The 57671-nt window shown below is 40.8% G+C and carries 48 protein-coding genes and 2 tRNA genes (1 of these 50 running past the window's edge); 26 read left to right on the top strand and 24 right to left on the bottom strand.

Translation table 11 applies throughout. The annotated features are described in order from the left end of the window. Positions 1 to 270: 270 nt before the first annotated feature. A complete protein-coding gene (locus V7K42_RS09330; protein ID WP_334915537.1) occupies positions 271 to 621 on the bottom strand; it encodes a histidine triad nucleotide-binding protein in 351 nt (116 codons plus the stop codon). A 220-nt stretch (positions 622 to 841) separates the two neighbouring features. On the opposite strand from V7K42_RS09330, the gene V7K42_RS09335 reads away from it, so the two are divergent. Further along, positions 842 to 2380 (top strand): glycosyltransferase family 39 protein, encoded by a 1539-nt coding sequence (locus tag V7K42_RS09335; protein WP_334915539.1) that lies wholly within the window; start codon positions 842 to 844, stop codon positions 2378 to 2380. Between the two features lie 56 nt (positions 2381 to 2436). Here the strand turns inward: V7K42_RS09335 and V7K42_RS09340 are convergent, their stop codons facing one another. Continuing rightward, a complete protein-coding gene (locus V7K42_RS09340; RefSeq protein WP_334915541.1) occupies positions 2437 to 4386 on the bottom strand; it encodes an amino acid transporter in 1950 nt (649 codons plus the stop codon). Between the two features lie 681 nt (positions 4387 to 5067). On the opposite strand from V7K42_RS09340, the gene V7K42_RS09345 reads away from it, so the two are divergent. Beyond that, a complete protein-coding gene (locus tag V7K42_RS09345; protein WP_334915543.1) occupies positions 5068 to 6084 on the top strand; it encodes a ribose-phosphate pyrophosphokinase in 1017 nt (338 codons plus the stop codon). Between the two features lie 129 nt (positions 6085 to 6213). On the opposite strand, the gene V7K42_RS09350 is transcribed toward V7K42_RS09345, so the two are convergent. The 3 genes from V7K42_RS09350 to V7K42_RS09360 form a co-directional block, all read right to left on the bottom strand. After that, entirely contained in the window at positions 6214 to 9855 is a 3642-nt protein-coding gene (locus V7K42_RS09350) for a response regulator (protein ID WP_334915545.1), read from the bottom strand. A gap of 801 nt (positions 9856 to 10656) precedes the next feature. Next, a complete protein-coding gene (locus tag V7K42_RS09355; RefSeq protein ID WP_334915546.1) occupies positions 10657 to 11574 on the bottom strand; it encodes a hypothetical protein in 918 nt (305 codons plus the stop codon). 58 nt (positions 11575 to 11632) lie between these two features. Then, entirely contained in the window at positions 11633 to 11911 is a 279-nt protein-coding gene (locus tag V7K42_RS09360) for a GlsB/YeaQ/YmgE family stress response membrane protein (RefSeq protein WP_334833623.1), read from the bottom strand. Between the two features lie 536 nt (positions 11912 to 12447). Here V7K42_RS09360 and V7K42_RS09365 point away from each other — a divergent pair. From V7K42_RS09365 to V7K42_RS09375, 3 genes are all read left to right on the top strand, one after another. Then, on the top strand, positions 12448 to 13317 hold the full coding sequence (locus V7K42_RS09365) for a zinc metalloprotease HtpX (protein WP_334915548.1): 870 nt from the start codon (positions 12448 to 12450) through the stop codon (positions 13315 to 13317). Between the two features lie 334 nt (positions 13318 to 13651). Beyond that, positions 13652 to 14956: a M16 family metallopeptidase gene (locus tag V7K42_RS09370; RefSeq protein ID WP_334915550.1), complete on the top strand. Its 1305-nt coding sequence runs from the start codon at positions 13652 to 13654 to the stop codon at positions 14954 to 14956. Positions 14957 to 15058: 102 nt separating this feature from the next. Continuing rightward, positions 15059 to 15919, top strand: a complete 861-nt coding sequence (locus tag V7K42_RS09375; RefSeq protein ID WP_334915551.1) for a fructosamine kinase family protein — start codon at positions 15059 to 15061, stop codon at positions 15917 to 15919. A gap of 428 nt (positions 15920 to 16347) precedes the next feature. Here V7K42_RS09375 and V7K42_RS09380 read toward each other — a convergent pair whose 3' ends face one another. Further along, positions 16348 to 16668: a TMEM14 family protein gene (locus V7K42_RS09380; protein WP_334915553.1), complete on the bottom strand. Its 321-nt coding sequence runs from the start codon at positions 16666 to 16668 to the stop codon at positions 16348 to 16350. An 87-nt stretch (positions 16669 to 16755) separates the two neighbouring features. Between V7K42_RS09380 and V7K42_RS09385 the strand changes: the two genes are divergently transcribed. The 3 genes from V7K42_RS09385 (at position 16756) to V7K42_RS09395 (ending at position 20986) form a co-directional block, all read left to right on the top strand. Continuing rightward, on the top strand, positions 16756 to 18111 hold the full coding sequence (locus tag V7K42_RS09385; RefSeq protein WP_334915555.1) for an ATP-binding protein: 1356 nt from the start codon (positions 16756 to 16758) through the stop codon (positions 18109 to 18111). A gap of 166 nt (positions 18112 to 18277) precedes the next feature. Further along, positions 18278 to 19567, top strand: a complete 1290-nt coding sequence (locus V7K42_RS09390; RefSeq protein WP_334915557.1) for a tellurite resistance TerB C-terminal domain-containing protein — start codon at positions 18278 to 18280, stop codon at positions 19565 to 19567. 96 nt (positions 19568 to 19663) lie between these two features. Then, positions 19664 to 20986 (top strand): ATP-binding protein, encoded by a 1323-nt coding sequence (locus tag V7K42_RS09395; protein WP_334915559.1) that lies wholly within the window; start codon positions 19664 to 19666, stop codon positions 20984 to 20986. A gap of 399 nt (positions 20987 to 21385) precedes the next feature. Here V7K42_RS09395 and V7K42_RS09400 read toward each other — a convergent pair whose 3' ends face one another. After that, on the bottom strand, positions 21386 to 22087 hold the full coding sequence (locus V7K42_RS09400) for an SAM-dependent methyltransferase (RefSeq protein WP_334915561.1): 702 nt from the start codon (positions 22085 to 22087) through the stop codon (positions 21386 to 21388). Positions 22088 to 22129: 42 nt separating this feature from the next. Further along, positions 22130 to 24187 (bottom strand): DUF4330 family protein, encoded by a 2058-nt coding sequence (locus V7K42_RS09405; RefSeq protein ID WP_334915562.1) that lies wholly within the window; start codon positions 24185 to 24187, stop codon positions 22130 to 22132. Positions 24188 to 24591: 404 nt separating this feature from the next. On the opposite strand from V7K42_RS09405, the gene V7K42_RS09410 reads away from it, so the two are divergent. The 5 genes from V7K42_RS09410 (at position 24592) to V7K42_RS09430 (ending at position 27615) form a co-directional block, all read left to right on the top strand. Beyond that, positions 24592 to 25299: a class I SAM-dependent DNA methyltransferase gene (locus tag V7K42_RS09410; RefSeq protein ID WP_334915563.1), complete on the top strand. Its 708-nt coding sequence runs from the start codon at positions 24592 to 24594 to the stop codon at positions 25297 to 25299. 470 nt (positions 25300 to 25769) lie between these two features. Continuing rightward, positions 25770 to 26126, top strand: coding sequence for a VOC family protein (locus V7K42_RS09415; RefSeq protein WP_334915564.1), 357 nt, complete (start codon positions 25770 to 25772; stop codon positions 26124 to 26126). Positions 26127 to 26156: 30 nt separating this feature from the next. Continuing rightward, positions 26157 to 26405 (top strand): hypothetical protein, encoded by a 249-nt coding sequence (locus V7K42_RS09420; RefSeq protein WP_334915566.1) that lies wholly within the window; start codon positions 26157 to 26159, stop codon positions 26403 to 26405. A gap of 394 nt (positions 26406 to 26799) precedes the next feature. Beyond that, positions 26800 to 27042, top strand: coding sequence for a hypothetical protein (locus tag V7K42_RS09425; RefSeq protein WP_334915568.1), 243 nt, complete (start codon positions 26800 to 26802; stop codon positions 27040 to 27042). Positions 27043 to 27237: 195 nt separating this feature from the next. Further along, the gene (locus V7K42_RS09430) at positions 27238 to 27615 is read left to right on the top strand and encodes a VOC family protein (protein WP_334915569.1); all 378 of its coding nucleotides are present in this window, start codon (positions 27238 to 27240) and stop codon (positions 27613 to 27615) included. Between the two features lie 78 nt (positions 27616 to 27693). On the opposite strand, the gene V7K42_RS09435 is transcribed toward V7K42_RS09430, so the two are convergent. The 4 genes from V7K42_RS09435 to V7K42_RS09450 form a co-directional block, all read right to left on the bottom strand. Then, positions 27694 to 28050, bottom strand: a complete 357-nt coding sequence (locus V7K42_RS09435) for a cupin domain-containing protein (protein WP_334915571.1) — start codon at positions 28048 to 28050, stop codon at positions 27694 to 27696. Between the two features lie 120 nt (positions 28051 to 28170). Next, the gene (locus tag V7K42_RS09440; protein WP_334915573.1) at positions 28171 to 30567 is read right to left on the bottom strand and encodes a glycoside hydrolase family 15 protein; all 2397 of its coding nucleotides are present in this window, start codon (positions 30565 to 30567) and stop codon (positions 28171 to 28173) included. 69 nt (positions 30568 to 30636) lie between these two features. Next, positions 30637 to 31575 (bottom strand): cation diffusion facilitator family transporter, encoded by a 939-nt coding sequence (locus tag V7K42_RS09445; RefSeq protein ID WP_334915574.1) that lies wholly within the window; start codon positions 31573 to 31575, stop codon positions 30637 to 30639. 177 nt (positions 31576 to 31752) lie between these two features. Next, a complete protein-coding gene (locus V7K42_RS09450; protein ID WP_334915576.1) occupies positions 31753 to 32565 on the bottom strand; it encodes an SDR family oxidoreductase in 813 nt (270 codons plus the stop codon). A 623-nt stretch (positions 32566 to 33188) separates the two neighbouring features. On the opposite strand from V7K42_RS09450, the gene V7K42_RS09455 reads away from it, so the two are divergent. From V7K42_RS09455 to V7K42_RS09490, 8 genes are all read left to right on the top strand, one after another. Further along, positions 33189 to 33683: a DUF2231 domain-containing protein gene (locus V7K42_RS09455; protein WP_334915578.1), complete on the top strand. Its 495-nt coding sequence runs from the start codon at positions 33189 to 33191 to the stop codon at positions 33681 to 33683. Further along, positions 33680 to 34273 carry a DUF2231 domain-containing protein gene (locus V7K42_RS09460; RefSeq protein WP_334915580.1) on the top strand — a complete coding sequence of 198 codons (594 nt, stop codon included), beginning with the start codon at positions 33680 to 33682 and terminating at the stop codon, positions 34271 to 34273. Before V7K42_RS09455 ends, V7K42_RS09460 begins: the two co-directional genes overlap by 4 nt. Before the next feature lie 24 nt (positions 34274 to 34297). After that, positions 34298 to 35218: a cytochrome c oxidase subunit II gene (locus tag V7K42_RS09465; RefSeq protein ID WP_334915582.1), complete on the top strand. Its 921-nt coding sequence runs from the start codon at positions 34298 to 34300 to the stop codon at positions 35216 to 35218. Continuing rightward, positions 35208 to 36875 carry a cytochrome c oxidase subunit I gene (locus V7K42_RS09470; RefSeq protein ID WP_334915584.1) on the top strand — a complete coding sequence of 556 codons (1668 nt, stop codon included), beginning with the start codon at positions 35208 to 35210 and terminating at the stop codon, positions 36873 to 36875. The genes V7K42_RS09465 and V7K42_RS09470 overlap by 11 nt, the downstream gene beginning before the upstream one ends. Before the next feature lie 123 nt (positions 36876 to 36998). After that, complete coding sequence (locus V7K42_RS09475) at positions 36999 to 37658, top strand: cytochrome c oxidase subunit 3 (RefSeq protein WP_334915585.1); 660 nt, start codon at positions 36999 to 37001, stop codon at positions 37656 to 37658. Between the two features lie 38 nt (positions 37659 to 37696). Further along, entirely contained in the window at positions 37697 to 37942 is a 246-nt protein-coding gene (locus V7K42_RS09480) for a hypothetical protein (RefSeq protein ID WP_094332327.1), read from the top strand. A 53-nt stretch (positions 37943 to 37995) separates the two neighbouring features. After that, complete coding sequence (locus tag V7K42_RS09485; RefSeq protein ID WP_334915587.1) at positions 37996 to 39363, top strand: NAD(P)/FAD-dependent oxidoreductase; 1368 nt, start codon at positions 37996 to 37998, stop codon at positions 39361 to 39363. Between the two features lie 32 nt (positions 39364 to 39395). Continuing rightward, the gene (locus V7K42_RS09490; protein ID WP_334915589.1) at positions 39396 to 40361 is read left to right on the top strand and encodes a VOC family protein; all 966 of its coding nucleotides are present in this window, start codon (positions 39396 to 39398) and stop codon (positions 40359 to 40361) included. A gap of 179 nt (positions 40362 to 40540) precedes the next feature. On the opposite strand, the gene V7K42_RS09495 is transcribed toward V7K42_RS09490, so the two are convergent. The 3 genes from V7K42_RS09495 to V7K42_RS09505 form a co-directional block, all read right to left on the bottom strand. After that, positions 40541 to 41839 (bottom strand): chloride channel protein, encoded by a 1299-nt coding sequence (locus tag V7K42_RS09495; protein ID WP_334915591.1) that lies wholly within the window; start codon positions 41837 to 41839, stop codon positions 40541 to 40543. A gap of 173 nt (positions 41840 to 42012) precedes the next feature. After that, complete coding sequence (locus tag V7K42_RS09500) at positions 42013 to 42555, bottom strand: DoxX family protein (RefSeq protein ID WP_334915592.1); 543 nt, start codon at positions 42553 to 42555, stop codon at positions 42013 to 42015. After that, on the bottom strand, positions 42552 to 43457 hold the full coding sequence (locus tag V7K42_RS09505) for an SMP-30/gluconolactonase/LRE family protein (RefSeq protein ID WP_334915594.1): 906 nt from the start codon (positions 43455 to 43457) through the stop codon (positions 42552 to 42554). The genes V7K42_RS09500 and V7K42_RS09505 overlap by 4 nt, the downstream gene beginning before the upstream one ends. 1107 nt (positions 43458 to 44564) lie before the next feature. On the opposite strand from V7K42_RS09505, the gene V7K42_RS09510 reads away from it, so the two are divergent. From V7K42_RS09510 to V7K42_RS09525, 4 genes are all read left to right on the top strand, one after another. Further along, complete coding sequence (locus tag V7K42_RS09510) at positions 44565 to 45362, top strand: SDR family NAD(P)-dependent oxidoreductase (RefSeq protein WP_334915596.1); 798 nt, start codon at positions 44565 to 44567, stop codon at positions 45360 to 45362. 166 nt (positions 45363 to 45528) lie between these two features. After that, positions 45529 to 47106 (top strand): FAD-dependent oxidoreductase, encoded by a 1578-nt coding sequence (locus V7K42_RS09515; protein ID WP_334915598.1) that lies wholly within the window; start codon positions 45529 to 45531, stop codon positions 47104 to 47106. A 234-nt stretch (positions 47107 to 47340) separates the two neighbouring features. Further along, positions 47341 to 48930: a GMC family oxidoreductase gene (locus V7K42_RS09520; RefSeq protein ID WP_334915600.1), complete on the top strand. Its 1590-nt coding sequence runs from the start codon at positions 47341 to 47343 to the stop codon at positions 48928 to 48930. Continuing rightward, entirely contained in the window at positions 48927 to 49304 is a 378-nt protein-coding gene (locus V7K42_RS09525) for a glycine zipper 2TM domain-containing protein (protein ID WP_334915601.1), read from the top strand. The genes V7K42_RS09520 and V7K42_RS09525 overlap by 4 nt, the downstream gene beginning before the upstream one ends. Positions 49305 to 49547: 243 nt before the next feature. On the opposite strand, the gene V7K42_RS09530 is transcribed toward V7K42_RS09525, so the two are convergent. Next, a complete protein-coding gene (locus tag V7K42_RS09530; RefSeq protein WP_334915603.1) occupies positions 49548 to 50834 on the bottom strand; it encodes a hypothetical protein in 1287 nt (428 codons plus the stop codon). Between the two features lie 385 nt (positions 50835 to 51219). Here V7K42_RS09530 and V7K42_RS09535 point away from each other — a divergent pair, with 385 nt between their 5' ends. Continuing rightward, the gene (locus V7K42_RS09535) at positions 51220 to 51699 is read left to right on the top strand and encodes a hypothetical protein (RefSeq protein ID WP_094341900.1); all 480 of its coding nucleotides are present in this window, start codon (positions 51220 to 51222) and stop codon (positions 51697 to 51699) included. A gap of 89 nt (positions 51700 to 51788) precedes the next feature. Here the strand turns inward: V7K42_RS09535 and V7K42_RS09540 are convergent. The 8 genes from V7K42_RS09540 to murA form a co-directional block, all read right to left on the bottom strand. After that, positions 51789 to 51860: transfer RNA gene (locus V7K42_RS09540), tRNA-Gln, on the bottom strand. Between the two features lie 286 nt (positions 51861 to 52146). After that, a complete protein-coding gene (locus tag V7K42_RS09545; RefSeq protein WP_334915605.1) occupies positions 52147 to 52944 on the bottom strand; it encodes a WecB/TagA/CpsF family glycosyltransferase in 798 nt (265 codons plus the stop codon). A gap of 775 nt (positions 52945 to 53719) precedes the next feature. Then, positions 53720 to 53803 (bottom strand) — tRNA-Leu (locus tag V7K42_RS09555). 111 nt (positions 53804 to 53914) lie between these two features. Next, positions 53915 to 55036: an alpha-hydroxy acid oxidase gene (locus tag V7K42_RS09560; protein ID WP_334915608.1), complete on the bottom strand. Its 1122-nt coding sequence runs from the start codon at positions 55034 to 55036 to the stop codon at positions 53915 to 53917. Between the two features lie 202 nt (positions 55037 to 55238). Further along, a complete protein-coding gene (locus tag V7K42_RS09565) occupies positions 55239 to 55676 on the bottom strand; it encodes a hypothetical protein (protein ID WP_334915610.1) in 438 nt (145 codons plus the stop codon). 102 nt (positions 55677 to 55778) lie between these two features. Then, positions 55779 to 56171 (bottom strand): hypothetical protein, encoded by a 393-nt coding sequence (locus tag V7K42_RS09570; protein ID WP_334915612.1) that lies wholly within the window; start codon positions 56169 to 56171, stop codon positions 55779 to 55781. A gap of 96 nt (positions 56172 to 56267) precedes the next feature. After that, positions 56268 to 57146: a M48 family metallopeptidase gene (locus tag V7K42_RS09575; RefSeq protein ID WP_334915614.1), complete on the bottom strand. Its 879-nt coding sequence runs from the start codon at positions 57144 to 57146 to the stop codon at positions 56268 to 56270. A 298-nt stretch (positions 57147 to 57444) separates the two neighbouring features. Next, on the bottom strand, positions 57445 to 57671 hold the final stretch of the coding sequence (murA, locus tag V7K42_RS09580; RefSeq protein WP_334915675.1) for a UDP-N-acetylglucosamine 1-carboxyvinyltransferase. Its footprint extends 1141 nt past the window's final position; the window shows 227 of its 1368 coding nt (coding positions 1142-1368); its start codon lies off the right edge, out of view; it ends in the stop codon at positions 57445 to 57447.

The following is a 57671-nucleotide window of genomic DNA, read 5'->3' on the forward strand; positions in this document are numbered from 1 at the left end:
CAACCGATGTAAATCCGGTTGTTGGTGCTGGTGATCCACTCACAGAATCTATCCCATACGTTGGCGCTTTCGCGGCGTTGTAAGGTTGTTGTCATCGTTTTATAAATGCGGTTATTTGTGGATGATTTCGATAAGCAAATTTGCTTACCTATGTCTATTACATTAGAAGCAAAATTGAGATTTGTAAAGAAATATTAAATAGGAATTGATTATAACAGTGATTTGTTTTACGGATGAATCGTGAAGAGAGACACAATTCATCCACTTTTATCAACCAGGGGGCCAGTCCAACTGCCGTCCTCCCAAAATATGCAGATGTAAGTGGTGGACTGTCTGACCACCATCGTCACCAGTGTTGATAACAACTCGATAACCATTTTTCAATTCAGCAACTTCTGCAACACGTTTGGCGGTTAACAAAAGATGCCCCAACAGAGCATGATCTTGAGATTCAGCATCAGCTAATGTGGGAATGGGTTTTTTGGGAATAACGAGGATGTGAACAGGTGCTTGGGGATGGATGTCTTTGAATGCTAAGGCCAAATCATCCTCATAAACAATATCGGCGGGAATTTCCCGACGAATGATTTTGCTGAAAATCGTTTCTATAGTTTCACTCATGCTAATCTACCTACTCATCTGCTAGAGATTTTAAAGGTTTAGTGTAGTAACTAGATCGTCTAGACAACAAAATACTCATTCCTGTGGTAGAGTCTCCATAGATAACATTCCTCCCACCACAACATAGAGACAATGATTACAATCTCTTACTGAACTATAGGGTGGGATTTTGATGATTAGAAAGTTGCATATTCAATGTACCAATGCTTTGGAGATTTTTATGAAACAGTCAAAATACTATTTTGTTATTTTTATTATTATCATAATTAGCATATTTCTGCGTTTCTGTTTATTACAAAATCAAAGTCTTTGGTTTGATGAAGGCTGGAGTCTCGCTTTATCTGATGCTACAAGTGTTCAAGAAAATTTATCCAACATTGTAAATCGAGAAGCTGGTGATAAATACCAACCACTTTATTATTTGATCTTGTTCTATTGGCGTTCAGTGTTTGGGGATAGTGAATTTGCGATTAGATCGCTCTCATCTTTACTAGGAGTCGGCTCAGTAATTGCCATATTTTTTACGACTCTACGTGTTTATGGAAGAAAACATGCTTTATGGTCGTCTACAATCCTAGCAGTTAGTTCTTTTAGCGTATTTTATAGCCAAGATGCCAGACCTTACGCATTATTAATATTTATAACCTCACTGCAAATATATTTTTTTAGTTATGCAATCACTGTAGATAAGAGGAATAAAATTATTCCCCAATTGCTTTTTGGTATCTTTACAGCCATAGGAAGTTTTGGCAGTATTTTGACAATTATATTTAGTTCATCCATTTGTTTATCTCATGCAATTATTTATAGAAACTTAAAAGAATTGCTCAGATGGTGGATACCTCCGGTAGTTTTTTCCTCTCCAATGCTTTGGTTCTACTTATCATCACCAGCTGCATCCGATCCCACTGCTACTCAAGTTACTCGGACTGGATTACCTATAATTACAAACATAATTTTTGTGTTCTACGGTATATTAGTCGGGACATCCTATGGGCCGCCACTGGAGAAATTACGCGATCCAGAAAAGATAAATGTTTTACTTGGTTACTGGCCTCAGTTATTAATATTTATTATTGTCATTACTGTCATCTTTTTAGCTTTGGTAAAAAGTCTATCAAGACACCGCAAGAGGAAAAGATATCAAGAGGCTGATTACTTTTTCACATCGCTTTTAGTAACATCCTTTTTACTAACCTTGCTATTTGCCTTGGCAACCAAAATTAATTGGCTACCTCGCCACTCTTTTTATCTATGTATACCAATTTTCATTTTGATTCCATCAGCTTTTTTATATAATTATCAGCGCCAGAATAAACTTTCTCTATTCTCTCAAGTTCCAAAGTTCGCTACTGTTTCTTTGCTATTGATGAATGTTTATTCAAATTGGCAATACTATTCCAATCCCGCCTATTCCAAAGATGACTACCGTTCGGCTGTTCGCTATCTGCTACAAAATCGAAATGAATCTGCAAAATCTGTATTGTTATACGGACAGCCTAGATTACTGAAATATTACGGAGATTCATCAACTATATATGCACCAGATTATATTCGGAAAATTATGAAGGGAAAAAATATTGGAGAAAAGGTTAGTATAGCAACAAACAATGCAGATACAGTTTTTGTGATAATTAACCGCGAATTTTATTGGGAATTTAGAGATGTTTTTCAAGCAGAAATGAGTGATTTATATAAACTACAAGGTGAGGCTGATTGGCCTTATATGAAAATATATCGATTCACAAGAAAAAAATAGAAAAAAGTACTTAATTGAGTTTTTCCCAAGGCGGCTCAATTATTTATGATGCTTAATCAACCTCCAACATGAACGCCAGGACGTTTGTGGGGATTCTTTTCAGCCCGACGTAGTACTTCACGGGTGACTACAGCAATATCACCCTCACCAAATAAGATAAAACGCAGTAAGTATTGTATGGGATTGCCCTCAACCCAGCCAAAGTAGGCATGAGGAATTTTACCTGTATGGTCACGAATATAAAGCAGTAAAGCCGCGATCGCATTAGGTACTGCTGCACTCTCAGCCCTTAAAATGCGATAATCACCAACTTGTACCCCTCTTACTTTGATGATATCCGCAAACTCGGAAGCATCTGATACCTGAATCTCTAGAAAAAGAATTGGATCGTTGGCTGGAATATGGTTATCCTCGCGGACTTCTTTCTCTTTTAAAAAATACTCTAGGACATCACCCGTATTCAATCTATTTGCAATTAACCGTATTGCTCCCTGGCTCTCTTCCGCAAGGAATTGGCCAGCAAGTTCGTCAACTTCGATCCGCTCTGCTCGCAGTTCCGTTGAACGCCAAACACGAGAAACTAGTGAGGTAAAAATGATCGCACCAATGAAAAACCCAGCGATTCTAATCCCCTCTGGTCTTTCGATGATATTAACAATAGTGGTATATAAAAATAACAGTGTGATAATGCCAAAAACAAGTTTTGCCCGCTTCTCTCTGTGGCGGTGGGCTGATAAGGTTACGGCAAAGGCTGCTGAGGTAATCAATACAAGCACACCAGTTGCGTAAGCTCCACCTTGGGCTTCTACACTTGCTTTGAAGATGATTGTGACAACAAAAGCGATCGCTGTGTACACTAACACTAAAGGTCGCGTTACTCGTGCCCAATTCGGTGCCATACCATAACGTGGTAGGTAGCGAGGCACAATATTCAGCAGCCCTGCCATTGCAGATGCACCTGCAAACCACAAAATGGAAATAGTACTGATATCGTAAATTGTGCCAAAGGCATTGCCTAGATAAAGATGTGCTAAATAAGCAAGGGCTCGTCCGTTAGCTTTGCCCCCAGATGCAAATTCTGCGACTGGAATCAGTAAAGTGGTTATAAAGCTGGTGGTGAGCAAAAAGAAGCTCATAATCAGAGCAGCAGTAGTCAGCAGCTTACGTGTATTCTGAATCCGTCCTTTGGAATATTGGGGAGTATCGTTGCTGCTACCTTTGACGAGGGGCATAACGGTGACACCAGTCTCAAAGCCTGACAATCCTAGTGCTAGCTTTGGAAATATGAGGAGAGATATACCAATTAGTATCAAAGGGTTGGAATGGCGGGCAAAAAGTGCCGCATGCCAGTTAGCGATCGCTCCTGGGTGAGTTAAAATCTGATACACACCAACGCTAACGACTATGGAGTTTAACAGTAAATAAACTCCCACCAACACGACTGCAATCCCAATCGCTTCTCGGAAACCTCTCAAGAAAACTGCGCCTAGTAATGCAACTAATACTAAGGTGATTGCGATCGCTTGACCGTGAAACCAATCTGGGGTAAGCGGATTTTCGATTATATGGGCTGTAGCATCAGCAGCCGATAGGGTAATGGTAATAATAAAGTCGGTTGCCACAAAGCCAAGTAAGCACAGCACAAGTAATTTACCCTGCCACCAAGGGAGCAAACGCTCTAACATTGCGATCGACCCTTCTCCATGATGGCTTTCGGCAGCAATGCGTCGATAGATTGGCAATGCTCCGAACAGGGTCAGTAAAACTAAAATCAGGGTAGCTATAGGAGAAAGAGCGCCAGCAGCCAGTGCTGCAATACCAGGTTGATAGCCAAGGGTTGAGAAATAATCTACACCAGTCAAACACATGACCTTCCACCAAGAATGCTGGCGATGTGTTTCTTCCTTACGGCGGTACGATCCTTCCTTATCTCGTCTGTTTTCTTCAAGCAACCAGCTAATAAACTGACTGCTGAGGCGTTTTGTTGAAACAATTGATTTAGCCATCAAATACGGTTGGGTTGCAAAACTTGGCTTGGTGATTTGCTAAAATTTTTAGCTACAAATATATAGCAACTATATATTGTAGATTAAGCATCTTGTCATATTTACAAAATATTTTAGTTAGACTAGAGCAGCAAGATCGACGGAAAGTCAAATACGAAAGAAAGACTTATCGACGTTATCCGCTCCGAAAACACCAACGGCAAAGGATTTAAGACTTTAATAGTACCGTTCGGACGCGGCTTTTGGCTTCAAACTAAAAATTAAGTCTGCCAGTTTATTTATTTACCGCTAGGATCGTAGAATATAATTAGATACGTGTTGCACACTTAGCCACAAGCGTTCAACACGTATCTAAAAACAAACTTTAATATTACTTAAGTTGTAAATGCTTTAGTGTCACTTATAAATGAGGTAGTTAGAATAAGCAATCTATCACACCAATCTTTGAGAGATTGGGGTTATTTACCTCACCCCAAAAAACTTGAACTATAGACCTAGTGGACGGATTGGATGCTCCTTAAGCTATCAATAGTTTGCTTGCCAAGAACATTCGACAGTTAGCGAACGATAATTTTATGGAAAGATGTTTTAATTTTGTATGGAAGCTTCAATAAAACTCACAAGTGTTTTTTTAGGCAATTTCTCGGTTAAATCTATTAAATCTTTAATGATAATATTACTATGAATGCACATAGAGGATCTGCTGTGCTCAGTTCTGCAACTTTCAAAATGCAACCATCTGCAACAGGACTGACCGAGAATCATCGCCTGCGGCTGTTTTCTGGCTCTGCCAATATCCAACTGTCTCAAGAAGTCGCTCGTTATCTGGGCATGGACTTGGGGCCAATGATTCGCAAAAGATTTGCGGATGGAGAACTTTACGTTCAAATCCAAGAATCAATTCGTGGTTGTGATGTCTATTTAATCCAACCATGTTGTCAACCTGTAAACGATCATTTGATGGAATTATTGATTATGGTTGACGCTTGTCGTCGAGCTTCTGCGCGACAGGTGACGGCAGTAATTCCCTACTATGGCTATGCTCGTGCCGATCGCAAAACAGCAGGACGAGAGTCGATCACCGCCAAGCTGGTTGCTAACTTGATCACTGAAGCAGGAGCCAACCGCGTTCTAGCAATGGATTTGCACTCGGCGCAAATTCAAGGTTATTTCGATATCCCCTTTGACCATGTTTATGGTTCGCCAGTATTGCTGGATTATCTAGCAAGCAAACAACTGCCCGATGTTGTAGTTGTTTCTCCCGATGTTGGCGGTGTAGCACGAGCGAGAGCATTTGCCAAAAAACTGAATGATGCGCCACTGGCAATTATTGACAAACGTCGTCAGGCACATAATGTTGCAGAAGTGTTAAATGTTATCGGCGATGTTAGAGGCAAAACGGCAGTGTTGGTGGATGACATGATCGACACAGGCGGCACGATCGCAGAAGGGGCGCGATTACTACGTGAAGAAGGAGCGCGTCAGGTATATGCCTGTGCAACTCATGCGGTATTCTCTCCACCAGCAATGGAGCGGTTGTCTAGTGGTTTGTTTGAGGAAGTAATTGTCACCAATACGATCCCCATACCAGAAAGTAATCGTTTTCCTCAACTAGTGGTGCTGTCAGTGGCTAATCTCTTAGGAGAAACCATTTGGCGGATTCATGAAGATACTTCAGTTAGTAGTATGTTTCGCTAAATTGTCATTAACGTTATCTTTATAGGTATCAATTACCCACACTGTAACCTTTAATTGGTTACGTGTGGGTTTTTAAATACCTCAAATTTTTGTCCTGAGATTACAGAAAACTCTTGCTCTCCCCATTCCCTAGCGATACAGCCAAACCCGGAGTAGTGAAAGCAGTTGCTCGGTATCTACAGGTTTGGTGATATAGTCAGAGGCTCCAGCTTCGATGCACTTTTCGCGATCGCCTGGCATAGCTTTGGCAGTTAAAGCAATTATTGGTAGGGAGCGAAACTGTTGTCGCTGACGGATGGCACGGGTGGTTTCGTAACCATCCATTTGTGGCATCATGATATCCATCAAGACTATATTAATGTCAGGATTAGTTTGCAGCATCTCTATGCCATCTCTGCCATTTTCGGCAAACAGTACTTGCATTTGATAGCTTTCTAAAAAGCTGGTCAGGGCAAAAATATTCCGTAGGTCATCATCTACAATCAAAATTTTCCGATTAGTCAGCACCGGATCGTTTTGGTGTAGTTGCTCTAGCATCTGACGCTTTGGTGGGGGCAAATTTGCTTGCACCCGATGCAAAAATAGAGCAGTTTCGTCTAACAACCGCTCTGGCGATCGCACATTTTTAATAATAATTGTCTCTGCTAGTCCCCGCAGTTGGGTTTCTTCTTGTCGGCTGAGTTCTTTGCCGGTGTAAACGATGATCGGCAGTTTCAACAGCCTAGGTTCTTGCTTGATTTGCTCAATTAGTTCAAACCCGCTCATGTCGGGCAGACCGAGATCGAGTACCATACAGTCAAAGTGATGCGATCGCAAAATCAACAGCGCTTCTGCCCCCGTACCCACTGCTGTACTCTGGACATCACCATTACCAATCAGTTCGATAATACTTTGGGCTTGGACTGGGTCATCTTCTACGATCAGGAGATTTCTTACCTGACGCTCAATAAAGCCTTTAATATCAGTCAATACCTGAGTTAGCTCTTCTGGAGAAACGGGTTTTTGGAGATAGGTAATCGCTCCTAGCTGTAATCCCCGTTGCTGTCTTTCATCCACAGAAAGTATATGTACTGGTATATGTCTGGTATCTGGCTTGTGCTTGAGACGATCCAGAACCGTCCAACCATCCATTTCTGGCATATAAATATCGAGCATAATCGCATCAGGCTTAAACTCTTGCGCGAGTACTAAACCTTGTTTGCTCTGTAAAGCAACGATGGTTTTAAAACCCTGCTCCCGTGCCATATCTAATAAGATACGGGCGAATTTATCATCATCTTCAATAATTAGCAAAATGCGATCGCCCGGTTGAATTATTTCCCGGTCATCTGGAATTTCGTGGGGGAAGGTGGTAGATACTTTCGCTGATGGAGAGGTGTCCACAGTTGTGGGTTTGCTTTCGACCAGAGGCACTTCTTTTATGGTCGATACTTTGCGGATAGTGGTGGTTGGTGTTGGCTCCAGGGATGTAATATTTTGACCATTCTTTTCCTGTCGCTTGGGTAAGTAGAGAGTGAAGGTGCTTCCCTCGCCTGCTTGGCTGACTAGTTCAATTCTCCCTCCCAACAGTTGAGCCAATTCGCGGCTGATGGACAAACCCAAGCCAGTCCCGCCGTACTTGCGGCTGGTTGTGCCATCTGCTTGCTGAAATGCCTCGAAAATAATCTTTTGCTTCTCGTCTGGAATGCCTATACCCGTGTCGCTAACGGCAAAAGCAATCATGGGATTATCAACTTGGGTTCCATCAGAAGACATACTAATTTCTAACTTCACACCTCCCTTTTCAGTAAACTTAAAGGCGTTAGCTAGGAGATTTTTTAGTACTTGTTGCAGACGTTTGGAGTCATTAGAAATTGTCGCAGGTAACTTATCATCCAGTTCAATAGTAAAACTGAGTTTTTTCTTGTGGGCTATTTGTCGGAAAGTCTGCTCTAGAGATGTTTCCAAGTCTGCAAAAGCAATTTGCTCAATATTGAGCGACATAGTACCCGACTCAATTTTTGCTAAATCTAGGATGTCATTGATCAACTCCAGCAAATCAGTGCCAGCCGAGTAAATAGTCCGGCTGTACTCTACCTGTTTATCGGTCAAGTTGTTAAGAGAATTATCTGATAACAGTCTTGCTAAAATTAACAAGCTATTTAGGGGTGTCCGTAATTCGTGGGACATATTCGCCAGAAATTCTGACTTATATTTGGAAGACAAGGCCAGTTGTTCAGCTTTTTCTTCAAAAGACTGCCTTGCTCGTTCAACTTCCTGGTTCTTGCGAACAACTTCCTGATTTTGAACTTCTAATAATTCTGCCTTTTCTTCTAGCTCTTCATTTAATTGTTGTAATTCTTCGTTAGACTGCTTGACAATAAATTGTGATTCTTCCAACTCGTGCGCTTGCTCTTCTAGGCGTTGATTGCTCTGCTGTAGTTCTTCTTGCTGAGTTTGCAGTTCTTCAGTTAAAGCAACAGACTCTTCAAGTAGTTGCTGGGTTTGCAATTGTGAAGCGATGTTATTTAAAAATACTCCCAAATTTTCACTCAATTGCTCTAAAAATGTTAGATGCAAATGGCTAAAAGACGCAAAAGAGGCAAGTTCAATTACTGCACTGACCTCCGTCTCAAACAATATAGGCAAGACAATAATATTTAGTGGTGGTGATTCCCCCAAGCCAGAACTGATGCGGATATAGTCACTAGGAACTTCTGTGAGGAGGATTCTTTGTTTTTCTAAGGCGCATTGTCCTACCAATCCCTCGCCCAAGCGAAACTGATTTGCAACGTTTTTTCGCTCTTTGTAAGCATAACTACTTAATAATTTCAGTACTAGCTGGTCGTCTAAGGAGGACATCGCATAGAAAACGCCTTGTGATGCTCCAACCAGTGGTGCTAAATTCGACAATATTAAGCTAGTTGCACTTTCCAGATGGCACTGCCCTTGGAGCATCTGGGTAAATTCAGCTAAGTTAGACTTTAGCCAGTTTTGCTCGTCATTTTTTTGAGTTGTGTTTCGCAGATTAGTAATCATCTGGTTGAAGGTGCGCGTCAACACGCCAATTTCATCTAGGCGATCGCTATCTGGTAAACTCACTGATAAATCCCCATCCGCCATTTTTTCTGCCAAACCAGAAACTTGCTTCAACGGTACTGAGATATGTCTGGTCAGGATGAATCCAATTAAAACCAAGATTAAAGAAAATAGGGGAATACTAAGGACAACGCTAGTGATGGTTTGCTGGGCAGCTGCTTGTGCTTTTTGAGAACGTTGCTTCAGGAGTCCATTTTCCTCATTTTCCATCGCCAAGATTACTTTGCGGATTTCACTCATCACTTGCTTACCCTGGTCTGTCAGTACAACCTTCTGGGAAACTTCAAAGCCTTGATTTTGGCGCAAGTCAATGGTTTCTTTAAGTTCAGCCAGCTTTTGAGCGATTAGTGGCTGTAAACTATCCAGTCGTCGCTGTTGGTTGGGGTTATCTACTGTTAATCTCTGAAGTTCCCTGACTTTTTGCTCCAACACACTAATGGCAGCATTATAAGGTTCCAGATAGCTCTGTTTTCCAGTAATTACATAACCACGTTGCCCAGTCTCAGCATTGGTCAGTTGCAAGTTCAGGTATTCAAGTTGACTTAGCACCTGGTAAGTATGGTTTTCTTTGACTGAAGTTTCAATTAGATCGTTGGTACTTTGGTAGGAGACTAAACCAATGGTGGTCAGAGTTGCCAAACTCAGGGCAAAACTTATTCCAATCTTGGTTCCAATCTTCAAACTGTTTAACATTATTCCAGACAAGTATTCAAATTATTTTTGTTCTGATTCTGTTTTAACTATCCAAAAAGAATGTAAAGTATCTAATTGATGTGGATATGGTGGCTAGTTTTTGGTACGTTCAGAACGAGCGATCGCATTTTAATCCTTTTACAAATGTGATGTGATTTTAAATTAAGTATATAAATATTTTTCTCTAGCATTTTTATAATTTAGCAAATATTAAACTTTTAGATAGCATAATTTTCTTCAAAAGTAGTAACAACTTTACTTTTTAATTTAGCGGTGAATATCAATCACTTCCTGTTAGATTATTTATAAATTTAACATACATTAGACTTTACTAAAAAGTGCTAGGTTTTATAATTGCAGTCATTGACCTAGTAAGACCAAAATTCTGTAAACTCCAAAAGGCACAATTGATGGATTGAAAATCATAATACGATATTATCCAATGTCATCATTCTCTAAACACTATAAAACTCCTATTTGATTTTTGAACAAGATGCAAATAGGAGTCCTATACAGATAAGATAGTGGCTTTTGCCAATGGACACGAAATCACTATAATTGTATATTACTATACGTATTAACTAAAAAATTATGTTTAAGTAAGTTGATAACAATTAATGAAACATGTTACTAAACGTAAATAGTATTATAGCCCTGACTAATGACAGCCGTCGCCAGTTAGCTTTAATTGCGCCGACCTACTTACAAGGAGCATTATGGTAGAAAACAAGAGTTTCAAAAAACAATATTCATTTGTTGGAATCGCATGTGTTTTATATAACATCCTAAATGAATATGTAACTAGAAGTTTGTAGTCTGGCGATCGCTTCTAGCTGCATTAAGCTCAGATTGGCTGTATATACCAAAATGTTGGATTTTGTTGCTTTCTAAAATAGCTCTTGCACCTGCTATGTAAATATCAGTACCTTTGATGACTACTAAATAATGACCAAGGACCACTTGCTGGTCATAATATTTAACTAGATCGTTAGGAATTCCGAGAGTTGTGTAGTTATCTTGAGAACTCCTGAGATTTCCTTCACAAATATCACTTAAACTGCTTCTATTTTTAGCAACTACTGATACTTGACTCATCGGAAAGTCAGCAGTTCTCAATTCAGTAAGGACTCTTTCGGTATCTTGGCGCGTATAAAAAACACCAATAGCGTGCCTATAGCGACTATTCGGCGTTAAGTATGGCTCATTAACACTTCGTTGTTCTCGTTGTTGAATATCACGGCGACTAAAAATCCTCTTAGCAAGACGGATTTCTATGTCTATACCAGTTACTATCAGCAAATAGTAACTTTTACAGACGAGATCGCTATAACCCTGTGCTTCCTCTTTAGGAATTCCTAAATTTATAAATATACTAGGCAAACCACCTGCTAAGGTAGTAGCGATCGCTGTTGCTTCTGCTCCAGCTATCATGACTCGCCCTATACCAGGAATTACCCAGAGTACTAGACCGACTAATAAGCCACTAAGATCGCCTAAAGCATCACAATTAAAGACTTCACCAACATCTTGTCCAGATGTATTGCTAGTGCGTTCTTTAACTTCAACACCAGCAATATCACTTTGTTCTTCTACATTGCGAGCAATTACAGAAACCTTGTGCATTGGAAAATTAGAAGCTTTGAGTTCCTGAAGTGCCAATTGTGCATCTGAACATCTAGCGAATACTCCTACAGTTATTCGCTCTTTATCTAATGTCATTTTATCGGTTTTTTGCAGCTAGAAGTGATTCCCAAAATTGTCAGTTAATTTGATGCTATTACACAGCTCGACGAGTCAGTAAACCCCAAAGGAAAATTAATAACATAGCACCTAGAACAGCAAATAAAATGCTTCCAAGGGACAAAGCTCCTACAGATGCGGCGGCGGCTGAACTACTTCCGAGTAAAGCTTGACCCAAGTAACCACCCACTACAGCTCCAAGTATTCCTAGTACAATCGTGGAGAGAATACCGCCACCTTGGGTTCCTGGATAAAATAACTTAGCCAACGCACCTGCAATTAAACCTAAAACCAACCAAGCAATAATGTTAGTCATTGAATTTCTCCTTCGTGGAAATCTGCCTTGTTTGTTTTCGACTATTTCATATTAAAGTTTGTCGATAAAATTCCCGATCTATCTAGAGAACTAATATCAAAAATCTTTAGATATTATTTGAATAATCACAAAGTTGGTTGTATTTAAGGATGAATATATAAATGAGTAATATTAATGTCTCTGCTATGGCAATCATCCTTTTTGCTTTAACTATATAAATCAATAAGCGGATCTCAATTCATAACGTAGGTGTAGCCAGGCGTAGGTATCATACTTGCTTCTAACTTTTGATATATAAACAATTAATCCTCTAGATAGATGTGTTTTTATTATCTAGAAAAATGAATCTTTTAGCCATGACTTGCAGTATCAAAAATAACTAAATTAGTATTGATAAAAGTTAAGTGGGAAAACCGTACTTCTCTGAGAGGTTTTCTGTACCATATATCTACGTTGAGCTAGATACAATCAAAGCGTGGCTGATATTAGTGCTGTTTTCTAGAAAATTTATACAGCATTAGCAGGAGAGCGAAAATATGACAAATCAACTGAAAACGGCTGCAATGCTCGCTGCATTAAGTGGTCTTTTGATCGCAATTAGTTACTGGGTAATTGGTGGTACTAGTGGCTTAATAATTGGAGTTGGCTTGGCAGCAGTCACCAACTTGTTTTCTTGGTATCAATCAGATAAGATTGCGCTGGCAGTATACCGCGCCCAGCCAGTGAGTGAAGGAGAAGCGCCAGGACTTTATCGGATGGTGCAGAGATTAAGCGATCGCGCTAACATCCCCATGCCCAAAGTTTACATTGTCCCAAGCCAAGGTGCTAACGCCTTTGCGACAGGGCGCGATCCAGAACACGCTGCTGTGGCTGTCACCGAAGGCATTTTGAATATCTTACCAGAGGATGAACTCGAAGGCGTTATCGCCCACGAACTGACCCACATTATTAATCGTGACACCCTCACCCAAGCCGTTGCTGCTACTGTTGCTGGTGCTATCTCATTCCTAGCGCAAATGGTGAGTTACAGCTTATGGTTTGGCGGTGGTTCACGAGATAACAACAGAGGTGGAAATCCTTTGGGTGTTTTATTAACAGTAATGCTTGCACCAGTAGCTGCAACTATTATTCAGTTAGCAATTTCGCGCACACGAGAATTTTCTGCTGATGCAGGATCTGCTAAATTAACTGGTAATCCCCGCGCCTTAGCTAGGGCATTACAACGCTTAGAAGCCTCAGCAAAGCAGATGCCTTTAAATGCAAATCCAGCTTATGAGCCTTTATTAATTATCAATTCTATCTCTGGACAATTTCTGGGTAACTTGTTTTCTAGTCACCCTGCTACGGAGGTGCGAGTTGCAGCATTGTTGAAATTAGAGCAACAACTGCCAACAAAAGCTTATTAATTTGTCATTTGTAATTAGTCATTAGTCATTAGTCATTTGTGACATTAACAATGGCTAATGATTATTAGTATAGGGGAGGCAGGGGGAGTAAAGAGAAATATTTAGTAATTTTTGCTGCCAAGATAGTCCAAAATACACTTAATTTCTTGATTCCCCCCCTGCCTCAAGAGCATCCCCTGCCTCCCCTGCTTACCCACGTCACTGTTAGAGCATTGCTCCCCAATAATCCTTACTCTCGTTAGTTTGCCGAACCTCTCCTAGGGAGAGGTCTTTTATATAGATTTTCTGTCGCGGATAAGATAAAGAAGTAACATAGCTCCTCACACAAGTAGCAATGACTTCAACCCTGCGGAAATTTACTCGTCTTCATAGCCCAACACTGCATCAGTTACCCAATGGTTTGACAATCATTGCGGAGCAGATGCCAGTTGAAGCTGTAAACCTCAACTTATGGATTAAAGTTGGTTCAGTCGTAGAATCTGATGCCATTAACGGTATGGCTCATTTTTTAGAGCACATGATTTTTAAGGGAACAGAACGACTGGCTAGCGGTGAGTTTGAACGTCGAATTGAAGAACGGGGTGCTGTTACCAATGCCGCTACCAGCCAAGACTATACTCATTACTATATAACGACTGCCCCCAAAGATTTTGCCCAGCTTGCTCCACTACAAATAGATGTAGTATCAAATGCTAGTATTCCTGATGATGCTTTTGAACGCGAGCGATTAGTAGTTTTAGAAGAAATTAGGCGTTCAGAGGATAATCCCCAACGGCGGACATTTCGCCGAGCAATGGAGACAGCCTATAGTGAGCTACCTTATCGCCGTGCGGTATTGGGGCCAGAATCAGTAATTTCTGAACTTAAACCCCAGCAGATGCGGGATTTTCATGATATTTGGTATCAACCCCAGTCAATTACTGCTGTAGCTGTGGGCAATTTACCTGTGGAAGAATTAATTGCGATCGTTGCTGAAGGATTTACAAAAGCCAATAAAACTCAGTACTCCCCAATCCCCAATCCCCACGGGCTAAACGCCCCGCTACCGCTAACAGCACTCAACGCTGAATCACCATTTACAGAAATTGTCCGTCAAGAATTTACAGATGAAAGTCTCCAGCAAGCAAGGCTATTGATGCTTTGGCGAGTTCCAGGAATGGCGCAGTTAGATCGCACCTATGGACTGGATGTTTTAGCAGGAGTTTTGGGACATGGACGGACATCAAGGTTGGTGAGGGATTTACGAGAAGAACGGGGATTAGTTACTTCAATTTCTGTGAGCAATATGAGCAATCAGCTGCAAGGGACATTTTATATTTCAGCTAAATGTGCAGTGGAAAATTTAGCTGAAGTAGAGGATGCGATCGCTAAACATATTCGCACAATCCAAACCGAGTTAGTCACAGAGTCAGAAATTGCCCGTGTACGGCGGCGAGTAGCGAACAGATTTATTTTTGGCAATGAAACACCAAGCGATCGCACTGGGTTGTATGGTTACTATCATTCCTTGGTGGGAGATTTAGAACCCGCCTTTAATTACCCAGACTATATTCAGAGTCAAGATGCAACTGACTTGATGCAAGCAGCCAAAGAGTATCTTTCCCCAGAGGCTTATGGTGTAGTTGTCGTCAAGCCGTAAATTAAAAAATGGGGAATGGGGAATGAGGAATTGGTCATTAATCAATAGTTCTTCTTCCCTTACTTCCCCTGCTCCCCCTGCTCTCTCATCCCCAATTTAACTATGTGGACTCAAATCGATACTCATATTAGCCAGGAGACTGGCGAAAAATTTCAGAGTCAGCAACGGCGATCGGTTGGTGGCGGATGCATCAACCAAGGTTATGCTGTTTCCAATGGTGAGATTACCTACTTCGTCAAGCTGAACCTTGCATCCCAAGCTGCGATGTTTGAGGCTGAGGCATTGGGTTTAAAGGAAATGCTAGCCACAGCTAGTATTCGCGTCCCAAAACCTATTTGCTGGGGTTTAGCTGAAAATTCTAGCTACATCGCCCTGGAATGGTTAGAACTTGGTAACGGTAACAGCAATTTGTGGGAAGAGATGGGGCGCAAGTTGGCGGCGATGCATCAAGCTAGCAGTAGTCAAGGTTTTGGTTGGAAAATTAACAATACCATTGGTTCCACGCCCCAAATCAATACTTGGACAGCAGATTGGACAGAATTTTATATTAAACATCGCTTAGGTTATCAATTTCAGTTGGCAAGGCGACGGGGAGGAAGTTTCCCCCAAGAAGAAAAATTACTAGTAGCTATCCCTGAAATATTGGCGCATCAGGTGCAACCTTCTTTAGTACATGGCGATTTATGGGGCGGAAATGCTGGGTGTACAGCCTCAGGAGAACCCGTGATTTTTGATCCAGCAACTTATTTTGGCGATCGCGAAGTTGATATTGCTATGACAGAATTATTTGGTGGGTTCCCCGCAGCTTTTTACAAAGGTTATAACGAGGTTTTTCCTTTAAATGCAGGCTATGAGCGGAGAAAAACACTCTATAACCTGTATCACATTTTGAATCACTTCAATTTATTCGGGGGCGGTTATGCTTCCCAGGCTAACCGGATGATTGACCAGATTTTGCGCTAAGTACAGCATTTTATTAATTCGTAGCGAATTAAATTTGGTAATACCGTGCAATAGCAATGCGTCGGCTTGCGTTGTTAATGTGTCGGCTCACTTTGTTAAAGCATCGACTTGCTTTGTGAATGCATCGGCTTGCGTTGTGAATGCGTCAACTTGCATTGTGAATGCATCGGCTTGCGTTGTAACCCATCGACTAGCGTTGTTAATACATCAACTTGCGTTGTTAACGCATACCCTTGGAAAAACAGAAGGTGGTATTGCTTGCAATACTGCTCGCTTAAGGTGCATAGTCATTTGAGATACCCTTTAATCCACGCCACATGCTCCACTTAAAAAGGTGGAACATAAGGCGTTCTTAGCCCCACTTTTTAAGGGGGGTTGGGGGGATCGACTCTTAACCGAGCAGTATTGGTATTGCTTGGAGACTGATGCTACTTTAAAGCCACCATTTGATTCACCATCACCACTAAGGCCAACATTCCCAAAATCGTCATTAATCCCGCCGGCATAAATTTGCGTGTTTTAACGAGTCGAAATGCAAAGACTACCACTAAAACACCAGTAACTAACACTGCTAAAATCAAACCCCAGGTTTGTCCTTTGAGTTGAAGGTAGGCGGCAAGTATTAGTAATAAGCCGCTAATGCTACCACTTAACAGTGAAACCCTACTTCTAGCCTGAGTATAGCCAATAATGCCACCAGCGATCGCTAAGATGCCGTATGTGAAAGCAGCAATTATACTTAAATTCATTGTTAAAACATCTGTAGATTTTGACTTTACTGCCAAGGTCAGCAGACAATTTACCATAGCTAAATAGCTATACCACACAGTTGATTAATGGATAATCAAGCGATGCCAATAGCAAGTACTTCCTTATATACAAAAGTTCAATATCTCCAGCGTCAAGCAGCATCACTTTTACTCTACCAGTCTGTCCTCCAAGGCGAAGTGGGGATAGCATTTCTAGAACTGTTGCAAGCTATACGTTACACTGATGCCGATGCCCGGGGTTGTCTCCAAGCATACGGTAGTTATTTCCACGCTTTAGCGGCCAAAAATCAAAACTGGGAAGACTATTTAATTACTCAACTTCTCTTCTCTAAGAATCCTTTTACAAAGCTGGCTGAAACACGAGAATTTGAAGAATTGCCCCCAGCTTTAGTAGCAGCAGTTAAGCATGATTTACAAATATTGCAAAGCCTCTATGAATGTAGCAGCGCTTCTTTAAGTGAGTGGATACAAAATGTAGCTCACATGCCCATTTCGCCAGTAGTGTGGTATAAAGAGCAAGAATTGGTAAAAGTAGAGACAAAGTTCGCTACATATCTACAAGAATTAGATAATTGGGGTGATGCTGTAGAAGAATTAGCGGCTTATTATCGGCAATGTGGATCTGGTTTGTTTGCTGAATATCGCGCTTTACGCTGGCAAGGTGGGCAGTTTATCGGTATCCGGTATTCCGATCCGGTTAAGCTGAGTGCGCTTGTAGGTTACGAGTCTCAAAGAGATGCTTTGCTAAAAAATACAGAGTTTTTACTATCAGGAGAGATGGCACTGCACGTATTACTTTACGGTAGTCGTGGTTCTGGCAAATCTTCTTTAGTAAAATCTTTGTTGAATGAATATAGCGATCATAGCCTCCGCTTGTTGGAAGTGACAAAATCTGATTTAAAAGACTTACCAGAAATTGTGGAACATTTACGAGGTGTGTCACAAAAATTTATCATCTTTGTCGATGACCTTTCCTTTGAAGAAGATGATGATGCCTTCAAAGCGCTCAAGGTAGTTTTAGAAGGTAATTTAACCGCGCGGCCGCAAAATGTAGTTGTGTATGCTACCTCCAATCGCCGCCACTTGATTCGGGAGTTTTTTGTGGATAGACCTACCCCCAAGGATAACGACGAAATCCATGCTTGGGATACGATGCAGGAGAAGCTTTCGTTTAGCGATCGCTTTGGTTTAACCTTGACCTTTGAACCAGCCGATCAGAAAACTTATTTGAAGATTGTACAACATCTAGCTGCACAAGCTGAAATTAATATTACCCAAGAAGATTTGGAATTTCAAGCATTACAATGGGCAACTCGTCACAACGGTCGTTCTGGACGCACAGCACGGCAGTTTGTTGATTTTTTAAAAGCAGATTTAAGACTCTTTAACTCAAATAAGGACACATCTAACACTTCTGATTAAAATTAGTTCATTCACGCTCGACCTTTGTTATTACTTGCAAGACAACATGTATAAACTATTTTTGAGTAAATATTATTTTATGTATATTATCATTAGGAAATATGAATTATAAATTAAGATGAGAGCTACTTATTCTGACAATTTCACTACGCTAAAAACCAGCAATATGCAATCAGTAACGATCGGCAATCGATTTATACTAGGAATAGTTGCCTTTAGTGTGAGTTTTGGACTTAGCCTCGTCCCGAACTGGGATTTTAATAAAGCCTTTCTCACAGGTTTAATTACTGCCTTTACTATCTATGCAGCAGCATTATTCGTAGATAAGCGACGGAGAAATTATGAAATGCTTGTTTTAGGTTCTCTCCGCAAGCGAATTAAAGAAATGGAGGGATTGAAAGCTCGTGTTGTCAGAGAAATTAATCAAATCGAAGAACATCATAATTTATTATACGCTGAGTCCCAACAACTACAAAATCAAGTAACAGAAAGCCGTAACCAAAGAGATAGTTTACATCGAGAATTGAGAACAGTTGCCGGACAAAAAAAGCAGTTAGAAACAGAAATCAATAGTCTGCAAACTGAAATCAATAACTTGCATAAAAATCAAACAGAATTAAACAACGCTTTTTCTATCCTCACAGCAGAAAAGCGCCGTTTAGAGTCAAATTGTAATGTATCACGTGCTGAAATTACCCAGTTGCAAAGTCAAATTTCTGAACTCCAGCAGGATAAACAAGAAGTTGAAAGCAATTTAACTCTTTTAGGCAGACTCAAACCCCAATTAGAAGAAAAACTGTACGAACTACGAATTGGAATTCAAGAGTTAGAAGTTGAGACAATCCAAAAAAATCAATTACTGATAGCAACAAAAACCGAAAGAGAAAATATTCAAGCCATCCTGGGTTCTTTACAAATCCAACTAGCAGAACACAAAGTTGAATTCCAGCAGTTGCAAGTCCAAACTTCATTATTACAAGAAGAACGAGATTCATTGCAAAATCAAGTATGGGAATTACTTCAACAAATAGAAACATTTAATCTAGAACCTTTGGCTGATAATTCCCAAGAAGATGAGCCTGAATTGTTTCCTTTTTCTGAAATAATGGAAACTACAACAGTCGTAGACAGTTTGGAAGTTGATACATCAGAAAATATCCCTGAAGAATGGACTAATTTTTTAGAAAATCTCCCAATATACGAACTACAAGTATTAAAATCTATAGTCGAGCAAGATAATCCCAAAGCTGCCATTAAAAAAATTGCTGAAGCAAACATAACTATGCCAAATCTCTTAATCGATTCTATAAATGAACGGGCAAATGATATTATTGGGGAATTAATAATTAATTCAAATTCGGAAGTCCCAGAAGTTTACTTTGAGTATATTATCTATGTAAAAAAAATGATTGCCATGCATGAAAGTCTCCTAGCTAAACATGCATCGTCAAACTAAAGTGTTATTACAGTCGTCAGATTAGTAGTAAGGTGGATATGTCTCTTACCTATTTACTGCGTGCTTCTGTCTTTAGAATAAAGTGAAGTGTAATACATGGCAAAGCTCAAAATCTCGAAAAAAATCTCCACTGCTTTAATCAATTCCCTTGGTGCGGGGGTAGTACCAAGAGTTGGAGTTGAATACATAGCAGTAGGTCGAGAAAAAGAACTGAAAAGCCTATTACAAAATCTCGATGATATTGCAGAAGGTGTAGCAGCATTTCGCTTTATAATTGGTAACTACGGTTCTGGGAAAAGTTTTTTACTGCAACTAACTCGTAACCGCGCTATGGAGCAAGGTTTTGTAGTCGCTGATGCCGATTTATCCTCTGAACGTCGATTAGCTGGAAGCAACCATGAAGGTGTAGCGACCTATCGGGAATTAATGAGCCACCTAGCTACAAAAACTCGTCCTGATGGTGGTGCTTTAGTCTCTATTTTAGAGGGATGGATTAATAAAATTCAACAAGAAGTAGTTAAAGAAACTGGAATGCGTCCCAATGACGATGGTTTTGATGACAAAGTTGAATCAAAAATTAGAGAAGTAGTTCAGTATATTGAAGACTTAGTTCATGGTTTTGATTTTGGTAGTGTGATTATCGCTTATTGGCGTGGCTACCGATTGGATGACGATAATTTAAAAAATGCGGCAATGCGCTGGTTGCGTGGAGAATTTACGACTAAAGTTGAGGCCAAAGCAGCTTTAGGAGTGCGCGTCATTATTGATGATGATAGTTGGTATGACTATATCAAACTGTTTGCTAAATTTGTAGCTGAAATTGGTTATAAAGGACTGTTAATTATATTTGATGAAGCCGTACATTTATATCAAATATCTACTACGGTAACGCGGGAAAAAAATTATAATCGACTCCTCGCAATGTTTAACGATACTATGCAATGTAAAGCAGAACATCTTGGCATTGTTGTTGGTGGAACAACCAAATTTTTAGAAGACCCCAAACGAGGACTTTTTGCAGACCCAGCTTGGCAAAGACGCACAAAAGAAAGTCGTTTTATTGCACAATCTGGCGTTCAGGAACATTTAGGGCCAGTGATTCGGCTAAATCCGTTGAGTGAAACAGAAATATTGACCCTTCTGCAACGTTTAGCTGAAATTCATGCACTCAATTTTGGCTATGAACAAACTTTAACAAATCGTGAATTAAAGGAGTTTGTACAAGAAATTATTCATCGTTTGGGTGCAGAAGCATTACTTACACCAGGGGAAATTGTGCGGGATTTTATGAGTGTACTGAATATTCTTCACCAAAATCCAGGAATTGCCTTTGGTGAATTAATTCATGGCTCTAAATTTAAACCTACTGCGATGGGTAAAGATGCAGATGCTGATAATGCAGCAGAATTTAGTTTGTGATTAATAGACCTCTTGTAAAAGTCGTAACTTCTGAATAACTGCTACAGAATGAGCAAATAATTCTTGGTTAGGTAAGAATATAGGATTACTATTTGATTTTTGAACAGAGACGTAAGGTGCGTTAGCGTTCCTACAAATACTTAATTTTGTCCAAAAATCAAACCGGAATCTTATAGTTATATCAAGTTCGCATAAGTTAGTTATAATTCCCACAGTAATTGCACCTCACCCCTTAGTCCCCTCCCCGCAGGCGGGGAGGGATTCTTCGGGTTTAATAAGTAATCAAACGAACATGATATTACTTATATAGTTGTTACAAATAATTCATTCTTTAAAGCTGGTTTTGCTCTAAACTTAATATGGAATAAAATACTTCTTAAACAACCTTTAATACAATTACTAATTATGAATTTTCTCAATGTTTCTTGTTATCTTCAACATTTTATTTCCACCAGGCTGAAGTTCGTAATCAACCTTTTCAATATCTATTTTGTAACCTCTTGAAGTGTAATGTTTAACTATTTGATCTAAATGTTGTGAATTTTTCCACATTAAAGTTATGAGGGGAAATATCCTGATTTCTTTAGCAATGCGTAGCATTTCATCTACAGAATTCAGATGAAAATTGTAATCGAGATGATCTGAATATAAAAATAGTAAATGTGAACACAGAGCTATGTCAAATTCTTGATTTTTAAATGCCAGTTTTGGCAATTCACCTACTGTGTATCTGTTACTATTTTTACCAGTTTCGTAATCAGACAGAAATTCTTGGAGAACTTTGACTCGATTGTGTCGTAAATCATCTGGAGATTTATGATAGCTCCATACCCAATCATTTGATGTAGCCCTAACTTGGTTAATGATATTATCTACCACTTCATTAAATCTTTGCAATATTTCACCACCAGAAAATTGGTATAGTGGATCAACAGAAACTACACTTTTACCATGACGTGTCATTTCTGCATTAAAGCTTGCTGGCCCATCCCCAATTCCAATAATTCTTTTATTTAAATCTAAGTTTGTTAAATTAAATATTTTTATATATTCATCCATTGACCTCCCAAAAGGAACTACTTTATCCAGAACCATTACCATAGAATTTACCTCGTAAATAGACTGAATTAAATAGGATAATAATTAATTCACTTTTGATAACACCATATCTTTATGGAATTTAAGATTTTGAATGCGAGTATCTTCGGCTGGTGGCACATCTACTTGAGCAAATGGAATCTGCTTAAAATTAGCAGCCAGATATTCTGCTAATGCGTCTTGTTCGGAACCATCTTGGGCAAAAGTGGCTAAACCTGTGCGTTTGCTCTTATTAACATCTTTTGATGTCAAATCAACTCGTTCTGTTTTGGGAAAAGGATAGCCATCACCACCAGTTGCGAGGAAGTTGAGGGTAACAGTGCAGAAGATGCGATTAGCATCACCTACTAACTCTGCATTTTTAGCTACTATATCAGTAATTTTACTTTTCTCATCTTTGATAGCAAGAGACTTGACACGCTTACCTGCTGGCAAATCTGGGTCAAAGCTAAAGGCTAATCCCGCTACTTGAGGAAAACTACCAGGGGTAGTACCCGGTGCTATGGCTGCTACGCTGTGTTCCATCAACGCCAATAATTCTGCTGCATTCAGAGTAACTAAAGTCAAGCCATTGTTGAATCGTAAAGCATTGGTAATGTCAAGTTGAGAAATTTCTTTTTCTTTCTTACCTGCTAGAGGATTTGCTTGGGGTGGCAGTTTGATAACATCCTGTGAGCGAGTTGAACCTGCGGGAAAGGTAGAGATACCGATATTGTCACGGATACCACCACCATTTTTGATGGAAATGACAGTCTTAGGATCGTACCCCTTAGCGATCGCTAAATTAGCTTCAGCTGTCAAATTCCCTAAATTGGTTTCTTGGGTGCGGATATCGCTGCGCCAGCCATTGAGAAAGACGTTGGTTTTCCCGAAAATCTGACCATCTTGAGCAATAATCACTTTTTTAAGTGCTTCTGTAATGGCAACAATTTTGGGGTCTGGTTTCCCACCTCCAAATGCTACACCTTGAGAATCAGTAGCATAAGCACCACTGATTTTGGAGTCAATACTTTTAGGAATAATCACTCCATTGCCATCAAAGTTAACTACTAAACGACCAACATAGCGATAGTTCCCATCGGTATTAACTACGGCTATTGGATTACCATCTGCTGCTTTTTTGAGGATTGGATAAGTTCCAGCAGACTTATCATCGACTCGCAGACGGTCTGTTTTGTCGGCTAGCAAGGTATTTGAACCACCAGCAACAATGATATCTACTCCCTTGAGTAATTCTGCTAGTTTTTGCTCAATAGCAATTTGCTGCATGTGTGCCAACAGAATAACTTTATTAATCTCTGAGTTTTTTGTCAGCAGTGCATCGACGGAAGTTTGAATTTCAGTAGCTAAGGCGGCGATGTCTGCGGTATTCCGGTCATTAAATTCTTTAGGTAACACAGTCACACCACCTGGAGAAGAAATAGTTCGCAGTGTAGGAGTTGTCGCCCCGACTATACCAATTTTTTCACCATTGAGGGTAATAATGGTGCTACGGGCAATTTTATTAGGAATTTTACTTGCCTCTTGTCTATCAGCAGTAACTAATTTTGCTAGGTCTTTGTCAGTACTGAAATCTAGATTTGTACTGAGATAAGGAAATTTTGTACCAGGATAATCTTCTTTAGCGCGGATTAAATCGGCAACAACAGCCGTACCCAAGTCAAATTCGTGATTACCAAATGCGATCGCACCAAAGCCAAGAGCATTTAAAATTAAGATATCTCCTCTTCCCTGTCCACCAAAAGCTGTGTCGCTGGCAAATAAGAAAGGGCTGGGAATATAGGCATCTCCAGATGCAAGAATTAATGTATTAGGATAATCAGGCTTGCCGTTACGATTTACATCCTGATTTTTTAGTGCATTTAACACCGCCGAAAAGTTTGGTGCATCTTTCAGAGCCGGGACACCTGCTTCTTGGTCGGAAGTATGTAAAAGTTGCAGTGTAAATCCCGGTTTTGGTGCTGTTCTGACTTGCGCTACACCAATACTAGTTCCGATAAAGAACAATATCCCAAATATAACTAGCAAACTTAACTGTATAGCCCTGAAATCTAGGCTATTAAACTTACTGAAAAGTCTATTTTTTAAATCTAGAAAAGACATAATAAATTTTATAGTTCATCATCACTGAAGAAGATTAATGTATATTAACGTTATTGGGGGATGTTACATACAATTTTCAGTCAAACTAAATGAGTGCTATAGGAATCCGGTTTGATTTGGAGAAAATATCCGTAGGATGTGAGCGCAAAGAGTACGGCATCAAACCCATGATAATAGTGCGTTACGAACTCCGTTCTAACACACCCTACAATAGATAATTTTGTTCAAAAATCAAATAGTAATCCTATATCTCCGATAAGTTTATTGACTTGCCGGATTATTATGTAATGATAAAAATATCACATAATTAAAGCTGAAATGTAAGTTTATTCGCTGAAGAAAAAGTTTTCCCAAAAAGTCATAGCAACGTCAAATTTAAACTCAATCGGATCGGAAAGGACGCTATGACAGATCGGATTATTCAACAACAGATTGAGTACTATCGTGCTAGAGCCAATGAATATGATGAGTGGTTCTATAGAAAAGGACGCTACGATCGCAGTCCAGAAATCAACCAGCGCTGGTTTAATGAAATAGCTGCGATCAAAAATACATTACACCAAATTGGCATGGTGGATGATATTTTAGAGTTAGCATCTGGAACAGGTATCTGGACGCAGGAGCTTTTAAGGATCGGTAAAAAGATTACTGCGATCGATGCCTCTGAAGAAGTGATTGCAATTAATCGCTCGAAGTTAAATTCACTGAGTGTTCAATATCACCTAATTGATTTATTTACTTGGAAACCTGACACAGCTTATGATTTGGTGTTCTTCGCCTTTTGGCTATCTCACGTACCGCCAAATTTGCTCGATTCCTTTTTGACGAAAGTCTATCAATCTGTTCGCGTTGGCGGACAAGTATTTATCATTGACTCTTGCTTTGAACCAACATCCACAGCTAACAATCATACCCTTAAAGATGACGGAAACATATATAAAACCCGTAAATTAAATGATGGTCAAGAATTTCAGATTGTCAAAATCTTTTATCAGCCTGATGAACTTAAGGATAAGCTACAAAAAGCCGGCTTTCAGGTTGAGGTAAAGTTGACAGATAACTATTTTATTTATGCACAGGTAAAAAAAGTTGAAACAATTCGTAATTTGTAATTCATAATGACGCTCTCAACGAGAGACTGCGCGTAGCTTGCTTATTTGCAGAAGCACGTGGACTCGCCACCGCAATTATTTAAACTACATCTTATGCCTCACTAATTCAGTGTCACCTAAATTTTATGGGAGTATCACATCTATCTTTCTGTGTAGAGGCATCTGATTCAACATGGCATCAGAAAGCCTCTTCCTGCTATTCTCTCTGACATACTCCTCAAGCTAAGTACTAATGCAAGATTTATGTATATATATTGTTTCTAGCTATACAGATGACTGATGTGGGGCTAAAGGAGTAGAAATGAAATGTATTTTGATTGACAGCAAACAATGTTATCAAGAACTAGATGAACAGAGAGTTGAAGACCTTTTTTAAGTTAAATATAGGCTATTTCTCGATCAATCTCAGTTAACTATGATTGCCGAATAAGCAAAATAAAATACACTAGCTGCCTAATAGACAGTTTGCAATGCAAATTCTTAAAGTATTAACTAGAGTCTATCTTAGTCCGGTAGACTTGGATGAGGCGATCGCTTTCTATGAAAATCTCTTTACAGAAAAATGTTGGTTGTGGTTTCAATATTCCGAAGCTGAGTTGGAACTCGCGGGTGTGGGTTCTATTCTTTTAATTGCTGGTTCGCCGGAAGCACTCTCTTCATTTAAGAGTACACATGCAACATTTCTCGTTGACTCACTCAATGATTTTAAAGAAGCACTTATTCAGCAGGGTGCAGTGATTCTAGCTGAACCTAACAAAGTTCCGACTGGAGTCAATATGCGAGCGATGCATCCTGATGGAACCATTATTGAGTATGTTGAATTTTGATGACTAATTTTAGCCTAAAAAGGATCTGTTATGAAGGCTGCAATTAGACTAGCTAATGAAAGTTATGCCTGTACGCTTCTCTTTTTGGATTGCTACAACTCTAAGGATTTTACAACGTTTTTGCTGCGATCGCTTTACTTAATCCAGCAAGTATTGCTGTGCATAAGGCTGCCAGTTTTTTGCCTGCAAGTGTATTTTGCAGAATTGAGTATAAATTTTGTGAGTGGCACGATGTCTGCTGGTGGCAACTATCTCTGCAACAAAAGCCACCGCTATTAGTAAATCTGCCTCTTTCTTTGCTAAAAGTTCAAAAATCGTCTCTGCGGAATGAAGCATTAAGAAGTGGACTGTTACGATTTGGCCTTAGCTACTTAACAGTTGTAGAAAATTTTTCCTAAATTTATCTGCAATAAGACTTTCTGATACCAACCATAGATAGAAAACTTGTCTTAGAAACATGGCTTTATTTACTGCTTGATTCTTACAAAAGTCTATGGTAATATGCGTGTAATTCTAATATACGCTAAATCGACTTACTTATCGTAGATTAAAATTTATCCCCCATTATTCACCATTTCCAAAGCAGCTTAATTAAATTTATCAGTAAAAACTTCCATTGCAATTTCTAGCTAATTGCCAGTAGCGCAAAAAGCAAATATTTATCCTTTAAGAAATGAAACCATTAAATAATTACTTTTCATCTGAAGCAAAAATTGATGTTCCAACACTAGAATTTGTATCAAAACGTAGGCTTTATACATTAAGACCTCTTAGTGAAGAAGTTTTGTCAGGACAGCAGAAAATTGCTGACTTGTTCTATGAGCATAAATTCATCACTAAGAAAATCAACGTTAAAGAAGCAACACTTTCTTCTAAACAGTATGCTGCTTTAACTCCTTCAGAAATTAAGCCTTGAAAATTTGCAGTAAATGTTAAATTGAGAAAATTTTTAGCACATTATAGTAGCTAAAAAACGAAAAATTTATTAGCTGCATTCCAAGCTACTTAAAATTTATTGATTTACCGTAATTTAAAGAGTAGTATTTCACAAACAATGTGCAAAAAGTGATTGTGGGGTTGCCAAATTTAACTCAAACTAGGAGAAAAATTTATGACACTTAAAGCAGTTCATCATATTCAGGTAACGTATCCTCTTGAGGTAAAGGATGCAATGCTGTCTTTCTACAGCAAAATTTTGGGCTTGACTGAAATTCCTAGACCTGAGATAGTCCAAAACGATTCTGGAGCGTGGTACAAATTGGGAGACATTGAACTACACATTAGTACAGAAAAAAACGCCAATAACCAAGCATCTAGACGACATTATTGTTTCCAAGTTGATAACTTGAATGCCTTTGAGGAACACCTAAAAGGACATGGAGTAGAAATTATTTCCGATCAAAGACCAATTCCAGGATGCGTGCGGTTTTTCCTCCGCGATCCCGGTGGGAATCGAATAGAGATTGCTGAGGGGAGGAAAAACACATAACATACCACCAAAGAATCCTTAACGGCTTAGAAGTCAGGACAAACGCACCTAAGTGAAACTCTCGGCGGATAAGGATAGTTACTTAAATCGACAAGATTGCTCGAAAGTCGGATTTTCTTCAAGTTGCACCATTACCAGAACAGCTGGCGCATCGCCTACTGTGCCAGATAAGTGACCCTTATTACCTTGCGCGTCCGCTTTCGTACCCTGGTCTTCTCCAAATGAAATCTCGCCAGGGCCCATTTCTACTCGCTGTCCGTCCATAGTCTTCACAAACCAGCGTCCCGACAGAGGTATGATCCATTGAGGCTTCGGGTTCTCATGCCAGTTGCCAACCCATCCCACGGGTAGCACAGTAAAGGTAATTGTGGCACCAGACTGCTTCAATTTAGAAAGCCATTGCGGCGAGGTATCAGGGGCTATACCTTTCTCCATGAAGTCGTTAACTTGGCAACGTGATTGGTGACTTATACCGTCGTGGTCAGTCCAGACGTGCCAGTAGTCAATTGTCGGTTTGTTTGATTGGTTATTCTGCATAAAATTATTGATTGGCTCCTACTCAACTACAACCGTATAATTGCACTGTTCCCATTTGCTACTTTCAATCCAGAAAAAGGTAAAGCTGATTGGCTGTTCTTGGCTATCAGAAACAGAGACATCTACAAAACTCACTCCTAATTTTGTGGCAGTAGAAGGCGTATCTTTTGCTGTTTGCCAATTATCGTGTGACCAATGCAACTGGAAAGATGCTAAAGCGTGAATTCGTAATGTATAACCTTTTTTAACTTTGTCAATTTGACGGTTAAACTTCCAAATTTCCAATGATTTACATTTTTGTCTTTCGCCTAAATAGCGATTCGCCACCTCTGGAATCAAATCAAATACGCGATCGTCATGATTTGACCGTAGCAGCTTGATATATTCTGCGTGCGCCCACATTAAAGGCATTGCGGAACCTGTTGGTTTTCCTAAATACATGTGGTTTTCAGGTTGATCTGCTTCATCCCAAACCTGTTCTGGTAGCAAACAAGTGTTTGAAGCAAATCCTTCCATTGCCTTGATATATGTTTTGACATCGCCGCCAACAGCTAATTCATAATGTCCTCTCTCTCCTGTCAACAGAGGCCAAGCGCGTCCCTTACCATAACTAGTGTAAGGACTGCCATCTTCTTGCTGTCCATAGCCATCGTGGTTATAACGATGCCAACAAGGCCCAGCGAGTGTATCTACTTTTAAAACTGCATCAATTACTTTGACAGAATCAATAATAATGGGGTCATCAGGTTTACGAATTCCATAGCGTACTAATTGCAGAAACCCGCCATCGACAATTTCCTTCGCGGGAAATTCTGCTAGTTTACTAGGAGGTTGACTGCTGATGAAAAGAGTTCCTTGGTTAGGATTTTCGTTGGGTTGAGGACTATTAATATCTGTAGGGGTAATCCGAATATAATGGCGTTTGATGCCAGAAACTAAAGTTCCTTCAGTAGTAACTGTCCAAGCTTCGATATGAGATTCTAAAAAATCAGCATATTCTTCTATGAATTCTGCCGTTGTTTCATCACCATGTTCACGAACAAATTCAGCGGCACAAATTAAGGCGGCAATATTGGATGCTAGTGTTGATGGTGAATAACCGCTATTTTCTTCCCAGCGTTCTTGTTGGGTAGCTGGACCGTGACGAATTAAATAACCTGCTGCCCGTAAAATCATGGGGTAAATATCAAAGTTTAAGCAGGTATTCTGCTGGTGCAATAACCATGCCAACAGAATGGGAAATGCTACCTCATCAAGCTGGATGCCTGTCCAGTAAGGTTTACCATCAACCCAGAAATTTTGGGGAAAACCGCCATCTTCCTGCTGACTAGTGGCCAGATAAATCAGCGATCGCACTGCTGTTTCAGCTTCGCCAGCAGCTATCAAACCTGTTGCACTACTGACCATATCCCGCGTCCAGACAAGATGATATCCCCCTTGGTCTTCGTCATCTTTGGCTTCACCCCAAGGGATGGCAAGGGAGGCGATTAAAGCACCAGGATAGGCTTTGTCTTCATGTGCTAAAAGCAAACTAATGCTGCTGTGATACAACTTACCTTCGTCATCGGAAACATCTTCTAGGGGTCGGATATTGCGGCGCGATCGTTTCCACTGTTCGTCGTATTGTTGCTTCTGCTGTTCAAAAGGAATATTAAGCGACTGAAATAGCGTAGAAATCGCATTATGCAGATTGCTACCAAATGCCAATCCTAAAGTAAACTCATCACAACCATCCAGATTTATTTCTCCTGTCAGACTAATATTGCCATCCACAGCTTGACAAAATTCCCAATCCATCTGGAAATTATCAACCAAATCTGTCCAGCCATCACTTTCACCGACGTAGCCACAGGAAAGATGGCTAAAAGGAACTGTTGCACCCAGCACCACCCACGATCCTTCTTTCTCGGCCGTTAGAATTTGATGACCAGCAACTTCGATGACGTAACCATTGTTACCTCTACCTCCAACTTCCAGATGCGGCGCACATAAAGCATATAGGTGGAGTTGAGAGAGAAAATCGCGCTCTCCTGTTAATTTTGTGTGCTGTAAAATACAGGAGAAATGCGGGTCAGCAATAACTTCTTTAATGATTGTATAGCGCCCATCGGGATCGGAATTAGTAATGCGGTATCCCAAACCGTAAGTCCACAAATGTTCTACTTTTGATTTGAGATGGCGTTTTTCTTCATGAAAAAAGCTTTTACCATCAGAAATGAGGTACTGTAAATCCCGAACTTGGGGTCGATCTACTGTAGGATGGTAGACTTCAGTAACAATACCGTTCCAGATAGTAAACCAAACACGACTAGAGGTAGAGTAAGCTGTTCCGACTCCATCTTTATTCGCATGAGTCCATCGAGGCTCGATACCCGGTGAACCAAAAGCCTGCCCTTGACCAATAATCTTTACCATAATTTATTGTGCCGATTGGCTTTGATTGCTATTTGGAAACGCTGTAGTTGATATTTATGTAATTAAAATTTATTGCAAAGATTGAGAGGATTTGCGAGTAGCAGCTATAGATTTTGCCTCAATAAAAATTTGTTTTATTTCAGGATGTTTTTGGCGAATTTTTGTTTCTAAACTCTCGACAGTTAATGCTATATCCTCCCCGGTAAGATTTTTGGAAAACTGGATTTCCAGGTTGAGTAATACTTCCTGGGGAGCAAGCTGCATTGTTAGCACACGAATCACTTCTTGTACCCCTGGTTCTGTTTTTGACAAAGAACGAATATTAGCTATAGTTTGAGGATTAGCACTTTCACCAAGTAATAATCCTTTACTTTCTCTAGCTAGTAGTACTGCAACTATAGCCAAGATTATGCCAATAATAATCGAGGCTATTCCATCAAAATAAAGATTATTAAATAAATGCCCTAAAAAGATTCCTATTAAAGCAACGAATAAACCTAAAATTGCAGCAGTATCCTCAAATAATATTGTAAATACTGTTGGGTCTTTACTGTTTTTGATTGCTTGCCAAAAATTTTGCTTACCCTTAGTCGGCAAAAACTCTTTTAAAGCTACAGTCCAAGAAAAGCCCTCCAATATTATTGCTACACTCAATACAATATAATTCCATCTTGGATCTTCTAAAGGGCTGGGGTTAATTAAATGAGTAATTCCTTCATAAATTGACATCCCCCCACCAATGGCAAAGATGAGGATAGCAACGATAAAAGTCCAGAAATAGAGTTCTTGACCGTATCCAAAGGGATGGCTATCATCTGCTGGTTTTTGGCTTTTGTGAATTCCTAACAAAAGTACGAGTTGGTCGCCAGTATCTACAACTGAATGAATCCCCTCTGAGATCATAGCGGAACTGCCAGTGATGGAGGCGGCGATAAATTTAGTAATAGCGATCGCTAAATTAGACCCCATCGCCGCAAAGATTGTTTTTTTAGATGAATCAGTTGCCATGAGCGTGAATAACCAGCTATCCAGAAACTTAGGTGCATCCCCCCTACAATGTCTCCTCGGATAGTTAAAAGTAAACTATCAGAAGGTATAAGATAGCTTGACTATAGGACTCATCTTTGGTTTTTGAAAGAATCAATCAAATCTGCTTGCTATAGTTACTAGCCTCTAGTCTTGTCTTTAACCATTTTCCGTAAATCCTGGATACAAGGTCATGCCACCATCTACAAATAGTGTTGTACCGTTAACATAATCAGATTCATCAGAAGCTAGCCAAACTGCTGCTTTAGCGATATCTTCAACATTTCCTACACGTTTTGTTGGAATTAGTTTTAGTAACTTTGCTTCTGCTTCTGGAGTATCCCAAGCTGATTTGTTAATTGGGGTTTTAATCGCACCAGGAGCAATACTATTAACGCGAATTTTGTGAGGGGCAAGTTCTTGGGCAATACTTTTCATCATCATATTAATGCCACCCTTACTAGTAGCATAATTAACGTGACCTGCCCAAGGAATTACCTCATGCACGGAACTCATGCAAATAATCTTACCTGCCGCACATGAAATATCATGCTTCACACCTCGACGCAAGAATTCCTTTGCGGCTTCTCGCGCACACAAGAATTGTCCCGTCAAATTTATTCCAATAACTGCATTCCATTGCTCGATGGTCATATCGATAAAAGATGAGTCTTTTTGAATACCTGCATTACTTACTAAAATGTCGATAGTGCCAAATTCTTGGAGCGTTTTGCTAAACATTACTTTTACTTGGTCTTCTTTGCTGACATCGGCTTGAATAGCAAATGCTTCTCCATTATTAGCTTTTATATCATCAACAATTTTTTGGGCTTCTTCGGCTTCAGAATGGTAGTTGATGGCTACTGCTGCACCTGATGTAGCCAAATGGCGAGCTATAGCTTCACCAATGCCAGAACTACCACCTGTCACAAGTGCTTTTTGACCTTTAAGTAGGTAAGGGGAATAGCTCATAATGCTTTCGATACTTTTAAAAAGTGGATTTTTTGTAAGTAGCTGAATATTTGCATGATATGATATTTTTGCTTTCTTGGCATAGTATTGCCTTAGCAGATTTAGATTACTAAATCGGTAATTTTTAGATTAAACAAACAAAAGTTTTTCTTATATTAAGATAACTCTAGTATTTTCCTAATCTATCCAGAGAAAGATAAACGGTATATTGTTTTCATGGCTAATACTTTAAATAGTTGTCATTTCTGTGACAATAGTATGTCTTTATTTATAAGATTGGTTAAATTATAGATTTAAAGGTTATGTCCATTTAAACAAAGATTTATGGTATATTCAGAGAAACTTTGACGCTCACTTTTAGTTAATATTAGTTGGGATATAAAGTAAACAAACATTGTAGTTATTTTCATTAATTTTAATGTTTGATAAAATAATTACTAAAAAATAGTAACTATGAGAAAGTCCTGATTTCGTAATTTATTTTAAAGATTTCAGTGCATCACAATTTTTAAATCTTTTTTACTGACTTTAGCTGCGGCTTGAGCAGTAGTATTGTTGACAATATGTGAATGATGCATTAGGCGGATAGCATCTACATACTTAGATTTATGAAGGAAAAAGCGATGCCTGCTCTGTCTCTGAATAACCAAAATTTACCATACCCTGACCCTCTACACCCGATCGTTGTCCATTTCGTAATCGCAATGGTGCTTTTTTCTTTCGTGTGTGATGTGGTGGGATATTTCACCCGCAACGTGCGTTTGTTTGAGGTGAGTTTCTGGAATATGTTTGTTGCTGCGATCGCAATTTTCATCGCTATTATCTTCGGTCAATTTGAAGCAGGACTAGCACAAGTCCAAAAAGCAGCCCAGTCAACACTGAATTATCATACCGTCTTGGGTTGGTCGCTGGCGGCCATTGTCGCAGCGATCGCAGCTTGGCGTTTTGTAATTCGCAACAGCAACCCCCGAAGAGTACCGCCTGCTTACCTGGGGGCTGCAACATTGTTAGTCTGCCTAGTATTTGTGCAAGTGTATTTGGGGAGTAAACTGTTTTGGGTATATGGGTTGCACGTTGAGCCTGTAGTTCAAGCCATGAAACAGGGAGTTTCACCATGAACTCACAACTGATTGAGCAGTTGAGATTGCGGTTGGGTGCTAACGGATTACCCTACGAAATTCCTGTACATCCGCAGTTAGTGCATCTAACGCTGGGTTTGTTCATCATTGCCATCATTTTTGATATAGCAGGAGTGTTGTTTTCTTTAGAAAAACCAATTTTCAAATTTTTGGGATTGGCTGCCATCCGTTCCAGCTTTTTTGATGTCGCCTGGTACAATCTCATAGCAGCAGCAGCTATCACATTTTTCACCGTTGCGGCTGGTTTTTTTGAACTACTGTTGGCAAATCCACCAGTCGATCAAAAGAGTGCTTGGGGGTTGAGTGCTGGTTGGACGATGCTTTTACATGGTTTGGGTGGCGTTTTGTTGTTGGGGATTATTGTCGCCATGACTGTATGGAGAGGTTTGCAACGCTATCGCTGGCGTAAGGATGCTTCCAGACAGGTGCAGTGGGCTTACTTGTTAGCAGGGATTGCAATGCTGGGGATATTATTCGTTCACGGAACTTTGGGGGCGCACTTGGGAGAGGAATTTGGGGTTCATGTTACTGCTGCTAATACAATTTCTAAAAATGTTGACAGCAAATAATTAAACGAGAATTTATTGAATTTTATGTTTAGTGTTTTTGAATATGTATTAATAGCGGTTTATGTTGCAGTGCTGCTCGTCATCAGTCGGTGGATTGGACAGCAGGCGTTTTCTTGGATGCCTCCGCAAGCTACACTAGAAGCACAACGGGTAGATGATTTATTTAGCTTCTTAGTTTCAATTGGAGCATTTATCTTCCTTGGGTTAGTTGGCGTTATAGTCTATGCGATCGCATTCCATCGCGCCCCCCCAGAAGACTACACCGAGGGACACCCATCTAGAGGTGATGCGAGGCTAGAAATATTGTGGACAGCAACCCCGACTTTGTTAGTAGTGTGGATTGCTTTGCAAAGCTTCAATATTTATCAGCAGTTAGATATTTTGGGTTTAAACCAAATCGTGCATTTGCATACACCCCTAGAATCTGCACCAGCTTATGCCGCAACCGTCAGCGATCTTCCCAAACCTGCATCTGAAACTATTGATGTTTTTGTTAAGCAGTGGGATTGGTCTTTTCGTTATCCCAATAACGTTACTAGCAATCAACTGCATCTGCCGATCAATCTCAGTACTCGCTTAAATCTGCAAGCGCAGGATGTGATCCACGGTTTCTATGTCCCTGAGTTTCGCTTAAAGCAGGATATTGTTCCAGGGCGCAAAATTGATATTGTGCTAACACCGATTCGCCCAGGCAAATATCGGCTGAAAGATTCTCAATTTAGCGGTACTTACTTTGCCTTAATGGAAACGGATGTATACGTTGAATCACTCGATCAATATAATCAGTGGCTCACGCAAACTGCTACTAGCGAACAAATTCCCATCAATCAGGCAGTTGCCGAAAATATCCAACCACCAAAAACATTGTTTAATAGCGGCTGGTACACCGTCACACCTGCTCAATCTGGCATTGCCAATAAAAGGAAGCTAAATAATGACACATGACTTTAGTCAAGAGATTACCGGGGATCAAGAATCGCAGAACCAGCAGAGTAATACTTGGCGGGAATACTTCAGCTTCAACACCGATCATAAGGTGATTGGAGTTCAGTACATGGTGATGACCTTCATTTTCTTCCTGATTGGTGGGTTATTGGCGATGCTGATTCGGGCTGAATTGCTCACCCCAGAATCAAATTTGGTCGATCGCCCGCTTTATAACGGGTTATTCACCATGCACGGGACAATCATGATTTTCCTGTGGATTATTCCCTTCAACGCAGGTCTTTCTAACTATTTAGTGCCGCTAATGATTGGCGCGCGGGATATGTCTTTTCCCTTGCTCAACGCCATCTCTTTTTGGATTTTGCCACCAGCCGGTCTATTACTACTATCTAGTTTTTTCCTGCCAAACGGGACTGCACAAGCTGGGTGGTGGTCTTATCCGCCAGTTAGTCTGCAAGTTCCAGGGGATCAGTTTATTAACGGTGAATTTATTTGGATAGTCAGCCTAGTTTTGATAGGCATCTCTTCCATCATGGGGGCTGTCAACTTTGTGACAACCATCTTTTGGATGCGGGCCCCAGGGATGACGTTTTTTCGGATGCCTGTGTTTGTTTGGTCGGTTTTCAGCGCTCAGTTATTGCAACTGATTAATTTACCTGCCTTGACAGCTGCATTGATCCTACTGTTGCTTGATCTATCCGTTGGTACACAATTCTTTAAACCGGATGGAAATGGCGATCCGATCGTTTACCAACATTTATTTTGGTTTTACTCTCACCCAGCAGTTTATATCATGGCACTACCAGCCTTCGGTATTTTTGCTGAGGTTTTGCCTGCATTTTCTCGCAATCCCCTATTTGGTTATCGGTCAGTTGCGATCGCTACAATAGGTATTGCTTTCATCAGCATCTTCGTTTGGGTACATCACATGTTCACCAGTGCTACCCCTGGTTGGATGCGAATGACCTTCATGGCTACCTCAATGTTAGTTGCCATACCCACTGGAATTAAAGCCTTCGCTTGGACTGCCACCATCTGGAGAAGCAAGCTACATCTAGAGACACCAATGCTGTTTGCAATGGGAGGTGCAGCAATGTTTATTTTTGGTGGTGTTACTGGTGTAATGCTTGCAGCCACGCCATTTGATATCCACGTTAATAACACCTACTTTGTTGTGGGACACTTCCACTACATCGTTTTTAACACGATCACAATGGCAATCTTCGCAGCCATTTACTACTGGTTTCCCAAGATAACTGGAAGAATGTATGCTGAGGGTTGGGGCAAGTTGCATTTCTGGCTGACCTTTATTCCTGCCAATATTACCTTTTTCTCCATGCACCCATTAGGTTTACAAGGAATGTTACGCCGAGTTTCTTCCTACGACCCACAGTATCAAGGATGGAACGTCATCGCTAGCCTAGCATCATTCTTGCTCGGAGCATCTACGCTGCCTTTTATTGCTAACATAGTAGGCTCTTGGCTCTACGGCCCGAGGGCAGTTGATAATCCCTGGCACGCTACTGGATTGGAATGGACAACCTCTTCACCACCTCCACGAGATAATTTTGAGGAGATTCCAACCGTGACAAGACCGCCTTATGACTACGGCAATCCAAAATACTCAGTAATCGTAAATTCCGATAACAGTGAGTGAAGATACTAGGAACTAGGGACTGGGGACAAGGGGACAACGAGAATACCCAATTCCCAATCCCCAATCCCCATTCCCAATCCCCAATCCCCAATCCCCAATTCCCAGTCCCCAGTCCCTAGAATTATGCAACGTCGTCATACAGATGAAAGTCCTATCCGTTTTGATTTGTGGCGGCGACGCTTGCCAAATTGGTTACAGCGCTTCCTACCAAGTGGTGGCGGTACTCATGAAGATCATCATGGTAAAGGAATGTTCGGATTTACCATCTTCCTGCTGTCAGAAAGCATTATCTTTTTGAGTTTTATCTTTACTTATGTTGCTCTCCGACTGACTACTCATAACTGGCTACCACCTGGTATTTCTGGGCCGGAATTATCTACACTTGTGGTTATTAATACGGTAGTATTACTTTCTAGCAGCTTTGTCATTCAACCAGCAGAAAATGCCCTCAAGCGTAATCAACTTAGTAAATTTCGCTGGCTATGGCTGATAACGATCGCAATGGGAAGTTACTTCTTAGTTGGTCTGTTAATTGAGTGGAAAAGTCTCGATTTTAAGATTACTACAGGGTTACTTGGTTCGACATTTTACTTATTAACAGGCTTCCACGGTCTACACGTTCTGGCTGGTGTTGTGCTTCAGATAATTATGCTGATTCGCTCATTCATTCCAGGTAACTATAATCAGACTCACTTCGGTACAAGTGCGACTACTCTGTTTTGGCATTTTGTTGATGTAGTTTGGGTCTTTCTTTTCTCGCTTATCTATCTTTGGCGGACATAAAAAAATTCAGACATCCCATTGTTTTAAGGAGTAATTTGATGAATTTATTCTTACAAGAGATCCCAGCCTCAGAACGTGCCCCAAAAACAATTCAAGAAACTCCAGCACCAGGTAATGACCCACTAATTGCACGCGGGTTACAAAAAGAGCAATATGTTGGCATTATTGGGCTAGCGATCGCTCTGATTGCTGCTGTAGGATTTTTTAGTCGCAGAGTTGAATACGCTATTGCATTGGCTGTGTTCCTCAGCGCTATTGTGATAGCTTTGTTTTTATTCATCTAGCAAAGCTTTGATTAATTAAATATTCTAATTTCACAAGATTTACGAGGGATTTTATGAACAGCCCAGTTTATCAAACTGTAATTGTCGGCGGTGGTTTTGCAGGTCTATTTACAGCCTTACACCTAGCTCACAAACATTATCCTCGTTCTGTTATTTTGATTGATAAAGACGAGCGCTTTTGCTTTAAGCCGCTACTATATGAATATTTCGATGGCGAGATGGATAACTTTCAGGTAGTCCCGCGTTTTTCGGAACTACTTAAAGGTAGTGGTGTCATCTTTGTGCAAGATACAGTGGAATCGATAGACTTGCATCAACGGGAAGTCAAATTAACCTCAGGAAACTCCTATAACTACAGCAACTTAGTATTAACTTTGGGGAGTGTTACTGGCTATCATCAGGTTGAGGGGGCGAATGTTAATGCCTTTCCTTTCTGGACGCAAGCAGATGCGATCGCTCTTGAGAGACATTTACGTGACTGTTTACAAAAAGCAGTTCAAACTGAAGATTTAGAACAACGCCGCCAACTATTAACAGTAGTGGTAGTTGGTGGTGGTGCTAGTGGTGTGGAAATGGCAGCCACTTTAGCTGATTTTCTCCCACATTGGTATAGCGCCTTGGGAGGTAATTCAAGTGAAATTCGCGTAGTACTGCTCAATCATGGTAAAGAAATCCTCGATGGTGATATTAATAACCCATTGCGTGAAATTGCCGAACAGGAATTGAAGAAACGTACTGTGCCAATAGAGATAATTGTGGAAGCTGAAGCGACTGCTATTCTTTCCAACTCAATTCAATATAAGCATAAGGAGCAAATTGAAACATTAGCAACACATACTACAGTTTGGGCTGCTGGCACTTCTACCCATCCACTAATTAAAGACTTGCCAATTCCTAAAGAACATCGGGATCGTCGCGATCGCCCCTTAGTGACTCCCACCTTGCAATTGCTTGATTTCCCAGAAGTGTTTGTCGGTGGTGATTGTGCAGCAGTTCAGGATAATTCACTACCACCTACGGCTCAAGTAGCTTATCAGCAAGGAGCTAATATTGCCCAGAATTTGAAAGCGATCGCTCTTGGCAAAGAACTCAAACCTGTTAAGGTTAACATCCGAGGAACCCTTTTGAAATTGGGGATAAATCATGCTGCTGCTAACCTTTTTAATGTTTTTGAAGTTTCAGGCGAAAGCGCGCATTTAATCCGTCAAGGTACTTATTTAACGCTCTTACCAACAGCAATTCATGACTTCAAAGCCACAACTGAATGGGTGGATGAAGAGATTTTTCACCATCATCTCGATCCTCATGATGTCGGGAAAAAAGTGGTGCAAGCGGTGGAAATTGTCGGTGCAGGAGTCGTGGGTCTTCTCGCTGCGAGAAAATTACTGAAAATGTTGGGAGATGAAGATAAAGGGGAGTAGGGACTAGGGATTGATAAAAGGAGCGTTGGTTGATGAATATGGCTAGTAAAACTTATGTACAGGTACAAAAAATTCGAGCTATTGGATCAACAGTGACAAGCTGCAATCGCTCTGTTGATTTCTACACGCAAGCGCTGGGGTTTGAATTAGTTTCTGATATCACAGTTGAAGGACAAGATTACAGCGACTTGCAAGGAATAACTGAGGCAAAAATTCGGATTGTCACCTTACAACTAGGTGATGAACTCATCGAGTTGATGGAGTATGTCAATATAAAGGGAAAACCCATCCCCAAAGATTCTCAAAGTAATGACATCTGGTTTCAACATTTCGCAATTGTGGTGAGTGATATGGATCGCGCTTATGCACAAGTGTGTTCATTTCCGATTGAACCCATTTCAGTTGCTCCGCAGACAATCCTATCCGATAATGAAACATCTGGTGGTGTCCGCGCCTTTAAGTTTAAAGACCCTGATGGTCATGATTTAGAGTTAATTTGGTTTCCTGCCGATAAAGGACAAGACAAGTGGCATCAGGACACGAATCGCTTGTTTTTGGGAATCGATCATAGTGCGATCGCAGTTTCTAACACCGAGCAGAATCTCCACTTTTACCATGACCTCTTGGGAATGCAAGTCGATAGCGAGAGTCTTAACTGGCGTGCAACCCAAACGAGCTTAGATAATTTGCCAGAAGCCAAAGTCCGAATTACATCACTGCGACCTGCTCAAGGCGGCTTAGGGATTGAATTGCTAGACTATCTTGTGCCTGGAAAAGGTCGTCCTATACCGAGTGACTGGAAAAGTTGCGATATTGCACACATGCAAATTGAGCTTGTTGTCAATGACATTGAGCAAGTGGTTGAGATCCTGCGGCAAAATGGAGTTCAGTTTGTATCACCAGGGATTCTACAGTTTACAAATAGCTCATTGCCTTACAAGCAAGGTTGTTTAGTTAAAGACCCTGACGGACATACAATTTTGCTAATTGATTACTGATCGTGAGAGAATATTAGGTATATTTTCAGCAATCTCGATAAAAGGTTTGTGTTACAAAAACCTTTTAAATTTACCGACTCCAGTCCTATTTAACTTTTCGTTAGATAGCTATCATTTTTTCTGCCGACTTCCTTAAGGGGTTTCAAAACTAATACCAATTAAAATAATATTTGCGACATTTATATTTCCTCAAGAGACTGCTGTGATTTAAGTTGAGAAGCTATTAAGGGAACTTTTGGGGCGAGAAAAAACCCAATCAGACTAGCAAAAAGGATTGGAGTAAAAGGGCTAAAATTAGTCAGTTTTGATAACAACAAAGTTGTACTTATAGGTGTACGCGTTACTGCTGCATTAATAGCTGCCATTGTACAGATCATAGCTAGTGCAGGATTTACCTCCGGAATTAAAATTGCAATGGCTTTACCAATACAAGCACCAGTAAAAAATAAGGGAATAATGAAACCACCACGCCACCCACCGGTGACTGTCATACTGATAGATGCCATCTTACCCAAGGCTAAAATTAAGAGAAAAACAACTGAAAAATTAGTAGTTAAGACTGACTCTAATTCTTCATGTCCGAAATAGCGGGTTAAGGGTAAGAAGGCTGCTAAAATACCTAAGCCCAATCCTGCTAATGTGGTGCGTACATAAATAGGAATGGGAAGTATCGCCAACAGTCTGTCACAGCCTTGAAAAATAGCTATAAAAATCCAGCCTGCAACAGCGCCAATGATTCCAAATAGGATAGCCCAAGCAAAATCATCGATGTTCTGTAAATTATATTTGGGAAAATGCCACGTGGGGGCAATTCCCAAATGGGTAATAAAGGCAAATACTAAATAACTAGCGCAACTAGAAACAATCGCTGGCATTAAAGCTTCGTAGTATTCGATAATATGCTGATGGTGAAGAATTTCTAGAGCAAATATTGCCCCACCTAATGGTGCGCCAAACAAGGCGGTAAAGCCAGCCGCCATTGCTGCTAAACTCATAGTTCTCAAGTCTTCCTCCTGGAGACGGAGGCGATCGCCTACCCATGTACCAAAAGAACCTGTAATCTGTACTAATGGCGCTTCTGGGCCTGCACTACCCCCAGCAGCGATACTCACCAAAGAAGCAAGAATCATTGCCGGATTTTTTCGGATATCCAAACGTCCACCACGAAAATGGATATTATCGACAATGACAGCAATTTCCCCAGGATTGCCTAAAAAATGAATTACCAAGCCAATAATTAATCCAGCTATTGGCATAACAATTAACAGACTCACACCCTCTAACTTTTCTAGTTGGTGAGTCATCAGTTCCAAAATATTCCAGTACAAACTAGCAAATAGACCACAAACAGTCCCCACAACTACCCAGCATAAAACCCACCGTGAAATTAGCATAGGATTACGTTTTACCAGTCCAAAAAGTTGTAAAAATTTCCAGCGTTGAGTTGGGTTTATGGGAGTACGCTTATTTGGTAGCACTGCGATTTCCTAAGTTAATGAATCAAATGTCAGAGATTATTGACATTTATTATACTAATGTAGGGGGTATGACAAAATACGTGCAAAATTACCGATGGAGTAAAATTTTGGAATGCAGAATCTCAAAGCTTGAGTCAAGCTATTCGTATACTCTTCCCTAGCCACTCACTATTCTATTGTCCAAAAATTAGAGTATCTAAGGAATAAGCACCAGGGCCTAAAACCGCGATCGCAATTAGCATGACGCAGTACATAAATGCTTTTTCCCAACTTGGCGGTTCGCCTTTGCCTAAAGGGCCTTTATACTGGTCTTCTGGTATTAAGTATGGATCTTGAGCTACAAAAGGTTTACTTCCAGAAATGTCTAAATATAGAGCAAAAATCATTGAGCAGAGAATGGGTAAAGTGTCTAAAAGTGTCAGGAATCCAATAATTAGAAAAATTCCGCCACCTACCATAGATGCAGCTGATAAAAAGCAAAGAAAGATAGGCGTTTTTAGAGACTCAGCCCACTGCTGAAGATGCGTTATCTTAGGATAGCCATGTAATATAAACAACCAGCCAAGGCTAACTCTTAGTAGTAAAAGTGCTAATCCGGGAAATCCGTCAGGATACAGAGGAGAGAATGAACTTAACAAGTGTGGACTTAGCTGTGGGAAATTAAATGAACCGAGAAAAAAGGCGATCGCTACACCAGTCGCAAATTTATAAATCATTGCTGTACACCACGGGTATTAAGGTCGATAGCATATAAGGAATGACCGGCTGTGATAAAAAGGCGTTCGCCTTCTGTACCACCAAAAGTCAGATTAGTGGGTGTCTCCGGTACAAGAATTTTTCCCAACTGAGTCCCATTGGGGGCGTATATCTGCACGCTATCTTCAGAACTAGTAAAAACATTACCGTACTTATCCACCCGAAATCCATCAGGTTGTCCTGGATCGATGACTGCAAACACACGGCCATTCTGCAAATGGCGATCGCCCACGACCTCATACACGCAGATGTCATGAGGCCCCCCAGGTATATTAAACGCAGCTGTATCTGAAACATACAGGAGGCTTTCGTCTGGACTAAAAGCCAGCCCATTAGGACGCATCATATCCGTTACTACTGGATAAATCTCACCTGTTACTGAATCAAAGCGGTATACAAAATTTCCGGTTTGTTCCTGTTCGCCTCCATAACCTTGATTTTGCTCGGTGATGCCATAAGGCGGATCGGTAAACCAAATTGTACCATCACTTTTCACGACTAAATCATTTGGACTGTTCAGGCGTTTGCCTTGGTAGCGATCGACTAAAACTTTCCACTCACCATTGTGTTCGCGGCGGATAATGGCACGCAAACCAGATGAACACGCAACTAGGCGACCCTCTAAGTCACGGTAATTACCGCTTTGATAATCAGATGGGTCACGTAGGACACTCACATCGTTAATAGGACTCCAACGTAACAGGCGGTTGCCGTGAGCATCACTCCACACAACAGTGTTGTCTTCGTGAAAGTAAACAGGCCCCTCACTATGAACTGCACCGTTGGCTAGCTTTTGGAGTGAAGCATCTAGAGATACAATAGCACGCAAGCGATCGTCGTAAATCTCAATGGTTTTAGCCATAATAATCTCTGCTTATTTAACTTGGTTACTGTCGATAGATAGCAGGTTAAAGTAAATACAAAATTGCTCTCAAAGTCCACTTGTGTTTTTTATTAAAATATGTTTGCCGTTACCTATTAAGTAGAATATTTCAGATATTTTTTCTAAACATAATTATTATTGAATAACCTATAATATGCCTCAAACTATAGATATAATTTATTTTTATTAAAATAATGTTTAAATTAATAAATTCTGTTAATTTATTCAAGCGATCGTTTATATTAAAAGTATTTTTCGCTTATATAAATAACCGATCGATTCAATTATCTGCTTCAAAATAATGAATTATAAGATTTTACCTATTGTTTATATATCAAAATATGCACTGAGTTACATTATGCGTAAACAAAAATAAAATCGAAATGAAATATTAGCTCGGCTTTATCCATTTTTTTGCAATGCGATACTCCTAGTTGTTGCACGAACGCCTAAGCTGAAACCTATATGGGACAGTAGTTTTATTCTTGTATCTTCATCGATAATCTGTGACATGGAAAAAGTATTTGCCAAAAAGCCAGGGTTTTTACCGGATAAAGAAAACCAAGTCCTTAATTTTGGATAAAGTCGAGATTAGAGGATGTTTGAAAAGTCCTTAATGATGTATCAAATACTTTTATCTTCCCCTAAATCCACCGATAAATTGGGGGGTTTTGATTCCGTTTCCCCCTTTTTAAGGGGAGCCAGCGCGGTCTTGGGGGGATCGATAAGTGCCCAATATCACAGCCAACCACTTTTCAAACAACCTCTTAGTCTATCTTGAGGCATAAATAAAAATTAAGCCATTGGGTAGAATCTAAAATTTTAGATTGAGAATGCCTTTGTCACAACGGGTTATGCCAAAGTTTTTCCCATTTCTTAGTTAAAAATCTCAGTGAAAACAATTGTTTTCCAAGTTTACCTATGTCCAAAGGCTGAATTTATCATTTGGGATGTATACCATTGATGAGTTGAAAACTCAAAAATTGTGACATAAAGTAAAGGGTGCAAGCAAAAATTATCTGAATATTTCTCAATTAATCGGCTTTGCATAAATTGTTCCTAATTTAAAAAATAGAGAAATAGCTTATGGATCTTGGTCTTAAAGGTAAAGTTGCTGTAGTTACTGGAGGTGATTCCGGCATTGGGAAAGCGACAGCTAAACTGCTAGCTCTTGAGGGTGCAAAGGTTACTATTATCGATAAGACCTTAGAAACTCTTCAGCAGGCGACTGAGGAACTGACAAAGTTTGGAGAAATATTTCCCGTTCAAGCAGACCTCACTCAGCCTAAAGAAATTGAAGCTGCCAAAGAGCAAATTCTTAAGCGCTTTGGAACAGTTCACATTCTCGTTCATGCAGCAGGAATTACAGGTGCTACGGGAGATTTCCTCGAACTGAGTGATGAGGAGTGGTATAAGACAATTGACGTTGACTTGATGGCGACGGTACGCACCTGTCGCGCTTTTATTGGAGCGATGCGTAAAGCTGGTTGGGGAAGAGTGATCCTCATCAGTTCGGAAGATGCACTACAGCCCTACCCAGAAGAGATACCTTACTGCGCTTGTAAAGCGGCTGTACTGAATCTTGCTAAAAACTTATCTAAAGCTTATGCAAAAGATGGCGTACTGGTGAATGCAGTTTCTCCTGCATATATCGCCACCTCAATGACTGATGCAATGATGGAAAAGCGTTCAAAAGAACTGGGTGTCAGCTTTGATGAGGCAGTTGATAGTTTTCTTGATGAACAGCGCCCTCACATCGAACTAAAACGACGTGGTAAACCCGAAGAAGTAGCGGCTGTGATTGCATTCCTTTGCTCTGAGCAATCAAGCTTTGTGGTTGGCTCTAACTATCGGGTAGATGGTGGCTCGGTTGCAAGTTTGTGAGGGAAGCAGATGTAGGGGAAATTAGTATCAAACACAGTATGCAAGTTCTTTGTTGTTATATCAATTTCTAATGAAGAGGTGTATTGTATCTGCTTTTTCGGGTTGGAATCTGTTGCCGGATTTTGAAGATTTGGTATAACTCTTATTCTGAATTTAAAAGTTGATTATGAAAAAAATAGAAGCAGTTGTTGCCAATATTAACGATCTAAGTGATGGTGAAATGCGACAGGTGTCTGTCGGTGAGACAGAAATTTTATTGAGTCGTATCGATGGAAAGTTTTATGCCGTCGGCGCACACTGCTCTCATTATAAAGCACCACTGGCTGATGGGGTGCTGAGTGGACATCATGTTGTTTGCCCTTGGCACAATGCCTATTTTGACGTGACGACTGGCGACCAACTAGAGCCACCTGGCTTGGATTCTTTAGCTTGCTATGAAGTACGCATTGAAGGTGAAAACGTCATTGTCAGCGTAGCAGAGCAAACCACAGGATTGCGATCGCCTACAATGGCGCAATTCAACGCCAACGCAGATGGGCGCACATTTGTGATCTTAGGAGCAGGGGCGGCGGGTGTCCATGCCGCAGAAGCTTTGCGAGTAGCTGGATATCAAGGGCGAATCGTCATGATTACTCAGGATGACAGGCTACCCTACGATCGCACCAAGCTAAGTAAAGACTATTTTATTGGTGAAACATCCTCAGAGGAAATGCCCCTGCGATCGCCAGATTTCTACAAAGAACACGCCATTGAAGTACTGTTGAATAAGCGAGTTGAACAGGTGCAAACAACGGCAAAAGCGATCGCCTTTACCGGTGGTGATTCGTTAACTTATGATGCCCTGCTGGTAGCAACAGGAGGAAAACCAGTCCAGCTAGATATTCCCGGTGCAGATTTGCAAAATATTCTCACATTACGCAGTTTTAATGATATAGACCGCATTTTGACACTCATCAAGCAAAAAGGACAAGCGGTAGTCATTGGCTCCAGTTTTATCGGTATGGAAACTGCTGCTGGGCTGAGTCAGCACGGCTTACAAGTAACCGTTATTTCACCGGATTCTGTACCTTTTGAGAAAACCCTGGGCCAGGAAATCGGCAAAATCTTTCAGCAAGTCCATGAGGAGAACGGCGTTTCCTTTAAGTTGGGTAGGAAAGCGGTTCAATTTGAAGGCAATGACAAGGTAGAAGCTGTAATTTTAGATAATGGCGATCGCGTCAAAGCAGATATAGTAATTGTCGGAATTGGCGTACAGCCTGCAACAGACTTTCTTAAGGGTATCGATTTGCATCCCAAAGATGGCAGTGTTGTTGTTGATGAATACTTACGTGCAGCTGATGGCATCTACGCCGCAGGTGATATTGCGCGTTATCCCGATTGGCAAACAAGTGAATCACTTCGGGTTGAACATTGGCGAGTTGCAGCACAGCAGGGGCGAATTGCAGCTCATAACATGGCAGGAAAAGCAGTCAAATTTAGAGGGCTTCCTTTATTCTGGACGATGCAATTCAAGTTTCCATTGCGCTACGTTGGACACGCCGAAAGTTGGGATGAAATAGTTGTAGATGGAGATTTGCAAAAACAGGAATTCATTGCTTTTTACGTCAAAAATAATCAAGTCTTGGCAGTTGCAACCAGTCATCGTGATACAGAAACAGCAGCTATCTCGGAATTGATGCGCTTGAACCAGATGCCAACTGTTGAGGAATTACGGCGTGGTACAGTTGATTTGATTCAGCGATAGCCTCAAGTTAGTAGCAAGCACTAGCGGAGTTTGTAGTCAGCACTTAAACGCTTATAGGACTTACGCAAAATTATGAAAAAACGAACCGCAAAGGACGCAAAGGGCACAAAGGAATGGAGTTTTAGAGGGTTATTACGTAAGTTCAAGCTTAATTCAGCACTAAATTGCTGACTAAGAACTAGGTAGACTAACTAATAGGTTCGAGATAAAAATAATTTGCAACCTCCTGCATATATGACGAACATCACTGAACACTACGACATCATCATTATCGGTACAGGAGCGGGTGGAGGTACACTGGCTCACCGCCTTGCACCCACAGGTAAAAAAATTCTAGTGCTAGAACGAGGCGATTTTTTGCCCAGAGAGAAAGCTAACTGGATTCCAGAGGAGGTCTATCAAAAAAATCGTTACCACACAGATGAGGAATGGTATAACAAAGAAGGTAAAGCCTTTCAACCACAGACAGGCTACTGGGTTGGTGGCAATACTAAACTCTACGGCGCGGCTCTGATTAGATTACGAGAGCGAGATTTTGAAAGGGTAATTCACAAAGGAGGAATTTCTCCAGAATGGCCCTTGAAATATCAAGACTTTGAGCCATACTACACCCAGGCAGAAAAGCTGTATGACGTGCATGGTCAAGAAGGAGAAGATCCCACCGAACCACCTCGTAGCAAACCATATCCCTATCCGCCAGTGAGTCATGAGCCGGATATGCAGTCTCTTGCTGATGGCATCCGCGAACTGGGTTATTACCCATTTCATCTACCATTAGGATTAAAACTCAATGAAAGCGATCGCACCAAAAGCCCCTGCATTCGCTGCGATACCTTTGATGGATATCCCTGTCTTGTAGATGCAAAAGCCGATGCCGATGTCAATGCCATTCGTCCCACCCGCGAAACGTATGCTAATTTCACCCTTTTAACTAATGCCAAAGTTTTACGGCTGCACACCAGCGAATCAGGACGAGAGATTACAAGTGTAGAAACTGAAATTACCGGGGAGAGGCATTGGTTTGCAGGTGATATTGTGGTTGTTGCCTGTGGTTCTGTCAACTCAGCTGCTTTGTTATTAAGGTCTGCTAACGATAAGCATCCTAATGGATTGGCGAACAGTTCCGATCAGGTGGGGCGGAATTACATGAAACAGTTGGAAACCGCGATCGTTTCCATACATCTAGAAGTGAATCGCGCCAACTTTCAAAAAACGATCGCTGTCAACGATTTTTATTGGGGAGAGCCGGATTTTCCTTATCCGATGGGGATGGTGCAGAATACGGGCAATGTCCTAGCCGATATGATTCCCGCAGAGGCTCCACCACTTATGGCTCCGTTTGTAAAATTGATTCCTCAGTATGAGCGACATTTGCTTGCAGAAAGATCCGTTGGCTGGTGGTTGCAAACAGAAGATTTACCAGACCCAAATAATCGGATTAGCGTAGTGGGTGACAAGATTCATGTTGAATATACACTGAATAATACCGAAGCAAGCGATCGCTTAATCCATCGTTGGACATCTGTATTAAAATCAATCCCTCACTCCGCTAAACACGCCCTACCATTTAGCCTTTACCCCCGCACCAACTTACCTGAACAAGCTGTTGCTCATCAATGCGGTACTTGTCGATTTGGCAACGATCCTAAAACCTCAGTCCTTGACATCAATTGCCAAACTCATGATGTTGACAATCTCTACGTAGTAGATAGTAGTTTCTTTCCGTCAAATTCAGGTGCTAACCCGACATTAACTATTATGGCGAATGCGTTGCGCGTTGGCGATAGCATAGCTGAACGCTTCAAATCACAAGGAGGAACATGATGACAAACGATGAACAGCAGATTGAATCTCAACAAATCGGCTCAGATGGAACAGATTCTCATCCCATAGGTACAAGTTTAGGCGCTGTGGCAGGTGGTGTAGCAGGAGCTGCACTCGGTCACTCTATTGGTGGTAAAGTTGGTGCTGCGATCGCTGGGGTTGCAGGAGCGATCGTCGGTGGGGTTACAGGTAATCAGCTAGCTCTTTACACTGAGGAATTCATTGAAGAACTCCAGCCAACAATTGGATTGAGATTAGGAGCTAATGACAAACCAGTTGAACTACCCCGTCACTACACTTGGGAAGAATTACAAGCACTATCAAAACCTCAAGGTGGAGAAATCAGGGGAAACGCATCTTATCTACCAAGTTGATGGCGATCGTCCAACACACAAAGGTAGTATTCACATTCAAAGTCAACCAGGGCTAGGCAGTAAGCTGTCGCGCCTACAAGTTGCCTCATAATCTTTTAGGTATAAAGCTACCTGTAAACCTTCTCCTCTGCCCCTCTGCCCCTCTGCTCCCCTGCTGTCTCAATATGCAAATTAAAAACACAACAGCTTACATTTACTGTTAGACTTCCTCTTTAAGCGAGATTTTGTGAGTAAGCGAATTGCTTATGACTCGTCTAACCGTCGTTGCCATTCAGCATCAATCTGTGCAGAACGCTCAACTTCCTGGTCGAGTAAGTCAGTTTCGCTAGAATACACTAAATCTTCCTTACTGATGACTTTTTCTGTGGCAAATTGTTGGGCATAGTTGATTTTTTGTTGCAAAGGTGCATCAGGATCTGCCAATAGCCGCGATCGAGAAAGGCGATCGCGGTTGCGATCGGCAATTTTGGGATTACGCCACCGAATCCAGAAATAACGCAATAACGGTATACCTAAGAAACCTGCTCCGTAAGCCAATAGCAGCCAATAAATTCCTTGCACAAAAGCTACTAGTCCACCCAATTGGACAGCAACAGTGCCATCTCTCAACAAACTTCCCAATACTAAAGCACCAACAAAATTTAGTACACCCAACCCCGCACTCAACATAATTTGCCCTGAACTTGCGGCACTAAAACGCCAAGGCAATTCCTCTAAATAAGGTGAGATTGAATTACGGCGCTTTTTAACTGCACTCACCTGTAACTCTGGGAAGTAATAAACAATTTGCCCTTCGGGACTTACTGCTGGTTGCCCATTAAATCGTGTCAGAACGGGCAGCATGTAATCTTCGTACTCTCTTGTATATCCTTCACCAATATCATCCAAGTATGGGGCAATTTGTTCTGCTACCACTGCGCCACGATTACTCCGAATCACCGTAGCAATTTCTTGCCAGCGACGTTCGTCTAAGTTGGCGTTAGGATTCCCATCGCCAAACAAAAACGAAAATACAGCTTCAAAGAAATTCAGATTGCTTTCTTCTCGGCTTCCCCGTCGTCGTTCCTGGTACTGATTATCATAATTTGGGCTAAGATACCAGAATAAATTTGGAAAATAGAAGAAACCCCCACCAGAATTACTGCCCCGATTGTCGCCGTTACGGTCTGAATTGGCAGCAGTAATGATAATGAAGATAGTAACAGTTATCAGAGCGATGGAAACAGTTAAGAAAATTCCAAAAGAAATGCGAATCAGATAAAACAGTACACTCCAGACCTTTTTCCACCATTCCTGCAATTGTAACTGGAAGTATTTATTACGTAAAATTGCTCGAAAATTTTGAGGAAAAAGGTAAACTATATCACCTGAATCCGCTACCTGCAAATGTCCGCCAGCATCAGATGCCAGGGCCAACAAGCTTTGATTAGCTTCAGCGACGTTCAATCCTGCCTGGGTTGCCACATCACCAACGGTGACACGGTAGCCCAGTTTTTCCACAGCCTGCATGATGGTGGGATTGGGAGCCATTGCTCTCCCCTCCTGTTGAAACTTATTACCCTATTCTTAAGTATAAAGTTTTATTTTGATCGACTTAGCACAGGTAGGAATGAAGCATGAAATTACATCAATTTGGCAACCCGACATCGAAACAGAAAACAGATACGCCAGAATTCAGGAGTCAGAATCACTCTCGTGGCGGGTCTGAATCCCCCACTCATTGTAGACCACCAAATTAAAAATTTGCTGGGGGTCTTAAACCCATTTATTCATCCGCTCTTTCGTACAGAATTCAGCAATGAATTCTGGCTCCTGGCTCCTGAATTCTGTTTGATAAACCAACAAATGACCTGACACGCAACATGTTATAATTGTTTCCCTCAGCTTGGTTAACCAGCAAATTTTCTGCTCAAATATGGTTCAATATACTCTCGCTCAAAGTCCAGAAATTATCCTTACTGTTTCTGGGAAAGATTCAGCCAAAGCCCGTGATAAAGCAATGGATCAACTGATGGAACTGATGGATGCAGGTAAGCTACCCACGGAACTAGAAGAAGGATTTGGCCCTCAACAATTAATTGAGGTTAAAGAGTCACCTATTGATACTGCTAGCGGTGAGGATACCATTACACAAGCTGTCCAGGTTTTAAGTAACCTAGCTACACTCAAGCTAAAAGTTCAAGAGTCACGATCTGAAGCGTTAGAAATTCGCAAAGCGGTTGACGTTCTGTTCACCGATGATTCGGTGACTGAAGAGGAAATTACTCGACTTAAGGAAGGTTTTAAAGTCCTCAAAAATTTTGCCCAAGCTAATGTGCGTTACCAAGAAGCCCGATCTAAAGCAGAACAGGCTCGGCAAACTCTGGATCAAGCTCTCAAATCACCAGATAAGTAACGCCTACTAATCAGATTGATTGAGATGTATTTTTAACTAATTGAATAAAAACTCTAAAAGACAGGCTGTCATGCCTGTCTTTAGATCTACTGGGGCGCTAGGATTCGAACCTAGGGATGGCGGGACCAAAACCCGCTGCCTTACCACTTGGCTACGCCCCAACGACTTTACTCTAGTTAATATAGCAGTTAATCCTGGGTTTGTGTCAAGTACTTTTATATTTTATTTAAGATAATGTATTCTTACACCAGGATATGGATTGGTCGGAATCGCTGCATTTAGCGGATTTCAGCGCTTTGGGCTGTATCGTCTAGTAATGAACGAGGGTCGCCATTTCTTTGCATCTAAAATCTGTTTTACTTGATTATGAAATTTAAGCTCAAAAAGCTGCCCCTAGCTTTGAATATCAAAGCTAGGGGCAACTAGATTATTTCTTTTCACTTTTTGTTAATCTCCAGTCTCGTGAAGGAAGACTGCTGCAATGCGACTTGATGATAGTAGTTGCTTTGTAGCCAGCCATAGAAATAGTGGAATGGTCTTAGCATAGCGGCTGCAAAGTCGGCGCGGTTCTTGAATCCATCGATACAGCCATTCAAGTCCTAAGTCTCGAATTATGCGGGGCGCACGCTTGTGAATTCCTGCATAAACTGGAAAAACTCCACCCAGTCCAATCATTACAGCTTGTATCTTACCCTTATGTTGATCTATCCAATTTTCTTGCTTAGGACATCCCAGCGATACCAAAACGGCACTGGCACCACTAGAATTAATCTTTTTAACCAAAGCTTCGTCTTCAGTTTCAGTTAGGGGACGAAAGGGTAGAGGCTCCATCGCCGCAATCTTCATCTGTGGAAATTCCTTCTCTAACCTTTTTTGCATCCTAGAGAGAATTTCTGTTTGGGAACCGACAAAGAAAATACTAAGATTTTGTGTTTGAGTTCGCTGACACAATGCTAGAAAGATATCCATCCCGGCTACACGGTCTTGCTGAGACGCGCCCATTTTTCGCATCATCCATACAAGAGGCATACCATCAGGAGTAACTATATCTGCATTTCGCAATACGGCAGCAAATTCTGGATTCCAATGAGCTTCAATGAGCATGTGTACATTGGCTACATACACACTTTTGCTTTCACGCCTACTTGCCCACTTCAGTATTGTTTGTATCTGAAGGTCAAAGCGTAAAGCAGTAATAGGAAAATCCAGCACTTTTTTAGTAGGTAGAGGCACTCTTGCCACCATCAATAACTCCTATGTCCAAGAAAAAATCCATAGATTACATACACCATTCCAAATATTGAATAATTCGGAATTGGATGACTCCTGACTTTTTGTAGGCTTGTCTCATCATTGGAAGTTAACACGTGGAGGTGCAATTGCGTTCTTAATATACTTTTGGCTTAAGTCAGTAATACTAGATTTACTTGCTGTTGTGTCCTAGCTTACTGTTTTAAGCTAAGGATTTAAGAGGTTGATTGACAAAATTCATAGTTTCTTCATAATTAATTTTTGATTAGTTTATGTAAGCATTACAATTGCGATAAATTCTTATATAAAATTTGTCACTGAGTAACATATTTTACGTAACTTTTGCTTGAAAAAGTTCAGATATCAGCTACTCAGTTTGCTAATTTTGATACGTAAGTATGCGCTTAAGAGGTTTAATTTTAGTTAGTATATTTTAAATAATTGCTAATAAATTTTTAGCGTAATCTTCCAATGTTACAACAGATTCAATTTTGTCTATGTATTGAAAAATACCTAAGCTTGATTTGTTTCTGAAATAAAAATTCAAAAAAGAAGGGGAAGATAAACTTATCTTCCCCTAATCTATTATTTTTGTTATTCTCTAGTTTGTTAGCTTCTTTGAGCCTTTGCCGTAACATTTGCCTTTGCTTTTTGAGTTGTCGCTTCCTCGCAGAACCACCTCTACCTTTGTCATTTCTGCCTTCTTTACGGGGAGATTCCCATCTTTTAAGGCGCATAATTTATAACCTCTTTACTATTTACTTGATAGTGGGCAGGAGGAGAATCGAACTCCTATGACCGTAAGGCCGCCACATTTTGAGTGTGGTGCGTCTACCAATTCCGCCACCCGCCCATTAGATCCAACTTGACTATCATACTCTAGTTAAGGGATTTTGTCACAACTTTGAAAGTTAATTCTCAAATTTTTTTTGGAATCATAGCTCTCATAACCATCACATAAGACTTAAAGACGTGGCAAGGTCAATAAACTAGGGTTAATATCCTGTAGTTTTGCACAGCCGCTAAGTGCCATCCCTATATTGAACTCATCTTGTAACAGTGAGATGACGTGAGATACACCGACTTGTCCTGCTACTGCTAGTCCCCATAAAATAGGTCGTCCGATTAGTACTGCTTTTGCTCCTAATGCCAGAGCTTTGAGAATGTCTGTACCTCTGCGAATGCCTCCATCCAGCAGTACTTCTACTTTACCATCCACTGCTGCTACTATTTCAACTAGGGCATCTAGAGAAGCGATCGCACCATCGAGTTGTCTGCCACCATGATTGGAAACAACAATTGCTTTGGCTCCATATTCTACAGCCCGCACAGCATCATCTCCCCGTAAAACTCCTTTGATAACTAAAGGTAGTGGAGACAAAGATTGCAACCATTCCAAATCGTCCCAAGTTACTGCTGGGTTTAGCTGTTGGGCAAAATAGGTAAATAACCCAGATTCGCCTTTTTCATGGGAAATATCTAGCCCTGAGATAGTGGTAAGATTAGCCAGATGTAAGTCTAGGGGTAAAGCAAACTCGTTACGTCTATCTCTCTCCCTCTGTCCGAGAACAGGTGCATCTACAGTCAGACAAAGTGCTTTGTAGCCAGCTTTATATGCTTTTTCTACCAAAGCACGAGTTAATCCCCGGTCTTTATGGATGTAAAGCTGGAACCATCGCAGAGAATCTGGAAATTTATCACACGCAGTTGCTACTTCTTCAATGCTCTTAGTGGACATTGTACTTAATACCATACCTATACCAGCTGATGCGGCGGCTAGAGCCGTAGCCACTTCTCCATCTGGATGGGCTAGACATTGAAAAGCCATCGGTGCAATTAACAAAGGTAGTTGCAGGGGTTGTCCTAAAATGGAGGTAGTTAGATTGCGATCGCTGACATCGACTAATATCCGAGGTCGTAATTTGACTCGCTCAAAGGCTGCACGATTATCTCGTAATGTAATTTCGTCCCAAGCACCACTGCTATAGTAATCAAGGGTCATTTGAGACAGATGCTCTTTTGCTAGCTTTTCGTACTCAAAGAGATTTATCGGCTGAAAGCGATGGTTATTGGGTACAACTGTCATGGTAGCGGCTGTGGGTTAAGCAGTAGGATGTTTTTTAATCCGATTGAACGATTTATTAGGAATAAGAATTAAATAACATACAATTTATGTCCGACAGCTTACCCCACCCTCAATCCCTCTCCTATATATTGGAGAGGGAAGCTAGATACAGGATAAAGTTTTGCATTTTATTTAATTCATGTTCCTTAGTAACTGAGTTTTTTTAAAGGAACCTATCTAATAATTCTTCTTTGGATAGTTGCAGTAATAAAGGAGTAAATTCCTCTGGAGATAATGCTAATAAAGCTTCAGTAATCACTCTTAGTTCTGCATCTAAAGAACCAAAACGAACACGTAACAAGTTCTCTATAACATTACGACGTTCTGCTTTAATTCCTTCTTGGATTCCTTCTTGAATACCTTCTTGGATTCCTTCTTGGATTCCTTCTTGTTTAACTTCTGCTAATTTTTGCTCGTAAATAGGTAATAAGCGCATAATCAAATTTCTATCCTCCTCATCTATATTCTGATTGAATTCTAAGGTAGTCTTTAAATTTAATAATAAATCAATTGCTTTAGTACGTAAGGGATTATTTTGGGGAAGTGCTTCTAATTCGTCTATCGCTTCTTGCTGGACTCTTCCCTTACCTAAAATTCTCAACCATATTGTTTCTTCTATACGCGGTAATTGGTGAATTACTACAATTGCTGTTCTAAAGTAATCGCCTAAAAAATGTACTCCTATTCCCCAATTTTCCTCGTCTTAGTTAGTTCTAAAACCATCTAATATAGATTCAGAAGCTGTGGGTGACAAAATCCACAAACGTGGTAAATCTGATTCGGCAAGCCGATTTTTATCACCTTTCGCTTGACGTTTTATTTCAGCAAAGATATCAAATAACTTATTCATGCAACTGCGGATTTCCGCAATTGTAGCCGCATTTCTAAATGGTTCAATTAATGCAGGTTCAGCCGCAAACTTTCCTAACAGCCCTAATTCTATTGTATTCTTCGCCGATTGGGGTGGAGGTACGAAATAAACATCAATCTCTCGGATTTGGGCTGGGACTTTGCGACTGGTTTCCACTTCTCCCAATGGCTGTAACAATTCTTTAAGATAGTCTTTGGCGAACTGGTCGTAAGGAAACCTGGTCATTAGCTGATTTTTTGGCTGAACCAGTATTTTACATCACAGTGTAATCGCCCAAAGCTTATCTGAAGAAATTTCGTAATTGCGATCGCATTACTAACTCTACCAGTTTCGCCAGCCACCTTTGGGTGCAACTTCATTACTTGTAGACTTCAATCCATGAGTTTGGATTAAAGATTGATATTCGGTGCTGCTTGCCCAACGGTCAATTTCTCGCGCCCGTAGCACTGGCACTGGATGGGTTAATTGCGCTGTGCGGGCGGTTTTGACCATTTCGCCTAATTCGGTCTTGCTGATGTCATCATAAGCGCGGGCTTGAGCAACAAAGGCATCGAGATTCAGTTGTGGCGCTAAGGTTGGGGAACCACCCGCCAGTTTCATTAACACTGACATGACAACTTTCGGGTCTTGGGTTGCTAGTAATGCGGCGCGATCGCAGGTAAACTCAGCACAGCGCACCCATTCTAAAAGCTGTGCCTGTATCGCTTGAGCAACGAAGGTTCCGACATTGGGCACAATCGCCGCAGCTAAGATTAATAAATTTACAGGGGTCAAGTAAACGCTATGGTCACACTTGAGATGCCCTAACTCGTGGGCAATTACTGCCTGGATTTCCTCTGGAGTGAGGATATCAATTAGGGATGTGTGTATCACCACAAACGGCTGCTTACCCCGCACAGCAAAAGTATAGGCGTTGGGAGCCGGATGTTGCCGGACGTACAACTGGGGAGGTTCTATATCCAGAATTTCACAAGCGTTTAACAATAGCTTGTGTAAATCTGGTAGTTGTTTTTCACCCACCAGAATGCTGGAAGCAATATTTTCTACATAGAAAACCTGCTCTGCCATTGGCCCGAGCCAATTTCGCACCAACATATCTATGCCTGGGATTTGCTTGAGCGTTTTAGTAGCTTCCAGGTCTAATGGATGACGAAATGAGTCAGCTTTTAAACCAATCAGAGGGGTTTTGAAGAAAGACATAGTGCAACAAGCTATAAAAAACACAACTATGGAATCTGGCTGGTTAAATAAACAGCCACCCACAGTTAGTATAACGATTTAACTAGGGTGGGCAGGGGAGCAGGGGGAGAAAATTTTACCTTGTCTCCCTCATTGTCCTTATTCCCGCGTCATCGAAGAGGAAAAGGGGTAGGGAGCAGGGGAGAAGACCCATAAATAAATTTACTTGCTCTGAAACCCTTAATTGCAGCGGAAATCCTAAATCCTCCCCCTTGCTCCCTGCTACCCTGCCTCTTCAGCCAGTCTCAACCTATCAATTTCAACTTGAAAGGCTAGTGATGCTGGCAACGATTTCGGCATCTGCTGATGTTTCGCCCACACGCAGGATTTTAGCTCCCAATTGCTGCAACTTCATATCGAGTCGATCGTAGCCGCGATCGAGGTGCTGTAATCCCTGAATTGTGGTTTGTCCTTCTGCCGCTAGTCCGGCAATAACCAACGCGGCTGATGCTCGTAAGTCTGTGCCTAATACTGGTGCGCCAGATA

Source organism: Nostoc sp. (assembly GCF_036917455.1).
Lineage (GTDB): Bacteria > Cyanobacteriota > Cyanobacteriia > Cyanobacteriales > Nostocaceae > Nostoc.

Coding starts and splice junctions, on each gene's coding strand:
- V7K42_RS09330 (WP_334915537.1), bottom strand. CDS start 621: ATGAGTGAAACTATAGAAACGATTTTCAGCAAAATCATTCGTCGGGAA.
- V7K42_RS09335 (WP_334915539.1), top strand. CDS start 842: ATGAAACAGTCAAAATACTATTTTGTTATTTTTATTATTATCATAATT.
- V7K42_RS09340 (WP_334915541.1), bottom strand. CDS start 4,386: ATGGCTAAATCAATTGTTTCAACAAAACGCCTCAGCAGTCAGTTTATT.
- V7K42_RS09345 (WP_334915543.1), top strand. CDS start 5,068: ATGAATGCACATAGAGGATCTGCTGTGCTCAGTTCTGCAACTTTCAAA.
- V7K42_RS09350 (WP_334915545.1), bottom strand. CDS start 9,855: ATGTTAAACAGTTTGAAGATTGGAACCAAGATTGGAATAAGTTTTGCC.
- V7K42_RS09355 (WP_334915546.1), bottom strand. CDS start 11,574: ATGACATTAGATAAAGAGCGAATAACTGTAGGAGTATTCGCTAGATGT.
- V7K42_RS09360 (WP_334833623.1), bottom strand. CDS start 11,911: ATGACTAACATTATTGCTTGGTTGGTTTTAGGTTTAATTGCAGGTGCG.
- V7K42_RS09365 (WP_334915548.1), top strand. CDS start 12,448: ATGACAAATCAACTGAAAACGGCTGCAATGCTCGCTGCATTAAGTGGT.
- V7K42_RS09370 (WP_334915550.1), top strand. CDS start 13,652: ATGACTTCAACCCTGCGGAAATTTACTCGTCTTCATAGCCCAACACTG.
- V7K42_RS09375 (WP_334915551.1), top strand. CDS start 15,059: ATGTGGACTCAAATCGATACTCATATTAGCCAGGAGACTGGCGAAAAA.
- V7K42_RS09380 (WP_334915553.1), bottom strand. CDS start 16,668: ATGAATTTAAGTATAATTGCTGCTTTCACATACGGCATCTTAGCGATC.
- V7K42_RS09385 (WP_334915555.1), top strand. CDS start 16,756: ATGGATAATCAAGCGATGCCAATAGCAAGTACTTCCTTATATACAAAA.
- V7K42_RS09390 (WP_334915557.1), top strand. CDS start 18,278: ATGCAATCAGTAACGATCGGCAATCGATTTATACTAGGAATAGTTGCC.
- V7K42_RS09395 (WP_334915559.1), top strand. CDS start 19,664: ATGGCAAAGCTCAAAATCTCGAAAAAAATCTCCACTGCTTTAATCAAT.
- V7K42_RS09400 (WP_334915561.1), bottom strand. CDS start 22,087: ATGGTAATGGTTCTGGATAAAGTAGTTCCTTTTGGGAGGTCAATGGAT.
- V7K42_RS09405 (WP_334915562.1), bottom strand. CDS start 24,187: ATGTCTTTTCTAGATTTAAAAAATAGACTTTTCAGTAAGTTTAATAGC.
- V7K42_RS09410 (WP_334915563.1), top strand. CDS start 24,592: ATGACAGATCGGATTATTCAACAACAGATTGAGTACTATCGTGCTAGA.
- V7K42_RS09415 (WP_334915564.1), top strand. CDS start 25,770: ATGCAAATTCTTAAAGTATTAACTAGAGTCTATCTTAGTCCGGTAGAC.
- V7K42_RS09420 (WP_334915566.1), top strand. CDS start 26,157: ATGAAGGCTGCAATTAGACTAGCTAATGAAAGTTATGCCTGTACGCTT.
- V7K42_RS09425 (WP_334915568.1), top strand. CDS start 26,800: ATGAAACCATTAAATAATTACTTTTCATCTGAAGCAAAAATTGATGTT.
- V7K42_RS09430 (WP_334915569.1), top strand. CDS start 27,238: ATGACACTTAAAGCAGTTCATCATATTCAGGTAACGTATCCTCTTGAG.
- V7K42_RS09435 (WP_334915571.1), bottom strand. CDS start 28,050: ATGGAGAAAGGTATAGCCCCTGATACCTCGCCGCAATGGCTTTCTAAA.
- V7K42_RS09440 (WP_334915573.1), bottom strand. CDS start 30,567: ATGGTAAAGATTATTGGTCAAGGGCAGGCTTTTGGTTCACCGGGTATC.
- V7K42_RS09445 (WP_334915574.1), bottom strand. CDS start 31,575: ATGGCAACTGATTCATCTAAAAAAACAATCTTTGCGGCGATGGGGTCT.
- V7K42_RS09450 (WP_334915576.1), bottom strand. CDS start 32,565: ATGAGCTATTCCCCTTACCTACTTAAAGGTCAAAAAGCACTTGTGACA.
- V7K42_RS09455 (WP_334915578.1), top strand. CDS start 33,189: ATGCCTGCTCTGTCTCTGAATAACCAAAATTTACCATACCCTGACCCT.
- V7K42_RS09460 (WP_334915580.1), top strand. CDS start 33,680: ATGAACTCACAACTGATTGAGCAGTTGAGATTGCGGTTGGGTGCTAAC.
- V7K42_RS09465 (WP_334915582.1), top strand. CDS start 34,298: ATGTTTAGTGTTTTTGAATATGTATTAATAGCGGTTTATGTTGCAGTG.
- V7K42_RS09470 (WP_334915584.1), top strand. CDS start 35,208: ATGACACATGACTTTAGTCAAGAGATTACCGGGGATCAAGAATCGCAG.
- V7K42_RS09475 (WP_334915585.1), top strand. CDS start 36,999: ATGCAACGTCGTCATACAGATGAAAGTCCTATCCGTTTTGATTTGTGG.
- V7K42_RS09480 (WP_094332327.1), top strand. CDS start 37,697: ATGAATTTATTCTTACAAGAGATCCCAGCCTCAGAACGTGCCCCAAAA.
- V7K42_RS09485 (WP_334915587.1), top strand. CDS start 37,996: ATGAACAGCCCAGTTTATCAAACTGTAATTGTCGGCGGTGGTTTTGCA.
- V7K42_RS09490 (WP_334915589.1), top strand. CDS start 39,396: ATGAATATGGCTAGTAAAACTTATGTACAGGTACAAAAAATTCGAGCT.
- V7K42_RS09500 (WP_334915592.1), bottom strand. CDS start 42,555: ATGATTTATAAATTTGCGACTGGTGTAGCGATCGCCTTTTTTCTCGGT.
- V7K42_RS09505 (WP_334915594.1), bottom strand. CDS start 43,457: ATGGCTAAAACCATTGAGATTTACGACGATCGCTTGCGTGCTATTGTA.
- V7K42_RS09510 (WP_334915596.1), top strand. CDS start 44,565: ATGGATCTTGGTCTTAAAGGTAAAGTTGCTGTAGTTACTGGAGGTGAT.
- V7K42_RS09515 (WP_334915598.1), top strand. CDS start 45,529: ATGAAAAAAATAGAAGCAGTTGTTGCCAATATTAACGATCTAAGTGAT.
- V7K42_RS09520 (WP_334915600.1), top strand. CDS start 47,341: ATGACGAACATCACTGAACACTACGACATCATCATTATCGGTACAGGA.
- V7K42_RS09525 (WP_334915601.1), top strand. CDS start 48,927: ATGATGACAAACGATGAACAGCAGATTGAATCTCAACAAATCGGCTCA.
- V7K42_RS09530 (WP_334915603.1), bottom strand. CDS start 50,834: ATGGCTCCCAATCCCACCATCATGCAGGCTGTGGAAAAACTGGGCTAC.
- V7K42_RS09535 (WP_094341900.1), top strand. CDS start 51,220: ATGGTTCAATATACTCTCGCTCAAAGTCCAGAAATTATCCTTACTGTT.
- V7K42_RS09545 (WP_334915605.1), bottom strand. CDS start 52,944: ATGGTGGCAAGAGTGCCTCTACCTACTAAAAAAGTGCTGGATTTTCCT.
- V7K42_RS09560 (WP_334915608.1), bottom strand. CDS start 55,036: ATGACAGTTGTACCCAATAACCATCGCTTTCAGCCGATAAATCTCTTT.
- V7K42_RS09570 (WP_334915612.1), bottom strand. CDS start 56,171: ATGACCAGGTTTCCTTACGACCAGTTCGCCAAAGACTATCTTAAAGAA.
- V7K42_RS09575 (WP_334915614.1), bottom strand. CDS start 57,146: ATGTCTTTCTTCAAAACCCCTCTGATTGGTTTAAAAGCTGACTCATTT.